This window comes from Pseudomonas sp. UBA6323 (assembly GCF_002439135.1).
Lineage (GTDB): Bacteria > Pseudomonadota > Gammaproteobacteria > Pseudomonadales > Pseudomonadaceae > Aquipseudomonas.
On sequence record NZ_DJSX01000078.1, the window covers coordinates 1 to 57,280 of the forward strand.

The window sequence follows — 57,280 nt, forward strand, 5'->3', positions numbered from 1 at the left end:
AACTTATTGATTAACAAGAAGCTTTTGAAGCACTTCATCGCTGAAGTGGCGCGCATTCTACATCCAGCAGAATGCGCGTCAAGCTTATATTTCAACTTTCTTCGGATTTTCTCGCCAAAGGCTTCCGGCGCGCTGCAACCCGCTCGCTACTACAGAGAGACGCACCAGCAATAGCGCCCCGCCTATGAGCGCGTAAGCGAGCCACTCGCCCAGATCGGCACGCACCACCCAGAGCATATGCAGCAAGGCCAGCATCAGGATGACGTAGACCAGGCGGTGCAGAGCCTTCCACCTGCGCCCCAGCTTTCTGATGCTGAAGCGGTTCGAGGTAACTGCCAGGGCCAGCAACCCAACAAAAGCCAGCGCCCCTACGATGATGTAGGGGCGCTCGGAAAGGTCGCGCAGCACCAGGTCCAGCCGGAGTCCGGCGATAAACAGTACGTACCCGGATAGATGCAGGCCGGCGTAGGCAAAGCACCACAGCCCCAACTGACGCCGCACGGCTATCCAGCCGCCCCAACGACTCAGCTGCTGCAGCGGCGTCATGGTTAGGGTGATCAGGAGAAGGATCAGGGCGCCGAGACCCAGGTTATCGACCAGCACCTTGCCCGGATCAGGTCCCAGGAGATTGAAGACGGCGCAGTACAACCAATACAGCGGTGGCACCGACGCAGCCAGGAACACGCCTACGCGCCATAACCTGTAGCGCATCAGTAGTACCTCGCCAGATCCATACCCGCGTAGAGGTCAGCAACTTCCTCATAACCGTTGAACATTCGCGTATCGATCACGTTCGGGCTGAACAAGCCGCTGGGCAGGCGCCGCTCGGTCGCCTGCGACCAGCGCGGATGGTCCACCTGCGGATTAACGTTGGCATAGAAACCATACTCGTTCGGCGCAATACGCTCCCAGGTAGTCTTGGGCGCTTCGTCTACCAAACTGATCCGCACGATGGACTTGATGCTTTTGAAACCGTACTTCCATGGCATCACTAGGCGCAGGGGTGCTCCGTTCTGATTTGGCAGAACACGCCCGTACATGCCGACGGCCATGAAGGCCAATGGATGCATGGCCTCATCCAGGCGCAAACCTTCGACATAGGGCCAATCGATCAGAGAGAACCCCGAGCGCTGTCCCGGCATGCGCTCACGATCGACCAGCGTCTCGAAGCGCACATAGCGCGCTGACGAAGTGGGTTCGACTTGCTTGAGCAAATCAGCTAGAGGGAATCCCAGCCAGGGGATGACCATGGACCAGGCTTCGACACAGCGCAGCCTGTAGATGCGCTCTTCGAATGCTTGGGGCTTGATCAAATCCTCGATGGAGTAGCGCCCCGGCTTGCTCACCTCACCATCGACCATCACCGTCCAGGGTTCGACCTGCAACTTGCCGGCATTGGCTGCCGGGTCGCCCTTCCCTGTGCCGAACTCATAGAAGTTGTTGTAGTGCGTCGCATCCCTGAACGGCGTGATGGCCTCACCTTCGGCCGTAATCGCTTGCCAGCGCGTGGCCGCCAGCTTCTCTTCGAACCAGCCAGGCGCCTTGGCGGGCCCGACATCGCTGTAGACACCTTGGACCTCGGCGCTGGCCCAACCTGGCATCGCAGCCATGGCCGCCAATGCCAGCGAGCCCTGCATTAGCTTGCGACGAGAGAGGTAAACCGATTCTGGGGTGACTTCGGACTCAAGAGCCCGAGAAGGGGGGGGAACTCGGATGAGCATGGCGACTCCGCGACTACAGTTCGAGAAACGAACTGTAGACCACGGAGCACAGGAGAAATTACAAGGTCAGGCAGATTTGCGACGGCGCAATTGCAGCAGGTACTGAATCGGACCAGAAGCCGCATAGGCCAGGAAAATCAGCAGCAGGATACGCGGCGGATCGCTGAACACCACAGCAAACACCAGCACCACGGCCAGAATCGCCACGAACGGCACACGCCCTTTCAGGTCCAGATCCTTGAAGCTGTAGTACTTGATGTTGCTGACCATCAGGCAACCTGCGGCAGCCACCAGCAGCGCCACGGCAAAAGCCATGTTCGAGCCCTTGATGCCGAAATCGCTGAATGCCCAGACCGTGCCGGCAACCACACCCGCCGCTGCCGGACTGGCAAGGCCGATGAAATAGCGCTTGTCGACACTGCCAATCTGCGTATTGAACCGGGCCAGACGCAACGCCGCACCCGCGACATAGATGAAGGCGACCATCCAGCCCACCTTGCCCATGCTGCCCAGTGCCCACTCGAAGGCGAGCAGAGCCGGCGCTACGCCAAAGGCCACCATATCGGAGAGCGAATCGTACTCGGCGCCAAACGCACTTTGCGTATTGGTCAGACGCGCGACGCGACCATCGAGGCTATCGAGCACCATGGCCACGAACACGGCGGCGGCTGCAACGTAAAAGTTACCGTTCATCGCATTGATGATGGAGTAGAAACCGGCGAACAGGTTGGCCGTGGTGAACAGGTTGGGCAGCAGGTAGATACCACGATGACGTACCTTGCGCCCTTCCTCGTCCTGCACTTCCTCTACGTGCTCGTCGATCGGCAGCAGGCTTTCCAGATTGTCGCCAGCCGGCTTTTGATCCTCGGGACCTTCACTCATGAACAGCACCTTGCAACGGGTTTGACAAATTTCGACCGGGGCAACCGAACTCAGTTCGCCTCACGATGAGCTGGCTTTATACCAGAAGCCTCGCCCCAGAACGAAAAAACGCGGCATAAAGCCGCGTTCTTTCGCACGTCGTAGACCTTAGTTCTTGGTCTTGTCGACGATCTTGTTGGCAGCGATCCACGGCATCATCGCACGCAGTTGCTCACCGATGACTTCGATACCGTGGGCAGCGTTGTTACGACGCTTGGCGGTCATCGATGGGTAGCCGGTAGCGCCTTCGCTGATGAACATCTTGGCGTATTCGCCGTCCTGAATGCGCTTCAGAGCGTTACGCATGGCCTGACGGGATTCGGCGTTGATCACTTCCGGGCCGGTCACGTACTCGCCGTATTCGGCATTGTTGGAGATCGAGTAGTTCATGTTGGCGATGCCGCCTTCGTACATGAGATCAACGATTAGCTTCAGCTCGTGCAGGCACTCGAAGTAGGCCATTTCCGGCGCGTAGCCAGCTTCGACCAGGGTTTCGAAACCGGCTTTGACCAGCTCGACGGTACCGCCGCAGAGAACGGCCTGCTCGCCGAACAGGTCGGTTTCGGTCTCGTCCTTGAAGGTGGTTTCGATGATGCCGGTGCGGCCACCGCCAACGCCCGAGGCGTAGGACAGAGCGACGTTCTTGGCGTTACCCGAAGCGTCCTGGTAAACGGCGATCAGGTCAGGGATGCCGCCGCCTTTGACGAACTCGGTACGCACGGTGTGGCCGGGGGCCTTCGGCGCGATCATGATCACGTCGAGGTCGGCACGCGGAACGACCTGGTTGTAGTGAATGGCGAAACCGTGGGAGAAGGCCAGGGTAGCGCCCTTCTTGATGTTCGGCTCGATCTCGTTCTTGTACAGCTGGCCCTGGAACTCGTCCGGGGTCAGGATCATGACCAGATCGGCAGCTGCGACGGCAGAAGCCACATCGGCAACCTTCAGGCCGTGCGCTTCAGCCTTGGCAACGGTCGCGGAGCCTTTACGCAGGCCGACGGTGACGTCCACGCCGGAATCTTTCAGGTTGCAGGCCTGAGCGTGGCCCTGCGAGCCGTAACCGATGATGGCGACTTTCTTGCCCTGGATGATGGAAAGGTCGCAATCTTTGTCGTAATAAACTTTCATGTTCTTGGCTCTTCTGAATCGAAAGGGATGGGGTGCGAGGCACCGCGACGAAGCCACCTTAAGTGATCCACCTTATTGCGTAAAATGATATATTTGCAACACAGCATGCCGATATATGAAACGCAAATGGACAGCCATTCCCTGAGGCTTTTTCTTTCCCTGGCAGACAACCTGCACTTCGGCCGAACCAGCCGCGAGCAGCATGTCAGCCCTTCCGCGCTCAGCCGCAGCATCAAGCAACTCGAGGATGAACTGGGCGCCGCTCTGTTCGTGCGCGACAACCGCTCGGTGCGCCTGACCCGCGAAGGCCAGCAGTTTCGCGAGTATGCGAGCGAGGTCATGAACGGCTGGCAGGCGATTCGCCAGACCTTCATGCAGGACCAGCTGAATCTGCATGGTGAGCTGTCGCTGTACTGCTCGGTCACGGCGAGTTACAGCTTCCTCTACGACATCCTCAGCAGCTTCCGCCAGGACTACCCGCGCATCGAAATGAAGCTGCACACTGGTGACCCGGCCACAGCCGTCGAGCGCGTGCAGCAGGGCATGGAGGATCTGGCCATCGGTGCGCGGCCGGACAACTTGCCGGCAGGCGTGGAGTTTCAGTCGATTACCCGTTCGGAACTGCGCTTTATCGGCCCGCAAGCCCCACAGCTATTGAATGAGGAACAGCTTAAGCATCCGAATGCCGAGAACTGGAAGGATGTGCCGATGATCCTCTCGGAAGAAGGTCTGGCACGGACGCGCACCGATCGCTGGTTGAAAAGCCACAACATCAAGCCGCACATCTATGCCCAGGTAAGCGGCAACGAGGCGATTGTCAGCATGGTCAGCTTGGGCTTCGGCATCGGCGTGGTGCCGCAGATCGTGCTGGACAACAGCCCGCTGGCGGCACGCATTCGTATCTATGACATCCAGCCACCCCTCACCGCCTACGATATTGGTCTTTTCGCGCTGGAAAAACGCCTCAAGGACCCGCTGATCGCCGCCTTCTGGAATCGCCAGCGCTGAATTCAGGCAATAAAAAGCCCCGCACCAGGCGGGGCTCTGCGTTACCACAGCGATCGATCAGATACTCAGTACCTTGTCGCCGCGGGCGACGCCGGTGACGCCACTGCGTACGGTTTCCAGGATCGACGCGGTGCCGATGGCCTGAATGAAACTGTCGAGCTTGTCACTGGTGCCAGTCAGCTGCACGGTGTAGACGCTGCTGGTCACATCCACGATCTGGCCGCGGAAGATGTCGGTCGTACGCTTGACCTCGGCGCGCTGGGCGCCGGTGGCCTTGATCTTCACCAGCATCAGTTCGCGCTCGATGTGGGCGCTTTCCGACAGGTTGACCAGCTTGACCACCTCGACCAGCTTGTTGAGGTTCTTGGTGATCTGCTCGATCACCTCGTCGTGGCCAACGGTGGTGAGGGTCAGGCGCGACAGCGTCGGGTCCTCGGTTGGCGCAACGGTGAGGCTCTCGATGTTGTAGTTACGCTGGGAGAACAGGCCGACCACACGGGACAGCGCACCCGGTTCGTTTTCCAGCAGCAGGGAAATGATGTGTCGCATCTCAGGTCCGCTCCGTCTTGCTCAGCCACATGTCACGCATCGCACCGTCTCTGATCTGCATCGGATAGACGTGCTCGCTGGAATCCACCGCGATGTCGAGGAACACCAGGCGATTCTTCAGGGCGAAGGCTTCCTCCAGCTTGGGCTTGAGGTCCTTCAGCGAGGTGATGCGCATGCCGACATGGCCATAGGCCTCGGCCAGCTTGACGAAGTCCGGCAGCGATTCCATGTAGGAGTGCGAATAACGGCTGCTGTACTGCATGTCCTGCCACTGGCGGACCATGCCGAGCGCACCGTTGTTCAGGTTGACGATCTTCACCGGCAGGTCGTACTGCAGGCAGGTCGACAGCTCCTGGATGTTCATCTGGATGCTGCCCTCACCGGTGACGCACGCCACATCGGCATCCGGGAAGTTCAGCTTGATGCCCATCGCAGCCGGGAAACCGAAGCCCATGGTGCCCAGGCCGCCGGAGTTGATCCAGCGATTGGGTTTGTTGAAGCGGTAATACTGAGCGGCGAACATCTGGTGCTGACCAACATCGGAGGTGACGTAAGCGTCGCCCCTGGTCACGTCGCACAGGGTTTCGATCACGGTCTGCGGCTTGATGATCGAACCGTCGCCCTCGTTGTACGGGAACAGGCGACCATTGCCACGCCACTCGTCGATCTGCTTCCACCAGCTGGCGACGGTGTCCTTGTTCGGGGTTTCACCGATTTCCTTGAGAATGGCGACCATCTCGGTCAGCACGCTATCCACCGGGCCAACGATCGGGATGTCGGCCTTGATGGTCTTGGAAATCGAAGCCGGGTCGATGTCGATATGAATGATCTTGGCGTTCGGGCAGAACTTGGCCGCGCCGTTGATCACACGGTCATCGAAGCGCGCACCGACAGCCAGGATCACGTCGGCATGGTGCATGGCCAGGTTGGCGGTGTAGCTGCCGTGCATACCGAGCATGCCGACGAACTGGCGGTCGGTACCCGGGTAGCCACCAAGCCCCATCAGGGTATTGGTCACTGGCAGGTTGAGCATCTGCGCCAGCTCGGTCAGGGCCGCGGAGGCGCCGCCCATGATCACACCACCGCCGGCGTACATCACCGGACGCTTGGCGGCCAGGAGCATCTCGGCAGCTTTACGGATCTGGCCGGAGTGGCCACGTACCGCCGGGCTGTAGGAGCGCAGCTTGACCTTCTTCGGGTAGACGTATTCGAACTTCTGGGTCGGATCGCCCATATCCTTCGGGATATCGACCACGACCGGGCCTGGACGGCCGGACTCGGCGAGATAGAAGGCCTTCTTCAGCACTTCGGGGATTTCCGACGGGTGCTTGATGATGAAGCTGTGCTTCACGATCGGACGGGAAATACCGACCATGTCGGTTTCCTGGAAGGCATCGGTACCGACCATGGCGCTCGGCACCTGGCCGGAGATCACCACCATCGGAATGGAATCCATGTAGGCAGTGGCAATGCCGGTAATGGCATTGGTCGCGCCCGGGCCGGAGGTCACCAGCACCACACCGGCCTTGCCGGTGGCGCGGGCGTAGCCGTCAGCCATATGGGTCGCTGCCTGTTCATGACGCACCAGAATGTGGGTCACTTCCGGTTCTTTGAACAGGGCATCGTAAATATGCAGGAGAGCACCGCCGGGGTACCCATAGATGTGCTTAACGCCTTCGTCACGCAGGAAGCGGACGACCATTTCAGCGCCAGATAAAAGCTCCACGTTGTTCACCTCTTGAACGCCAGTGTGCCACCCGCAACGGGTAGCCCTAAGTAGGTTCTTACTGTCAGCGGACATGCACGATGGTGATCGTGGATTCAAAACATCAGCTTGACGAGTAACGGAGCAGCCCATGGTCTTGCGGGGCTGGCCCTCCCAGCGCGAGGTAACGCGTAGCGGGTGTCACGGTTCGGCGCGGGTAGCGCCTCTTTTCCCCGAGCTGAAGGACGCTTGCGGCGGACTCCACTACGGGGGAAGGCTGGATTGTTCGGGTTCGGCGAGGGCAAGTCAAGCGGCGTGTAACCTATTCTTCGACTTGGCGCTGTGACGCAGCGCAGGATGAAGATTGCCGGCTTTTGGGTATAGTAACCACAGCACTGCAGCTCTCGATAAAGGAAACAGCATGCGCCACATGATCCTCACTGGCACCCTGATGCTCGCGTTGAGCACCACCGCCATGGCCAGCCAGATTTACAAGTGGGTGGATGACAAAGGCGTGACCCACTTCGGCGCGCAACCCCCGCAAGGCCAACCGGCCACCACCATCAATACCGCGACGCCGCCACCCCGCTCGGAGCCAAGCGCACCTGCGCCCAGCGTCGAGGAACAGCTCGACCCCGAGCAGGCGGCTATCGACAAGAAGGTCAAGGAGGACGTGGCGCAGCAGGAGGCCGAGCGCAAGCAGTACTGCGACGCTGCGCGTACCAACCTGGCTCAGCTGGAGAACAATCCTCGGGTCAGGATCGAGGAAGGTGGAGAGGTGCGCAGGATCGGCGAAGATGAACGTCAGGAGCGCATCACCGAGCTGAAGAAGTCCATCGTAGACAACTGCCAGTGACGCAATTCGCGCACGCTCTCAAGGCGTGCGCGTAAGCAGGCGATCGAACTCGCCAAGCAGTTCGAGCAGCCGACGCGCAACGCCCGGCTGCTGCTGATAGACCATCTCCGCCATCGCCTGAATGCCCGATACCGAGGGCAAGGCGGCACCGCTTTCCAGCAGCACCTTCATCCGCGGCAGGAAAATCCACTGCAGCCATTGTTCGAACGTCAGCGTATCGACGCAGAAAGGCTCCACACTGGCCAGGGCCTCGGTGCTCGGCGCCTGCTCCTGCCACCATCCCCGCACACGCAGCTCGCGTTCGATCAGCAGCAGGTGCTCGGCCAATGCCTCCACACGCGCATCCATCAGAGATTGACCCGGGCACGCTCGCGGGCCTGAGCCGCGCCAGCGGAATCTCCCTGACGCTCACGCGCCTGAGCGATCAGGTCCCACAGGCTGGCTTGCAGCGCCGGACGGCCATTGGCATAGGTCAGGCCACGACGGGCGAACTGCTCGGCCTGAGCGGCATCGCCCTGGGCCAGCCGCACTTCGGCAAGACGGTAAAGCACCTGCGGCTCACGCGGCGCGATGCGCTGGGCACGTTCGAGGCTGGAGGCGGCGCCATTGAGATCGCCACCACCCTGCTGCTGTTGCGCGGTGGTCAGCAGCGCGAGAACCGGACCATCGAGTTGCTCGTCGGCCGCCAGGCCTCCGCCGCTGGGAATGCCGCTGGGCTGAGTCGGCGCCGAGGAGCCGAAATCGCCCTGACTCGGTGTCGAGGGCTGGCTGCTCACGGGCTGATCGAAGGTCAGACCGCCACTGGAGGTGATCGGCTGCGAGTCGGTTTGCAACGGCGTCGAGACCGCGCCCTGCGGCACCATCACCACCACTCCGGAATCTTCCTCGATACGCTGCGGCGTAGCTGCCGGGCCCTGGCTGGTCGGTTGGCCAGAGCCGCCCGAAGACAGCGGAGCGCCAGCATCGACCACCGGAATCGAGCCTTGCGGCACCGTACTGCAACCACTCAGGACCGCCGTTGCCAGCATCGTGGCAAGCCACTTCTTGTTCACATCCAATCCTCTTCAGGTAACACCGAGTCACTCGACTCGGCCGTTATTCCAACCAGCCCCGCACCCAGTCCATCACCGAATCGACCGGAGCCTGGATACCGCAAGCGGAGCCCGCGGCAGGTTCGCTGCCGCGAATATAAGGCATCTGCACCGCATTCGGGCAGCCCGATGCCGAGCCCAGCCCCGTCTGCCGATCGACCCAGGCCTGGGTGACGTTGTCCGGCATCGGCATGTCCAGCGGCAGCGGGTCGGCCTTGCGCATGAAACCGGTCCAGACCTGCAACGCGCCGGTTGCACCCGTCAGCGGGGTCGGACCGTTATCGTCGCGCCCCAGCCACACCACCGACAGCAGATCCTGACTGAAGCCGGCGAACCAGCTGTCGCGCGAGTCGTTACTGGTGCCGGTCTTGCCGGCCAGATTCAGCGAGCTGGGTAGTTGACTGTAAACCGAACGCCCCGTGCCTTCGCGCATGGTGCGCTGCATGGCGTTCTGCACCAGGTAGATGGCGCCCGGATCGAAGCGCTGCTGAATCTGGAACGGATAGCGCCCGAGTGGCTCGCCATCGGCGGTGAGCACGCTGCGAATACCGCGCAACGGCGTGTTGAAACCGCCATTGGCCAGGGTCTGGTACATGCCCGCTACCTCCATCGGCGTCAGTGCACCGGCGCCGAGCAGCATCGACGGATAGGCCGGCCACTTGCGCTCGACGCCCAGTCGCTCGAGAGTCTTGAGCACATTGGGTACGCCGACTTCCAGACCGAGCTTGGCGGTGGATAGGTTGTAGGACTGCGCCAGCCCCTGGTACAGGTAAATCGTGCCATGGGCCTTGCGGTCGTAGTTCTGCGGCGTCCAGACCTGGCCGTCCTGGCCCTTGATGGAGAAGGGCTCGTCCTCCAGCCAGCTGGTCAGGGTGTACTGGCTCGGGCGCTCCAGTGCCGACAGATAAATCGCCGGTTTGATCAGCGAGCCAATCGGCCGCACCGCGTCCAGTGCCCGGTTGAAACCGGCGAAACGCGGCTGGCGGCTGCCGATCATGGCCTGGATTTCACCCGTCTCGGGGTTGGTCACCACCATGCCTGCCTGCACTTCGTCCACGCCCTTGCGTCCAGCCAGGCGCTTGAGCGTCTCGGCCAACGCCTCTTCGGCCTTGAGCTGCAGGATCGGATCGAAGCTGGAGAAGATGCGCAGGCCCTCTTCGGTCAGATCCTGCTCGCGGTAATCCTCGCGCAGCTGACGCTTGACCAGATCGAGGAATGCAGGGAACGAGCTGTCGGCCATGCTGCCACGCGAGGTCACGCCCAGCGGCTTCTGCTTGGCCGCTGCCGCCTCTTCGGGGGTGATCGAGCCGTGCTCGGCGAGCAGATCGATCACCAGATTACGGCGCGTCAACGCGCGCTCGGGGTTGCGCCGCGGGTTGAAATAGGTCGGCCCCTTGACCATGCCTACCAGCAGCGCGACCTGCTCGAGTTTCAGCTCGGCAACCGGCTGACTGAAGAAGTACTGACTGGCCAGGCCGAAACCATGTACCGCGCGCTGACCATCCTGGCCGAGGAACACCTCGTTCATGTAGGCCTCGAGGATCTCGCGCTTGTCGTAGTGCAGCTCCAGCAGCACCGCCATCATCGCCTCGGTGGCTTTACGCGCCAAAGTGCGCTCGTTGGTCAGGTAGAAGTTCTTCACCAACTGCTGGGTCAGGGTGCTGCCGCCCTGTACCAGGCGTCCCGACGTGGCGTTGATCCACATTGCCCGGGCGATGCCCTTGGGCGACACGCCGAAGTGGTCGAAATAGTCGCGATCCTCGACCGCCACCAGCGCGTCGATCAGATAGGCTGGCACCTGATCCAGCTTGATCAGGATGCGATCCTCCTGGTGCGCCGGGTAAAGCCCGCCGATCAGCAGCGGCTCGAGCCGCGCCACCGCCAGGTTGCTGCCGTCGGCCTGATTCAGCCCGGCGACATAATCGCCAGAGAAGCGCACACGCACCTTCTGCGACGGCTCCGCGCCCTCGTAGAACTGGAAGCCGCGACTGTGTAACTCGATGTTATTGCCGGCCACCGATACCGCGCCCGGCCCGTTGGCGACACTCTCGCGGCGGTAGCCCAGGGCGTCCAGCTCGCGCAGGAAGTCATCCTTGGCCAGCTTCTGGCCAACGAAGAGTTCGAGCGGCCTGGCATAGACCTTCGCCGGCACCGTCCAGCGCTTGCCGGAGAATTTCTCCTGCACCACGGCATCGAGGTAAACGGCGAAACCGGCAAGGATCACCAGGCCGACAAGGCCGAGCTTGAGGCCCCAGGCGAGCCATGGGCGCATACCGGCCGAACGGGATTTTTTCTTTGAGCGGGGGGAACGTTTTCGAGTCATGGCGGGATTATACGCACTTTACAAAGGGGCCAGCAGCGCGGCCCGGATGGTTTGCAGAGCAGCTCACAGCGGCCATAATGCCCAGCTCGAACAGCGTCTAGAACAAGGATCGAACGTGAGCCAAGACCTGATTGCCGCATTGCAGAACCCGGCCCTGTATCCGCATCCTGTGGAGGGGTTTCAGGTGATTGAGACCCACATTTCCTGGGTTTTGCTCACTGGCCCCTACGCCTACAAGATCAAAAAGCCGGTCAATTTTGGCTTCCTCGATTTTACCGACCTCGACGCGCGCCGACATTTCTGCGAAGAAGAGCTGCGCCTCAACCAGCGCCTGACCGAGGATCTGTATCTGCAGGTGCTGCCCATCGGTGGCAATGAAGACGCTCCCAGCCTCGACGGCAGCACACCGCCCATCGAATACGCCCTGAAAATGCGCCAGTTTCCACAGGAGCAACTGCTCAGCGCCATCCAGGCACGCGGCGAGCTGAACGACGCCCATATCGATGCACTGGCCGAACAGATCGCCACCTTCCACCTGAACGCACCGAAGGTGCCGCAGGAACACTCGCTGGGTAGTGCAGAGGCGGTGATGGTTCCGGTGCAGCAGAACTTCGACCAGATCCGCCCCATGCTCAGCGAGCAGGCGGACCTGCTACAACTCGACGCCCTCGAAGCCTGGGCCCAGTCCAGCTACGAACGCCTGCAGCCGCTGCTGACCGCGCGCAAGGCGCAAGGCTTCATTCGTGAATGCCACGGCGATATCCATCTGGGTAATGCCGCGCAGATCGACGGCAAGGTGGTGCTGTTCGACTGCATCGAGTTCAATGAGCCCTTCCGCCTGACCGACGTCACCGCGGACATCGCCTTCCTGGCCATGGACCTCGAGGACCGCGGCCTGAAGTGCCTGGCACGCCGTTTCATCAGTGGCTGGCTGGAGCGCACCGGCGATTATGCAGCCCTGCAGCTGCTGAATTTCTACAAGGCCTACCGCGCCATGGTTCGTGGCAAGGTCGCACTGTTCCGCCTGGGTCAGGAGCAGGACTCGGTGCAGCGCGCAGTGATTCTGCGCCAGTACCGCGGCTATGCCGCACTGGCAGAGAGCTACAGCGCCATTCCGACGCCTTTTTTGGCCATCACCCATGGCGTCTCGGCAGTCGGCAAGAGCCACGTCGCCCTGCGCCTGGTGGAAGCACTGGGCACCATTCGCCTGCGTTCCGACATCGAACGCAAGCGCCTGTTCGGCGAGCAGAGCGCAGCGACCAAGGATCAGCTGAGTGCCGGCATCTACAGTGCCGACGCCAGCCAGGCGACCTATCAGCGCCTGCATCAACTGGCCCGCGAGGTCCTCCAGGCCGGCTTCCCGGTGGTGATCGACGCGACCTACCTAAAGGCCGCGCAACGCCAGGCGGCCAGCGAAGTCGCTGAAGAGACCGGCGCGCCCCTGCTGATCCTCGACTGCCATGCGCCGGAAGCGGTCATCGCGGGCTGGCTGGAGCAGCGCCAGAATGAAGGCAGGGACCCATCGGATGCGACGCTGGAGGTGATCCAGAATCAGCAGGCCAGCCGCGACCCGCTCGACGCCGACGAACAGATCCACAGCAAGCGCGTCGATACACATGACAGCGCCAGCCTGGACAGCCTGGTGGAGCGCGTTCGCCAGCGCCTGCCGGGCATCTGAGAGCCCCGCGAGCAGTCGGCTCCCTGCCGGGCAAACCCCGGCAGGGCTTCTATACTGCCGGTGAAACCATCACCGGTATCTGCCATGAGCCAGCCACGTCAGCTTGATCATCCGCTCTACCAACTCCTGCACAATGACGATGTGAAAGGTTTCAACGAGCAGAGGCCGAAGGGGGTCGAGGTGGATCTTTCCGGTGGTGACTTCCGTGGGCTCGACCTGCGCACCATGGACACCGACGCCGTCAATTTCACCGACGCCTATTTTCGCGGAGCCGATCTGCGCGGCCTGGACTTCCGTAATGCCCGGATAGAGGGCGCCAGCCTGGCTCATGCACAGATTTCCGGGGCCTATTTTCCTGTCGAGCTGACTGCGGACGAGATCCTCATGTCGGTGAATTTCGGCACCCGCCTGCGCTATCGCACCAAGTAGCGCTGAACCAACTGAAACACCAGGCAATTGGCCGCTACACTTTTCGGCAGGCGCGCCACCGTGACCCCGTCACCCGTACGCAAGGAGGCCCGATGAACGACGAACTGCAACATCTGAAGAACCTGGGCAAGACCTCGGCGCAATGGCTGCACGCCGTCGGCATACACAGCGCCAACGACCTGCGTCGCTACGGCGCTGTCGGCGCCTACCGGGCGGTCAAGGCACGCGGTTTTCGCGCTTCCAAGGTCCTGCTCTACGCCATCGAGGGAGCGCTGCTCAACGTGCACTGGAGTGAACTGCCCCCGGCACACAAGGCTGAGTTGAACGGCCAGCTGGACGCGGCCCAGGGTCACAACAAGAGCTAGCTCACAACACCAGCGCAATGTGATTTACTCGGCGAGCCGCGCAGCCTATTGTTTCAGGGACCTTCGTGCGGTCAGCCAGCCCAGCCAGTTCAAGGAATTACGGTTATGTATTTACTCGGGGAGCAACCGGCCTACGCCGATCAGTTGATCAATCGCCTGCAGAGCATCCCCACTCAGTTGCTGGAAGGGCTGCAACCCGCAGGCGAGCCGCTGCGTCTGGAGCGCGTTGACGATCTGGCTCAGGTACTGCCTGGCAACCAGCTGTTCGTCATCGAGAACGGCCTGCTGCATGCGCTGGTCGACGAGCGCCCGCTTTTCTATTTGCAGGAAGGCGATCTGGTCGGCCTGCGCCAGGGCATCGACCTGCCCTCCTGCCGCTACAGCAGCGAAGAACCCATCAGCCTGGTTCCCTACTCGCGCAGTGACGTGTTCCAGCACATCTATGCCAGCGAGCAGCGCCAGGAACAGTTCATTCAGTACCTGATCGGCCACACCGCCCTGCTTTCCGATGCGCTGGCACGTCTGAAGCAACCCGAGATTCGCCCGGCGACCGGTTTCCAGCATTTCGCTGCCGGCGAGGAGCTGATCCATCAGGGTGACGAAGCCGACCACGTGTTCATCATCATCGAAGGTCACGCCGAGGCTTACGTCGACGGCCAGAAGGTCGGCGACGTGCAGAAGGACGAGATCTTCGGTGCCATGGCCGTCTTCACCCGCGAGAAGCGCAGCGCCACGGTAGTCGCCAGCGAACCCTGTACGGTGATGGTGATTCCCAAGGAGCAATTCCTCAGCCTGATGCAAAGCAACCCGCGTATCGCGCACAGCCTGATCGAGAGCATGGCGCGGCGCATCGACCTGCTGAACAAGGAAGTCACTCAACTGCGCCTGCCAGGGCAATCCTGAGTCGCTTCTCCCGCATCAACGAACCCCGGCAAGTGCCGGGGTTTTGCATTTCTGAGCCCGGCAATATTTTTGAGAAAAGCGCTCAATGGCCGTTGACATGAAAATGAGAATAGTTATTATTACATCAGCTGGTCGCGAGATCAGCCGATAAGCTAAAGAGACCATTTCAGTCGGACTCTTCAGATTATCTCCTCATCAGGCTAATCACGGTTATTAACCCGGCTCTTGCCGGGTTTTTTTTGCCTGTCCAAACGCCCGGCAACTCCATGAGAAAAATTCTCAAAAAGGTGTTGACCATGAAATGAGAATTGTTATTATTACATCAACTGATCGCGAGATCGGCCGATAAGCTAAAGAGACCCTTTCAGTCGGACTCTTCAGATTATCTCCTCATCAGGCTAATCACGGTTATTAACCCGGCTCTTGCCGGGTTTTTTTTGCCTGGTTGAAGCGCGCGCCGCCGCTTCAGTCGTCTATCTGCGCCAGCCAGTCCGGTAGATTGAAGTGCAGGCTGATACGTGAGATCAGCCCCTGCTGTATTTCGAAGAAAGCCCCGACGCGCATCTCATATCGCTGCCCACAGGCCTCCGGCAGCCCCTCGTCGGTCGCCAGATACTCGCCGGTGACGCGGTACTCGCAGGCCGCGTGCTGCCCATGTGGCTCGGCCAGGATCGCCAGTGGTTCGAGCGTTTCGCGATAACAGTGCTGTTGCCGCTCAAGGAAGGCGGCGAAGGCGTCGCGCCCATGCTCGGCGAAGCCATGATTGGGCTCCACAATCAGCTCGTCGCTGACCAGCGACAGGCAAGCGCGGATGTCCCGATCATTGAGGGCGTTGAAATAGCGTTGCAGCAGGTCGCGGACATCTGTGGACATAGGGCTGGTTCCAGAGCGGCAAAGCGCCGAGGATACCGCGCAGCCCAAGCGCGAAAGGCGGCTAGGGTCGCAGTTTGGCGCAGTGATCCTGCACAGGTTGCGCAGCAGTGAACCAGACGTAGTCAGCCATGGACGCATCCACCTCACGGCCGACCTCGGCCAATATCAGCACACTATTGCCCGTCTGCGCCTTCAGATCGGCCAGATGCAGCGGTACGCCAAGATCCTTGCGCACGTGAAAGGCGCCGGCCAGCAACATGGCTGGTTGCGGGGCCGCCAGTAACACCTCGGCCATGCGTCGGTCGCGCTGTTGCTGTACGGCGAGCATCACCGGCAACTGGCTGTCCGGTAGCAGGCCGCAGTGCGATTCGCGGATATCGTCCAGCAGGCGCGCCTGTACGTCGGCGGCGCTGGAACGCTCGCCCTCCAGCGCCGGGCGCTGGCGATAGATCTGCATGATCTCGGCGCGGTCCAGGTTGGCCGCAAGCAAGGGGTATGGCTGCCGCAGCTGATGCAGCACCAGCGGTCCGTAAAGCGACCAGTCCCAGCCCGGCTGCCAGCCCAGGGCGTCGAATGGATCGCCAGGCGTCCGGCCCGCACGTGCCGCCACCTGAGCCAGCTCGACCTTGCCTTGCTGATCCGGATTGAGCATCTCCATCAGCACGCTCCCCTGCGGCCGCGCCCTGGCCAGCTCGCGTGACAGCCAGAGCTGCAAGGCATGATGATCGGGATTGTCGTGCTGCTCGCCGACCAATACCCGCTCGGCTCGCGCCAGGCGCTCCAGCAGTTGCTCGGGGCTGATCGACTGCCCGCTTGCCAAATCGACGATACGACCCAGATCGGCATGCTCACGCCCCATCGGGGCGAGCGGTGCCGGTGGTGGCAAGGCATCTCGGCTCTGGCAGGCAGCCAGCAGCATCAGACAGCTCAGCAGTACGACTCGCATCGAGGGCTCCAGCATTCAGCGTGCGACGATCAATGGATGACCGCGTTCGGGATGAGTCTGCACCAGGACTTCCAGACCGAACACGGCCTGCAGAGGCTCGGCACGCAATACCTCGGCAGGCGTGCCCAGCGCATGCGCCCTGCCCTCTTCCAGCAACAACAGGCGATCACAATAGCGTGCAGCCAGATTCAGGTCGTGGAGGACCACCAGCACGGCCGCACCGGATTCGGCCAGGCGGCGAACCGCCTGCAGGCAGGTATGCTGATGCAGCGGATCGAGCATCGAGGTCGGCTCGTCGAGCAGCAGAATCTGCCCCTCACCACCCGGCCACAACTGCGCCAGCACCCGCGCCAGGTGCACGCGCTGACGCTCGCCGCCAGACAGGGCCAGGTAGCTGCGACCCGTCAGGTGAGCGGCGTCGGCCGCCTGCAGCGCCTCCTTGATGATCTGCGCATCGCGCACGCGCCCGCTGTCATGCGGCAGGCGCCCCATGGCGACCACTTCCTCGACGCGGAAGGCGAAATTCAGGCTCGAACTCTGCGGCAGTACGGCCAGGCGCCGTGCCCGCTGCGGCCCGGACCAGTCATCGAGCGCACGCTGATCCAGCGTCACCTGCCCGGCACTGGCCGGCAGCTCGCCAGTCATCGCTGCCAACAGAGTGCTCTTGCCCGCACCGTTCGGCCCCAGCACGCCCAGTAGTTCGCCCGGGCGCAGCTGCAGGTCGATGCCACTGAGCACCACCTGCTGCCCGCGGCGAATTTCCAGCTGTTCGACTCGCAGCATCAGCTTCGCCCCCGCACCAGCAGATAGAGGAAGAACGGCGCGCCGATCAGCGCCGTGACGATACCGATCGGCAACTCGGCCGGCGCCAGCGCCAGACGCGCGACCAGATCGGCCAGCAGCAACAGGCTCGCCCCGGCGAGCGCGGATGCCGGCAACAATAGGCGATGATCGGGGCCGACCAGCAGACGCATCAGGTGCGGCACCACCAGACCGATGAAGCCGATCAGACCGGCGGCGGCCACCGCTGCGCCGACACCCAGCGCGGTGCAGAACACCAGTTCGCGCTTGAGTCGCTCGACATCGAAACCGAGGTGGCGTGCCTCCGACTCGCCCAGCAGCAAGGCATTCAATGCCCGTGCCCGCCGCGGCAGCCATGCCGCCACGGCCAGCGTGGCCAGCAACAGCGGCCAGAGCCGCACATAGCTGGCGCCATTGAGGCTGCCCAGGTTCCAGAACGTCAGGGTACGCAGGGTCGCATCGTCCGCCAGGTAGGTGAACAGGCCGATGGCCGCACCAGCCAGTGCAGTCAAGGCAATGCCTGCCAGCAGCATGGTCGCCACATTGGTCTGCCCGTCACGCCGGCCCAGGCGATAGACCAGCGCTGTCACCAGCAAGCCGCCAACGAAGGCGCAGACCGACAACAAATAGGGCGCGAAGGCTTCGGGTAAACCGCCGAGAGCAGCGCCACCGACGATGGCCACCGCGGCGCCCAGTGCCGCGCCGCTAGAGACACCGACCAGGCCGGGGTCGGCCAACGGGTTGCGAAACAGGCCCTGCATCGCCACACCGCACAGCGCCAGCACCATGCCAACCGCCAGGCCAAGCAAGGTGCGCGGCATGCGAATCTGCGCCAGGATCAGTTCCGCCTGCTGCACCGATGCATCCTCAGTAACCGGCAGGCCTAGCAGACGCAGCGTAGCACTCAGGGTATCCCCCAGAGGCAGGCTGACCGGCCCGAGCGCCAGCGAAAGCCACAACGCGAGCACGAGCAACAAGCCCAGTGCAATGAACAAAGGGCGCGTCGAAAAAGGTGAGGTCATGGCTCGCGTTTGGCTTCAGCAGTCAGGGGTTGGCTGGCAGGATAAAAGCCTGCGGCGAGCATCGCCAGCCCATCCGGTACGCGCGGCCCAAGGCCGCCAACCAGCAGGGTCGGGTCGAGCGCCAGCAAACGTCCCTCGCGCGCCGCGCGGGTAGCGGCCAGGGCCGGGTTCTGCTGCAGCAGGGCCTGCCTCGCGGCATCGCCTTCCAGGGCGCGATCAGCCACCACCACGACCTGAGGATCAAGCGCCAGCAGCGCTTCGCTGGACAACGCCTTATAGCCAGTGTGGCTGGCCAGGTTGCGCCCACCGGCGCGGCTGATCAGCCAGTCGGCCGCAGTATCGGTGCCACCCACCAGCGGGCTGCCACCGGCATGCCCGAGCAGCAGCAACACGCCGGGGGCGTCCTGGCTGCGCCGGGCTTGCTCGACCCATTGCCGCTGGGTCTGCAAGCGCACCTGGTAATCGGCAAAGGCGCGTTGCGCCACCGCCTCATCACCGAGCAAATGTCCCAGGCGCTGCAGGTTGGCCTGCAGACTGTCCAGTTCGGCCCGTGCCGTCAGGCGCTCGATGCGCACGCCAGCCGCCGCCAGTTGCTCCAGCACCGGCGGCGGGCCCATTTCGTCGCTGCCGAGCAGCAGATCAGGGCGCAGAGCGAGAATGCCCTCAGCCGCCAGTTGACGCTGATAACCGACGCTGGGCAGTTTGCTCAATGACGCCGGATGCCGACTGGTGGTATCGACACCCACCAGCTTGTTTTCACCGCCCAGCAACACCACCCACTCGCTCAGGGCTCCGCCGGAGCTTACCCAGCGCTGCGGCAATGGCTCGTCAGCCAGCGCCAGATTGGGAAACAGCAGAACGGCCGCCAGGCCGCCCAGAATATTCGCAAGACGCATGGTCTCGACTCCTCGAACGTAACATCGACCGGCCCCTGCGGGGGAACCGGCACGGATCAGGCCAGCACCGGCAGCGACTCGACCAGCTCGCGCCAGTCGTCACGCTCGGCCATGCCGGGCTTGCGCGCGCCGAACAGCTGGACCACCAGCTCGCCGTCTGCGTCGAAGGCCTCCAGGCTGGTGATCACGCCGTCGACACTGGGTTTGCGCACACGCCACAGCTCGACCACGCCGCAGGTCTGCAGGTGCAGGTTGAAGTCGGGGTCAAGCACGTTGAACCAACTGTCCATCCAGCGCAGGTTGTTCACCGTACCGGTGTGAATCTGGATGCAGTGGCGGTTGCCGACGAACACCATGATCGGCACTTCACGGGCAGCCGCCTGCTCCATCAGCACCGTCAGTTCGGAGGTCGCCAGCGGCTGCGCCCATTGCTCGCCCGCCAGGCGCAACGCCTGGGTGCGGGCCACCTGATGTTTTTTCAGCAGGGCGAAGAAATGGTGGGTGTCCTGCAGCGTCGCCCAACCCTCACGCAGCGCCTGAGTGTCGATATCGACATCGGCCTTGCGCGCCGGTGCGGCGGGCGGTGGCAGCAATTGCAGCTCGGCGCTCTGCTCGCCGGCGAAGCGCTCGATCAGCGGTTGCCAGGCGTCCAGCTCACTACGCTCGGTCAGGTACACCTTGTGCACGGCAACACCCTGTTGGTCGAACACCTGGATGCTGCGCTGGGTACCCTTGGCGGTCTCCTCGGCGACAGCGAACACGCTGGCCCAGCCACCGAGAAACAGACGCAGGTCGATATCGGCGGATACCACCAGGCCCATCTGCCCGGAGGCGGAAACGCTCACCTCGCGGTACAGCCCCTTGCGCTCATGCACGCAGTGCTCGTTGCGGGTCAGCACCATCACATGCCCCAGCTCGCCGAGCGCCGGCAGCAGCGCGGCCCAGTCCGGGCGAAGGCGCCGGGTATCGATGCCAAGACGGCTGGCAGTCAGTTCAGCCTCGCTGACACCCAGCTGCGCTGCTGCTTCGCGGGCGCGCAGTCGGGGTTGCTCATCACGTAGCGCTTGCCAGGCCTGGTACAGATCGGCAGTCGGTGCGGCCAGGGTGTTTGCGGTACTCATCGGGACGTTCCTCTCTCACGGGTTATCCACTCCGGCGACGACGCGAGCGCGTGCCGACACAGCAGTGCAATTTGCGAGAAAGATAATCTACCTGAGAATTATTTGCATCAGATAAATAATCTGGTTAACGTCTTGCGCCGTCGCCAACCAGGCAGTCGCAGAACTGCCAAGCATGCAATGGAGTATCACCATGCTCGTTCGCCCGCCCTACGCTCGCCGTCCCTGGCTCGCGCTGCTGTTGCTGTGCCCTTCCCTGGCTCTGGCCGATACGCCGACCGAGTTGCCAGATGTCGAAGTCACCGCTGCTGCGGCCAAACAGCCGCTGCCAACCACCACCCAGACCGATGCACAAACGCTGGAACGCCGTCAGATCCGCAGCTTCGACGACCTGTCGCGACGCGCGGAGCCTGGGGTGAACTTCAACCGCAGCAACAACAGCATCAACATCCGCGGCCTGGACCGCGATCGCGTGCTGACCACCATCGACGGCATTCGCATGCCCTGGCTGAACGACGCAGTGCGAGAAGTGAATGGCGGCCTGGACAGCATCGATTTCCAGAGCCTGTCCTCGATCGACGTGGTGCGCGGTGCCAACTCCAGCCAGGTTGGCTCCGGCGCCCTGGGTGGCGCGCTGCAGCTGCGCACGCTGAACCCGGACGACCTGCTGGGCGACAAGGACGAGTTCGCCGGCCTGATCAAGAACGACTACGACAGCGCCGATCGTAGCTGGGGGCTCAATGCCGCGCTGGCCGGTCGCTTCAACGACACTTCCTGGTTGCTCCAGGCTGGCGGACGCAAGGGTCACGAGCTCGACACCCAGGGCAACCGCGATGTGCTGGGCACCCAGCGTACCGAGGCCAACCCCAGCGATACCGATCAGCACAGCCTGCTGCTCAAGGTTCAGCAAAAGCTCGACGGCGGGCACCGCGTCGGTGTAACCGCCGAACTGTTCGAACGCACCGAGGACATGGACAGCCGCATCAACCAGGGCACCGCCAACTACCCTCGGCACTACGACACCCGCGAGAACAACGAGCGCAAACGTCTGTCCTTCGACCACCAGTACCGTTCCGAAAACACGGATGGCCTGCTGGACTGGGCCGACACCATCGTCTACTGGCAGAAACTGCGCCGCGAGGATGAGGTGGATGCGATCCGCGCCGGGACCCTGGCCGGCCCCTTTGGCCGCGACAACGAGATCGAGAAAACCCAGTACGGCGTCACCAGCAGCCTGGGCAAGCAGTTGGGCCAGCACAACCTGACCCTGGGCGCGGAGTGGAGCCGCGTCGAGGCCGAGCAGTACAGCGGCGGCTACGATGCCTGCCCCAGCGTACTGGTGCCGCCCTTCCCGCCGCGCCCGGACAGCACGCCGGCTGGCATCTACTTCTCCTGCATCAACCTGCATACCAACCAGGCCGAGATGCCGAAAACACCGGGCAATCTGTATGGCCTCTACCTGAAAGACGACATCGCCCTCAGCGACACCCTGACCCTGACACCGGGCGTGCGTTACGACCGTTACGAATACAAGCCCAAGAGCGGCACCAGCGGTTACGTGCTGGCCGGCGACAGCGTGATGCTCACCGAGAACAAGGATTCCAACTGGTCCGGCAGCCTGCTGCTGACCTGGCAGGCGCACGAGCTGGCTACCCTCTACGCGCAGTGGGCGCAGGGTTTCAAGGCACCGGACATCAACGAGCTGTACAGCACCTTCACCAACTCCGGCATGGGCTACGCGCGGGTCGGCAACCCCAACCTCAAGCCCGAGGAGAGCACCGGCTACGAGGTCGGCGCACGCCTGGGCGACAGCCGGCTGGGTGGCTCCATCAGCCTGTTCGACAACCGCTACAAGAACTTCATCGACAGTATCACGGCCAATGAAGAGGATTACGGCTTCGAGCCGGGCGAGTTCCCGACCTTCTTCGAGGTCATGGAAAACCGCGACAAGGTGCGCATCTATGGCGCAGAAGGCACCGCACACTGGCAGTTCGCGTCCTCCTGGCAGGCCTGGACCTCGGTCGCTTGGGCCGTGGGCAAGGATCGCGAGACCAAGCAGCACCTGAACTCGGTCGCCCCGCTGACCGGCACCCTCGGCCTCAGCTACACCCAGCAGCACTACGGCGCGGACCTGATGCTGACCGCCGCACGCCGCCGCGACAAGGTCGAGAACGACGGTGACTTCCAGGCCCCCGGCTACGGCGTGGTCGATCTCACCGGCTACTGGCAACCGGCAGCACTGGACGGCGTCAGGCTGCAGGCCGGCCTGTTCAACCTGTTCGACAAGAAGTACTGGAACGCCCTCAACGTGCCCAGCGCTGGCGGCCGCACCACGCCGCAACCGGTCGACTATTACAGCGAGCCAGGTCGCAGCTTCCGCGTGTCGGCATCCTGGCAGTTCTAGAAACGCTTACGCAGCTCCCGAGTTCCACTTGGCGCATGGATGCGCCCTCCTCCTTCCTGCGGGATAATCCGCACCTGTTGCGGCGCTATGCGCCACCTTCTCCCGCCGGGAGAAGGTCATCAGAGGTCGTCACCCGGCGACTTCAAGCTAACGGGAAACCGCGATGATCCGCTTGTGTGCACCTCAGGAGCTGGCCGAAGGCCAGAGCCGGGGCTTTACCATCGACCAACTTGACCTGCTCGCCGTGCGCAGGGACGGCCGGGTGCATGCCTACCTCAACCGCTGCCCACATCGCGGCATCGCCCTGGAATGGCAGAAGGATGCCTTTCTCGATGACAGCGGCAGCCTGATCCGCTGCGCCACCCACGGCGCGCTGTTTCTGATCGAAAGTGGCGAATGCGTGGCGGGGCCTTGCGAGGGGCAGGCGCTGCAACTGCTGGTGTGTCGGGAAGATGCCGAAGGTATCTGGATCGAAGATGCTGCGGCCAGGTAGCCAATCCGGGGATAGGCGAAAACTGAATTCCCGGATTGCATCCGGGCTACGTCACCATCTCGTCCACCGCGCTACCGAAACCGCGCACCCTACGTGAGGACTTCCAGCCGGCGCGTCAAGGCTATGCCCTCGGGACTGAGCTCGGCGCCATAAGCCAGCACCTCCACGCCCGCGGCCTTGGCATCGCGCAGGCCGGCGGCGTAAGCCGGATCGATCTCCTCCGCCGCGCGCACGGCGCGAATGCCCGAGAGGTTCACGCAATACAGCTGCACCGTGCGCACGCCGGCAAGTGCCAGCGCCGCCAGCTCGCGCAGATGCTTGGCGCCGCGCTGCGTCACCGCATCGGGAAAGGCAGCCACATCACTGCCATCGAAGCCCAGCGTCACGCTCTTGACCTCGACATAGACCAGCCCATTCGGGTAATCCAGGCGAAAATCGGCGCGGCTGTTTTCCACGCCGTAAGCCACCTCGCGCTTGAGCGCGGTAAAGCCGGCCAGCTCGGTGATCAGCCCGGCACGCAGCGCTTCTTCCACCAGCGTATTGGCCCGCGCAGTGTTGATGCAGGCCAGGCGCCCCTGTGGCGTTTCGCTGATTTCCCAGCTGCCCGGCAGCTTGCGCTTGGGATCGTTGCTGCGGCTGAACCACACCCGACAACCTTCGCTCATGCAATTGAGCATCGAACCGGTGTTGGCGCAGTGGATGGTCAGCAGCTCACCGCTGGCCGTCTCGATATCGGCGAGAAAACGCTTGTAGCGGCGCAGCAGACGGCCCTGTTCCAGCGGCGGATCAAAGCGCATCGGGTTGCCAGCTTTTCAGGCCGCGGGCGATACGCTCGACTGCCTGCTGCAGGCGTTCGACATTCTGCGTGTAGGCGAAACGCACATGGTGCCCGGCCTGGTAACGGCCGAAATCCAGGCCCGGGGTGAAGGCCACATGCTCGGTTTCGATGAAGTGACGGCAGAAAGCGAAGGCGTCGCCGCCAAAGGCGCTGATGTCTGCATATAGATAGAAGGCGCCTTCAGGCGTAGCGGCGATACCGAAGCCCAGCTCGCGCAGCGCCGGCAACAGATAGTCGCGGCGACGCTGAAATTCGTGGCGGCGCTCTTCGAGGATCGCCAGCGTGGCCGGTTCGAAGCAGGCCAGCGCGGCATGCTGGGCCATGCTCGGTGCGCTGATGTAGAGGTTCTGCGCCAGCTTTTCCAGCTCCGGCACGGCAGCATCGGGGGCTACCAGCCAGCCCAGGCGCCAGCCGGTCATGCCGAAATATTTGGAGAAACTATTGAGGACAAAGGCATCGTCGTCCACCTCAAGCACGCTCGGGGCATCGCAGCCGTAGGTCAGGCCGTGGTAGATCTCGTCCACCACCAAATGGCCGCCACGCTGCTTGAGGCAGGTCGACAGGGCCGCCAGCTCGTCCTTGTGCAGCAAGGTGCCGGTTGGATTGGCAGGCGAGGCCACCAGTGCGCCGACGCTGCCCGCGTCCCAGTGCCGCTCCACCAGTTGCGGGGTCAGTTGGTAACGCACGTCCGGGCCGACCGGCACCAGTTGCGCGGCGCCTTCGACCAGGCGCAGGAAGTGACGGTTGCACGGATAGCCCGGGTCGGCCAGCAACCAGTGCTTGCCCGGGTCGACCAGCAGGCTGGCGGCCAGCAGCAGCGCACCGGAGCCACCCGGCGTAACCAGAATGCGCTGCGGATCGACGTTCAGGCGGTAACGCTCGGCGTAAAAGCCGGCAATCGCCTCGCGCAGCTGCGGCAGGCCACGGGCCGCGGTGTAGCGCGTATGCCCGGCGCCCAGCGCGGCCTGACCGGCACGGATGATCGGCTCGGCGGTGGTGAAGTCCGGCTCGCCGATCTCCAGGTGAATCACATCGTGGCCGGCCGCCTGCAGCTCGTTGGCTCGCGCCAGCAAGGCCATCACATGGAAGGGTTCGATGGCGCGACTGCGCCCGCTGTAGAGCTGAGCCATGGGTCTGTCTTCACAATTGCAAGGCGCGGATTCTAGCAGGGCCGCTTGCCGCCACGGCAAGGGCGCCAAAGCGCCGCTACGCTTGCCAGCCAGGCCCATGCAGATTTCGTTCACACCCCGAACAAGGCAGAGACAACCGGGAGTAGCGCGCCCCGATTCGATCTGGTAAGTTCGCCGGCTTGCAGTCGCAGGGCCGGACAAACGCCTGGCAATGGAATAACCTGCGCGATGGATTCGAAAGAGTGAGAGGCGTCATCCATGCCCACAAAAGAAAAAGCCCAAAGCACCAGCCAGCTGATTCGTGGTTTCGAGCCTTATCAAGAGAAGAAAGGCGAGGAATACATGAGCGAGCCGATGCGCGCTCACTTCACCAGCATCCTCAATAAGTGGAAGCTGGAGCTGATGCAGGAAGTCGACCGCACCGTGCACCACATGCAGGACGAAGCGGCCAACTTCCCCGATCCGGCGGACCGCGCCAGCCAGGAAGAAGAATTCAGCCTGGAGCTGCGTGCCCGTGATCGTGAGCGCAAGCTGATCAAGAAGATCGACGAGACCCTGCAGCTGATCGAAGACGAAGACTACGGCTGGTGCGACTCCTGCGGCGTCGAGATCGGCATTCGCCGCCTCGAAGCCCGCCCGACCGCGACCCTTTGCATCGACTGCAAGACGCTGGCGGAAATCAAGGAAAAGCAGATCGGTTCCTGATCTGACGACGGGGCGCTTAGGCGCCCCGCTCTGTTTCTGGCCTTCGCTGCATGAACACAGCCTATATCGGGCGCTTCGCCCCTACGCCCAGCGGCTACCTGCATTTTGGCTCGCTGGTCGCCGCCCTCGCCTCCTATCTCGACGCCCGCGCTGTTGGCGGTCGCTGGCTGCTGCGCATGGAAGATCTCGACCCACCGCGGGAAGTGCCCGGTGCACAGGATGCGATCCTGCGCACCCTGGAATGCTACGGCTTCGAGTGGGACGGTGAGCTGATACGCCAGAGCGAGCGCCACGCCGAATACGCCGCAATGATCGCCCGCCTGTTCAGCCAGGGGCTGGCCTACGCCTGCATCTGTTCACGCAAGCAGCTCGAAGGTTACGCCGGCATCTATCCGGGCTTTTGCCGCAACGCCTGCCACCCTGATCACGACGCGGCCATCCGCCTGCGCGTGCCGGAGCTGGACTACCACTTCGTCGATCGCGTGCAGGGCGAATTTCGTCAGCATTTGGGCCGTGAAGTCGGCGACTTCGTGATCCGACGGCGTGATGGCTTGTTCGCCTATCAGCTCGCCGTGGTGCTGGACGATGCCTGGCAGGGCGTGACCGACGTGGTGCGTGGCGCCGACCTGCTCGACTCGACGCCGCGCCAGCTGTATCTGCAGGAATTGCTCGGGCTGCCGCAACCGCGCTACCTGCACGTGCCGCTGATCATCCAGCCGGATGGCCACAAGCTGGGCAAGAGCTACCGTTCGCCGCCGCTCCCCGCCGATCAGGCCGGGCCTCTGCTGCTGCGGGCGCTGCGGGCGCTGGGCCAGCAACCGCTCGCCGAGCTGCAAGGCGCAGCGCCTGCCGAGCTGCTCGCCTGGGGTATCGCCAACTGGGACGCCACGCGCATTCCCCGCAGCCGCACCCTGGCTGAAGCGCAATTGAAATAGGCGTAGCCCGGATGCAATCCGGGAACGAGGGTGCAGACATCTGTGGATTTCATTCGGGCTGCGCGCTAGATACGCAGGCTTCAAGTTTGTGGCTTGAAGCGCGCGGCTTCCTTTACCATCGCGACATCTTTCGACGAGATGTCACATGTATATCTACCGACTGGTTCTGATCCTGGTAGTGGGGATCTACCTGTTCTCACCGGCCATCATGGATTGGTGGATCGACCCCAATGGCGCCTGGTACCGGCCTTATCTGCTGTGGCTGATCCTGATCGTCGTCACCTTCATTCTTCAGAGCCAACGCGATGCTGACGAGCTTTAGCCTGAGCGAACTGATCCTGATCAGCGCCGGCTATCTGCTGATGCTGTTCGGGGTCGCCTGGGTCAGTGAAAAGGGCCTTATCCCCCGCTGGATCATCCGCCACCCGCTGACCTACACCCTGTCGCTGGGCGTGTACGCCAGCGCCTGGGCCTTCTACGGCACGGTCGGCCTGGCCTACCAGTACGGTTACGGCTTTCTCGCCAGCTACCTCGGGGTTTCCGGCGCCTTCCTGCTGGCACCGGTGCTGCTCTATCCGATCCTGCGCATCACCCGCACCTACCAGCTGTCATCGTTGGCCGATCTGTTCGCCTTCCGCTTTCGCAGCACCTGGGCCGGCGCCCTGACCACCTTATTCATGCTGATTGGCGTGCTGCCGCTGCTGGCCCTGCAGATCCAGGCGGTGGCCGACTCCATCGGCATCCTCAGCCGCGAGCCGCTGCAGGAAAAAGTGGCGCTGAGCTACTGCGGGCTGATCATCCTGTTCACCATCCTGTTCGGCGCGCGCCATATCGCCACGCGCGAGAAGCACGAGGGCCTGGTGTTCGCCATCGCCTTCGAGTCGCTGGTCAAGCTGGTCGCCCTCGGCGTGATCGGCTGGTACGCGCTGTATCAGGTGTTCGGCGGCCCGCGTGAGCTGGAACTTTGGCTGGTGCAAAACCAGGCGGCACTGGCCACGCTGCATACGCCGCTGCAGGAAGGTCCGTGGCGCACCCTGCTGCTGGTGTTCTTCGCCTCGGCCATCGTCATGCCGCACATGTACCACATGACCTTCACCGAGAACCTCAACCCGCGCGCCATGGTCAGCGCCAGCTGGGGCCTGCCACTGTTCCTGCTGCTGATGAGCTTGGCCGTGCCATTGATTCTCTGGGCCGGCCTCAAGCTCGGGGCGACCACCAACCCCGAGTACTTCACCCTGGGCTTGGGTATCGCGGTCAACAGCGAAACCCTGGCCCTGCTCGCCTATGTCGGCGGTCTGTCGGCATCCAGCGGCCTGATCATCGTCTCGACCCTGGCGCTGTCCGGCATGGCGCTGAACCACCTGGTGCTGCCGCTCTACCAACCGCCAGCCGAAGGCAACATCTACCGCTGGCTGAAGTGGACGCGGCGAGCGCTGATCGTGGCCATCATCATGGCCGGCTACGGCTTCTACCTGCTGCTCGGCGCCCAGCAAGATCTGGCCAACCTGGGCATCGTCGCCTTCGTCGCCACCTTGCAGTTCCTGCCCGGCGTACTGTCGGTGCTGTATTGGCAGACGGCCAATCGCCGCGGTTTCCTCGCCGGCCTGCTGGCGGGCATCAGCGTCTGGGCACTGACCATGCTGCTGCCGCTGCTGGGCAATCTGGAAGGCTTCTACCTGCCCCTGTTCAACGTCATCTATGTGCTCGATGACGCCAGCTGGCACTTGGCGGCCATCGCCTCACTGGCGGCCAACGTCCTAATGTTCACCCTGGTCTCGCTGTTCACCGAGGCCAGCCCCGAGGAAAAGAGCGCCGCCGAGGCCTGCGCCGTGGACAACGTGCGCCGCCCGCAGCGGCGCGAGCTGGTCGCCGTGTCGCCGCAGGACTTTGCCGCACAACTGGCCAAGCCGCTCGGCGCCAAGACCGCGCAGCGCGAAGTGGAACAGGCCCTGCGCGACCTGCACCTGCCCTTCGACGAGAGCCGCCCTTATGCCCTGCGCCGCCTGCGCGACCGTATCGAGGCCAACCTGTCCGGCCTGATGGGGCCGAGCGTGGCGCAGGACATCGTCGAAACCTTCCTTCCCTACAAGTCCGGCGCCGAAGGCTATGTCACCGAGGACATCCACTTCATCGAAAGCCGCCTGGAGGATTACCAGTCGCGCCTCACCGGCCTGGCCGCCGAGCTCGACGCCCTGCGTCGCTATCACCGCCAGACACTGCAGGAACTGCCCATGGGCGTGTGCTCGCTGGCCAAGGACCAGGAAATCCTGATGTGGAACCGGGCCATGGAAGAACTCACCGACATCCCCGCGCAACGCATCGTCGGTTCGCGCCTGAGCACCCTGGCCGAACCCTGGCAGAGCCTGCTGCAGGACTTCATCGAACGCCCCGACCAGCACCTGCACAAACAGCATCTGGCGCTCGACGGGCAGATTCGCTGGCTGAACCTGCACAAGGCAGCCATCGACGAACCACTGGCGCCCGGTAACAGTGGCCTGGTGCTGCTGGTCGAGGATCAGACCGAAACCCAGATGCTCGAAGATAAGCTGGTGCACTCCGAGCGCCTGGCCAGCATCGGCCGTCTCGCCGCCGGGGTCGCCCACGAGATCGGCAACCCGATCACTGGTATCGCCTGCCTGGCGCAGAACCTGCGCGAAGAACGCGAAAACGATGGCGAACTGACCGAAATCAGCGGGCAGATCCTGGAGCAGACTAAGCGTGTATCACGCATCGTCCAGTCGCTGATGAGCTTCGCCCACTCCGGCAGCCACCAGCGCAGCGACGAACCCGTGTGCCTGGCCGACGTGGCGCAGGACGCCATTGGCCTGCTGTCGCTGAACAAACGCAACTTCGATATCCAGTTCTACAACCTGTGCGATCCGCAGCACTGGGCCTGCGGCGACCCGCAGCGCCTGGCCCAGGTGCTGATCAACCTGCTGTCCAACGCGCGTGACGCCTCGCCACCCGGCGGCGCCATTCGCGTGCGCAGCGAGGCCAGCGAGCATACCGTCGACCTGATCGTCGAGGACGAAGGCAGCGGCATTCCCAAGGCGATCATCGACCAGCTGTTCGAACCCTTCTTCACCACCAAGGACCCCGGCGAGGGGACAGGCCTGGGCCTCGCGCTGGTCTATTCGATCGTGGAAGAGCATTATGGACAAATAACAATCGACAGCCCGGCCGACCCCGAGCGCCAACTGGGCACTCGCTTTCGGGTCACCCTGCCCAGGCGTGTCGAGGCGACGTCCGTAGCGATGTAAACAGCGATATAGGGTGCCAACGGCACCACCGTGACCGTCGAGAGATCGAATTAATGCCACATATTCTTATCGTCGAAGACGAAACCATTATCCGCTCTGCCTTGCGCCGCCTGCTCGAACGCAATCAGTACCAAGTCAGCGAAGCCGGCTCGGTACAGGAAGCCCAGGAGCGCTACAGCATTCCCACCTTTGACCTGATCGTCAGCGACCTGCGCCTGCCTGGCGCGCCGGGCACCGAACTGATCAAGCTGGCCGAAGGCACTCCGGTGCTGATCATGACCAGCTACGCCAGCCTGCGCTCGGCGGTGGACTCGATGAAAATGGGCGCGGTCGATTACATCGCCAAGCCCTTCGACCACGACGAGATGCTGCAGGCGGTCGCCCGCATCCTGCGCGACCGTCAGCAAGCCAGCAATGCCCCAGCGCCAGCCGCCAACAGCGCGCGCAGCGGCAATGCCGAGAAGACAGCGGACAACGCCAACGGCGAGATCGGCATTATCGGTTCCTGCGCCGCCATGCAGGAGCTCTACAGCAAGATTCGCAAGGTCGCCCCCACCGATTCCAACGTACTGGTGCAGGGCGAGTCCGGCACCGGCAAGGAGCTGGTCGCGCGCGCCCTGCACAACCTCTCCCGACGCGCCAAAGCGCCGTTGATTTCGGTGAACTGCGCCGCCATTCCGGAAACGCTGATCGAGTCCGAACTGTTCGGCCACGAGAAAGGCGCCTTCACCGGTGCCAGCGCCGGGCGTGCCGGCCTGGTGGAAGCGGCCGACGGCGGCACGCTGTTCCTCGACGAAATCGGCGAACTGCCGCTGGAAGCTCAGGCGCGACTGCTGCGTGTACTGCAGGAAGGCGAAATTCGCCGGGTCGGCTCGGTGCAATCGCAGAAGGTGGATGTGCGCCTGATCGCCGCCACCCACCGCGACCTGAAGACGCTGGCCAAGACCGGTCAGTTCCGCGAAGACCTTTATTACCGCCTGCACGTCATCGCCCTCAAGCTACCGGCGCTGCGCGAGCGCGGCAGCGACGTGATCGAGATCGCTCAGGCCTTTCTGGTCCGCCAGTACACGCGTATGGGCCGCGAACCGCTGCGTTTCGCCCATGATGCCGAGCAGGCGATCCGTCATTACTCCTGGCCAGGTAACGTGCGCGAACTGGAAAACGCCATCGAGCGCGCGGTGATTCTCTGCGAGGGCGCGGAAATTTCCGCCGATCTGCTGGGCATCGATATCGAGCTGGACGATCTGGATGACGAGGATTTCGGCCTGCCAGCGGCCGCCGGGCAGAGCGCTGGCAACAGTCACGAGCCTACCGAAGATCTGTCGCTGGAAGACTATTTCCAGCACTTCGTCCTCGAGCACCAGGACCACATGACCGAAACCGAGCTGGCTCGCAAACTGGGTATCAGCCGCAAATGCCTGTGGGAACGTCGTCAGCGCCTGGGCATTCCGCGACGCAAATCCGGCGTGAGCACCGGCCCTTGACATCACGGCACGGTGACAACCTGCCCACACATGGGTTCCACAGGTTGTTACCGTTTCAATATCTCGTAACAAAGGCCGGGGATAACGGTAACGAAAACCCGGCTTTTTTCTACCCCACCGAACTCCAAGATTGCCGCAAGCCTTTGATTTACAAGGAATCATAAAAACTGGCACGGCATCTGCTTTATCTCTGGCACAACAACAATAACAAGCAATGCCCTACACAATAAGAACAAGACGTAACGACTCCAGAACAACAAGAACAACAAGGTACGGAGGCGCAGCTAACTGATTCTTTTGGAGAGGAGTTGCCGCACGGGGTTCGCCCCAGCGACCAGGCTGAGAACAATAAAACTGCCCTAAGGCAGCGCCGGAACTGGTTGATAATGGCAGCATCAGCGTCCAAAGAAATCCGTTTGCTATTGGCTCCCCCTTCTAGGGAGCACCCGGTAAGCCACGGCGAGCCGGGAAGGGCCGAACAACAAAAACAACAGGCCCTCAATAACAATAAAAACAGAGCACGCACCAACTTGGGGGGGAGCTTCGGCTCCCCCAGTAGCTTCCGGTCCCAGAATCCCCGCCTGCCGCCCCTCTACACACCTTCTCCCTACACGATGCTAGAATCCGCAGCAATCATGCGGTCATCATTCCGTATGCCGTCGAAACAGGTTGCCGAAGCAGGCGCCAGCGTAGCCTTCAGGGCTCGAGAGCGAACCCATGGCTGCTGCCCTCAACGCCGCGATGCCCTCTAGGCAGCACCTCGACAGCATATGGAGCAGACCGGCCACTACTCCAAACAGTGCATCCCATGCTGAAAAAGCTGTTCAAGTCTTTCAACTCACCTCTGCGCCGTGCCCCACGCCCACGCAGCACTCCCGAAGTGCTGAGCAGTCGCCAGCATCCGCTCAATCGCAACGAGATCAGCCGTCACGCCATCAGCGTGGTCGAACGCCTGCAGAAGGCCGGCTACCAGGCCTATCTGGTCGGCGGCTGCGTACGCGACTTGCTGCTGGACATTGACCCCAAGGATTTCGATGTGGCCACCAGCGCCACGCCCGAGCAGGTACGGGCCGAGTTCCGTAACGCACGGGTGATCGGCCGCCGTTTCAAGCTGGCTCATGTGCACTTCGGCCGTGAGATCATCGAAGTGGCGACCTTCCGCGCCAACCACCCGCAAGGCGAGGAAGAGGAAAACAGCAACCAGGCCGCCCGCCACGAGAGCGGCCGCATCCTGCGCGACAACGTCTACGGCACCCTGGAAGACGACGCCCAGCGCCGCGACTTCACCATCAACGCGCTGTACTACGACCCGACCCAGGAACACATCCTCGACTACGCCCGAGGCATGCACGACGTGCGCAACCACCTGGTACGCCTGATCGGCGACCCGGAGCAGCGTTACCTGGAAGATCCGGTACGCATGCTGCGTGCGGTGCGCTTCGCCGCCAAGCTGGATTTCGAGATCGAGAAACACAGCGCCGCACCGATTCGCCGCCTGGCACCTATGCTGCGCGACATTCCCTCGGCGCGCCTGTTCGATGAAGTGCTCAAGCTGTTCCTCGCCGGTTACGCCGAGTACACCTTCGACCTGCTGCTCGAACATGACCTGTTCGCCCAACTGTTCCCGGCCAGCGGCGAGGCGCTCAAGCGCAATCCCGAGTACACCGAGAAGCTGATCCGCCAGGCCCTGATCAACACCGACGACCGCATCCACGACGGCAAGTCTGTGACGCCGGCGTTCCTCTTCGCCGCCCTGCTCTGGCCTGCGCTGCCGGCGCGCGTACTGCAGCTGCAGAGCAAGGGCATGCCGCCGATTCCGGCGATGCAGGAAGCCGCCCACGAGCTGATCGCCGAGCAATGCCAGCGCATCGCCGTACCCAAGCGCTTCACCATTCCGATTCGCGAGATCTGGGACATGCAGGAGCGCCTGCCGCGACGCAGCGGCAAACGTGCCGACCTGTTGTTGGAGAACCCGCGCTTTCGCGCCGGCTACGACTTCCTCCTGCTGCGCGAACTGGCAGGCGAGGACACCGGTGGTCTGGGCGAGTGGTGGACGGACTATCAGGACGCCGCCGACAGCGAGCGCCGGCAGATGATTCGCGACCTCGCCGGCAAGGGCGAGAGCACCGGCAATGCGCCGCGCAAACGTCGCCGCAACAACAATCGCCGCAAACGCAGCGAAAGCGGCGGCGAATGATGGAGCGGGTCTACATCGGCCTGGGCAGCAACCTGGCCGAACCCCTGCAGCAACTGCGCGCGGCCCTGAACGCTATCGCGCAATTGCCGCACAGCCGCTTGCAGGCACAATCCTCGTTCTACATCAGTGATCCGCTCGGTCCGGCAGACCAGCCGCGCTACGTCAACGCCGTGGCAGCGCTGGATACCGAGCTGGAGCCCTGGCAACTGCTCGAAGCCCTGCAGCGCATCGAGCAGGAGCAGGGCCGCGTGCGCAAGGCCGAGCGCTGGGGCCCGCGCACACTGGATCTGGATATCCTGCTGTTCGGTGAGCGCCTGCTCGACGACGAGCGCCTGACCGTGCCGCACTACCACATGCACGCCCGCCCCTTCGTGCTCTATCCGCTGGCCGAGCTGGCTGCCGAGCTGCAGTTGCCGGACGGCCGCAGCCTCAATGCCCTGCTGCAAGCCTGCCCCTTCAGTGGCCTGGAACGCCTGCCGCAGTAACCACCGATGGCTGTGTCAGCCTTCGCCCGAGCCATCGGTTACCCTCGCCTGCTACCCGCCGCAAGGCCGCACCAGCTCTAGCGCGGCCTTCTGCCGTCGGCATTGGCGGTAACGCCAGTAACAGGACGGTAACACCCGCAATTGACTTCGCGCCCCCCCATCAGGACTATAGGCGTCCCGTTGCCCAGCGACGGGCGCACCTTTGATGCCAATCCAGGCCGGATTGCAGCCAGATAGAAGCGGTATACCGAGCCTGAGCGAGGACCTTTGAAATGCCTGACGTTACCCTGACCACCCTGCAAAGCCTGAAGCAGAACGGCGAGAAGATCGCCATGCTGACCGCTTATGACGCCACTTTCGCCCAGGCCTGCTGTCAGGCCGGCGCTGAAGTGCTGCTGGTCGGCGACTCCCTGGGCATGGTGTTGCAGGGCCACGACAGCACCCTGCCGGTCACCGTCGACGAGATGGCCTATCACACCGCCAGCGTCAAACGCGGTAACAGCGGCGCGTTGATCATCGCCGACCTGCCGTTCATGGCCTACGCCACCAGCGAACAGACCCTGCTCAACAGCGCCAGGCTGATGCAGGCCGGCGCTCACGTGGTCAAGCTCGAAGGCGCCGGCTGGCTGGCCGAACCGATCCGCCTGCTGGCCGAGCGGGGCGTACCGGTGTGTGCGCACCTCGGGCTCACTCCACAGGCGGTGAACATCCTTGGGGGCTACAAGGTTCAGGGCCGCCAGGAAGCCCAGGCGCGCCAGATGCGCGCCGACGCCATGGCCCTGGAACAGGCCGGTGCCGCCATGCTGCTGCTCGAATGCGTTCCCAGCGAGCTGGCGACCGAGATCGCTCAGGCGGTGAAGATTCCGGTTATCGGCATTGGCGCCGGCCCTGGCACCGACGGCCAGGTACTGGTCCTGCACGACATGCTCGGCCTGTCGCTCTCGGGCCGCGTAGCCAAGTTCGTGCGTAACTTCATGGAAGGTCAGAGCAGCATTCAGGAGGCGCTGAGCGCCTACGTCAAGGCCGTGAAAGACGGCAGCTTCCCGGCAGCCGAACACGGTTTCTCCGCATGAACACGGTCAAGACCCTGCGCGAGCTGCGCGCTGCCGTGGCCCAGGCTCGGGCCGAGGGCAAGCAGATCGGCTTCGTGCCGACCATGGGCAACCTGCACGCCGGCCACGTGTCGCTGGTGCAGATCGCCGCCCAGCGCGCCGATTTCGTGGTCGCCAGCATCTTCGTCAACCCTCTGCAGTTCGGCGCTGGCGAGGATCTGGACAAGTACCCGCGCACGCTTGCCGCCGATCAGGAAAAGCTGCTGGCCGCCGGCTGCCATCTGCTGTTTCACCCCGATGTCGCCGAGATCTACCCGCACGGCATGGGCGACCAGGCTCGCGTCAGCGTTCCGGGCGTTTCCGAGGGGCTCTGTGGTGCCAGCCGTCCGGGGCATTTCGAGGGTGTGGCGACCGTGGTGACCAAGCTGTTCAATATGGTCCAGCCCGATCTGGCCGTGTTCGGCGAGAAGGACTACCAGCAACTGGCGGTGATCCGCGCGCTGGTGCAGGATCTGAACATGCCGATCCAGGTCATCGGCGCACCGACCCAGCGCGCCGAAGACGGCCTGGCCCTGTCCTCGCGCAACGGCTACCTCAGCGCCGGGCAACGCAGCGCCGCGCCAGCGCTGTATCGAGGCCTGCAAGCGATCGCCGATGAACTGCGCCGTGGCGCCCGTGACTACACGCGGCTCATCGATGCAGCTCAGGAGCAACAACGCGCAGCGGGCTTCGTTCCCGATTACCTGGAGATCCGCAACGCGGTGACGCTGCGTCCGGCACAGATCGACGATCGCCATCTGGTGATTCTCACCGCGGCACAGCTGGGCGGCACCCGCCTGATCGACAATCTTGTGGTTGAACTGCCGGGTCAGTAGCTGCCTCCAAAGGCAGACGGTTTACACTCATGGAGGCCCGGTTCGATCCGGGCCGTTGCTTTTGCGGATCAGGAGCTCCGATGGCCTACTACCAGCAGCCTCAAGACGTTACCACCCTGCCGGCCTGGCAGGCCCTGCAGCAGCACCGCGCGGAAATGGCCGGTTTCAGCATGCGCGATGCCTTCGCCGCGGACGCACGGCGCTTCCAGCGCTTTTCCCTCGATAGCTGTGGGTTACTCCTGGATTACTCGAAGAATTTGATCGACGAGCACGGCCTCGAGCTGCTGATTCAACTGGCCGATCAGGCCGGTCTGAACGAGGCCATTGCGGCCCTGTACAACGGTGAGCATGTCAATGCTTCAGAGGGTCGCGCTGCGCTGCATACCGCTCTGCGCAGCCCAATCGGCCGGCGCCTAGTGGTTGATGGCAATGACATCATCCCCGAGGTACACCGCGTCCTGAACCAGGTCACCGAGCTGGTCAGCCGCATTCACAGCGGTCTGTGGCGTGGCTACAGCGAGAAGCCGATCAAGGAAGTGGTGAACATCGGCATCGGCGGCTCCTTCCTCGGCCCGCAGCTGGTCTCCGAGGCGTTGCGCCCATTCACCCAACGCGGCGTGCGCTGCCATTACCTGGCCAATATCGATGGCAGCGAATTCCGTGAGCTGACCGCCCGCCTCGATCCGGAGACCACACTGTTCATCGTCTCCAGCAAGTCTTTCGGCACCCTGGAAACGCTGAAGAACACCCTGGCCGCACGCGACTGGTACCTGGCCATGGGCGGCCCGGAAGAGCAACTGCACCGCCACTTCATCGCCGTGACCAGCAACCGCAAGGCCGCCATCGAGTTCGGGATCGGCGAAGAAAATATCTTCCCCATGTGGGATTGGGTCGGTGGGCGCTATTCATTGTGGTCGGCCATCGGTCTGCCCATTGCCCTGGCCATCGGCGTGTCCAACTTCAAGGAACTGCTGGCCGGCGCCTATGCCATGGACCAGCACTTCACCCAGGCGCCACTGGCCGAGAACATGCCGGTGCTGATGGCCCTGCTGGGCATCTGGTACACCAATTTTTGGGGCGCTCAGAGCCACGCCATTCTGCCCTACGACCACTATCTTCGTAACTTCACCAAGCACCTGCAGCAGCTGGACATGGAGTCCAACGGCAAGAGCGTGCGCCAGGACGGCACGCCGCTGGACATCGCCACAGGGCCGATCATCTGGGGCGGCGTCGGCTGCAACGGTCAGCACGCCTACCACCAGCTGCTGCACCAGGGCCGCCTGCTGGTGCCGGCGGACTTCATCGTCCCGGTCAACAGTTACAACCCGCTCTCCGATCACCATCAGTGGTTGTTCGCCAACTGCCTGTCACAGGCCCAGGCGCTGATGCAGGGCAAGACCCGCGAAGAGGCCGAAGCCGAACTGCGTGCCAAGGGCATGAATGAGGACGACGTGCAACGCCTGGCGCCGCACAAGGTGATCCCAGGCAACCGGCCGAGCAACATCCTGGTGATGAACCGCATCGCCCCATTCAACCTCGGCGCGCTGGTAGCGTTGTACGAGCACAAGGTGTTCGTACAGAGTGCCATCTGGGGTATCAACGCCTTCGACCAGTGGGGCGTCGAGCTGGGCAAGGAGATGGGCAAGGAGGTCTACCAGCGCCTGACCGGCGCCAGCGACGAGACGGCCAGCGATGCGTCCACCCAGGGACTGATCGAGCACTTCCGCTCCCAGCATCGCGGTTGATCGTTCAGCTGCGGGCGCATCCGTGCGCCTAGCGGCAAAAGCGCTGACGATACTCCCCGGGCGTCGCCCCCAGCGCCCGGGAAAATGCCTGCCTAAGGTTGTACTCGTTGCCGAAGCCGCTGCTCTGCGCCACGCGCTTGAGCGACGCCTGGCCTGCCTCCAGCAACTGGCATGCACACTCCAGACGCAGGTGCAGCAGCAGCCGAGCCGGCGTCACTCCAAGTTCGGCCAGGCAATGACGATGCAGCGTACGCGGCGACATGCTCATGCAGGCCGCCATGCTCTCGACGTCCCAGGGGGTAGCCAGTGACTTGCGCAGCTCCGTCAGCAAGCGTTGCATCACGCCATCAGCAGGCGCCTGCTGGGCCAGCAACTCAGCGCTGAACTGGCGCTGCCCGCCGGGCCGTCTCAGGTACATCACCAGCCCCTTGGCCACTTGAAGCGAAACGTCACGCCCGTGGTCTTCCTCCACCAGACTCAGACAAAGGTCCATACCCGCAGTCACCCCAGCCGAGCTGTAGATGGCCCCGTCATGGACGAACAGACTGTCATGCAAGACCTCCACGTCTGGGTATAACCGCTGCAACAGCTCGGCATAGCGCCAATGGGTAACCATCTTGCGCCCCGTCATCAGACCGCTCTGCGCCAGCAGAAATGCGCCTGTGCACACCGAGGCACAGCGCGTCGCCTGTGACCCGGCTCGCATCAGCCACCGAGCGACATGCCCCTGCTGCAAGGCGCGTTGAACACCGTACCCGCCGGCAACCAGCAACGTGCTGTCGGTCACCTCCTGCGGCTCGGGCAACGGCTGGGTCTCTATCGACAGCCCGCTACTGGAGGCGACCAGACCGCCCTGCGGCGAGATCGCCTCTAACCGATAGGCCGGCCGCCTCTCTACCGGCAAGTGTTCATCCACAGCGGCAAATACGTCCGCCGGCCCGGTGGCATCGAGCAACTGAAACTCGGGAAATACCAGCAGCAGAACTCTGTGCGGCATCGTATCCCCTCCCGTAACCGATGGCAGGTTTTCACTCATTTATGACATATGTGCCGGGCACGCACACGCCAGACTGATCTCATTTCCCAAACAGAGGAATGACGTCATGTACAGAAGATGGCCACTGGCAGGCTTGCTGGGCTTGCTCTATTTCGCCGGTTACGTGAGCGCCACTGAAGCACGACTGCCCACCTACCAGCCGCGCTTTGAGCGCGAGCAGCCGGTGGTGGTCGTGATCGCACAGAACCAGATGACGGAGCTGACAGACTTTGTGGTGCCCCTCGGTGTTCTACGTCGATCCGGCGCGGCCAGGGTGCTGGCGGTGGCCACCGATCCGGGCGAGGTGCAATTGATGCCGGCACTCAGTGTGCGCGCCGAAGCCAGCATCACCGAGTTTCAGCGCAACTTCCCCCAAGGCGCCGATTACCTGATCGTGCCTGCCGTACATGATAGCCAGGAGCCCCGTTTGCTGGACTTCATCAGACAGCAAGCGGCGCTGGGCGCGAGCGTTATCGGCATCTGCGACGGTGTGCTGCCGCTGGCTCATGCCGGCCTGCTGCACGGACGCCGCGCCACAGGGCATTGGTACTCGCGTGACCAGCGCCTGGGCGACTTTCCGGACACCCTATGGCAGGAAAATCAGCGCTATGTGGTAGACGGCCAACTGATGACTACCGCTGGAGTCAGCGCAGCCCTGCCAGCCTCACTCGCGCTGGTCGAAGCCATTGCCGGCACGGCCAAAGCGCGCGCACTGGGCCGGGAGCTCGGGGTCGACGACTGGTCTACCCGCCATGACAGCGAGGCGTTCACCCTTGGCAGCCAGGGCTACCTGACGGCAGCGGGCAACTATATCGCGCGCTGGAAGCACGAAACCTTCGCCGTCACCCTGTTGCCCGGGATAGATGAAGTCAGCCTGGCACTGCGTGTGGATGCCTGGGCGCGCACCTTCCGCACCCAGGTGCTGGGCGTGGCCCGGCAGCCGGTATTCAGCGCCAGCGGGCTGGAGTTAATACCGCAGCGAAGCGACTCTAGCGAATTGCCAGAGTTGCCGGGCGGCGCTACGAGCACCGCGCAGACGCTCGATCAAGCACTCGCAGCAATCGCCAGTCGTTATGGTGCAGCGACCCAACGTCTGGTCGCCGCACAGCTTGAGTATGAGCAGAACGAACAGGCCCGGCAGCATGTCGAAATGTTTAAGCCTTGAACCAGGCGCCTGCCTGGGTGCACCCTTGTGACCGTCGCGGACAAACAATTACAAGGACCCCGCCATGTTCGAGATCACTCGCCATCCCGTGCAAGATGCCGTGCGCCAGCGCGCACACCTGGATAACGACGCCTACCTGCGTCTGTACCAGCAGTCCGTCGAGCAGCCCGATACCTTCTGGGCCGAGCAGGCCAAGGCTTTCCTCGACTGGTTCAAGCCCTGGGATCAAGTGCACGCCAGTGACCTGAAGCAGGGCCACGCCGAATGGTTCAAGGGCGGCCAACTCAACGTCGCCTACAACTGCATCGATCGCCATCTGGAACAACGCGGCGAACAGATCGCGATCATCTGGGAAGGCGACAACCCGGCCGAGTCGGCCCACATCACCTATAACAAGCTGCACCATAACGTCAGCCGCCTGGCCAACGTGCTGAAAAACCGTGGGGTGAAGAAAGGCGACCGGGTGTGCATCTACATGCCGATGGTCCCCGAGGCGGCCTACGCCATGCTCGCCTGCGCACGCATCGGCGCCGTGCATTCGGTGGTATTCGGCGGCTTCTCCCCCGATGCCTTGCGCGACCGCATTCTCGATGCCGACTGCCGCACCGTGATCACCGCCGATGAGGGTGTGCGCGGCGGCAAGTACATCCCGCTGAAAGCGAACGTCGACAAGGCCCTGCAAAGCTGCCCGGAGGTTTCTACCGTGGTGGTGGTCGAGCGCACCCAGGGTGACGTGGCCTGGGTGGAAGGCCGAGACATCTGGTACCACCAGGCGCTCAAGGAAGTCGATGCCGACTGCCCGGCCGAGCCGATGGACGCCGAAGATCCGCTGTTCATCCTCTATACCTCGGGCTCGACCGGCAAACCCAAGGGCGTGCTGCACACCACTGGCGGTTACCTGCTCGGCGCGGCGATGACCCACAAGTACGTGTTCGACTACCACGAGGGCGACATCTACTGGTGCACCGCCGATGTCGGCTGGGTTACCGGGCACAGCTACATCGTCTACGGCCCGCTGGCCAATGCCGCGACCACCCTGATGTTCGAGGGTGTGCCGAACTACCCGGACGCCTCGCGCTTCTGGCAGGTAATCGACAAACACCAGGTCAACACCTTCTACACCGCGCCGACCGCCCTGCGCGCATTGATGCGTGAGGGCGCGTCCCCGGTCAAGGGCACTTCGCGCAGCAGTCTGCGCCTACTCGGCACAGTGGGCGAGCCGATCAACCCCGAAGCCTGGGAATGGTATTTCCATGTGGTCGGCGACGCGCGCTGCCCCATCGTCGACACCTGGTGGCAGACCGAGACGGGCTCGATCCTGATCAGCCCGCTGCCCGGCGCTACCGATCTGAAACCGGGCTCGGCCACCCGCCCGTTCTTTGGCGTGCAACCCGTGCTGCTCGACGAGCAGGGCAAGGAGATCATTGGTGCGGGCGCAGGTGTGCTGGCAATCAAGGCCAGCTGGCCGAGCCAGATCCGCAGCGTCTATGGCGACCATCAGCGCATGGTCGACACCTACTTCAAGCCCTATCCCGGCTACTACTTCACCGGCGACGGCGCGCGCCGTGACGAGGATGGCTATTACTGGATCACCGGCCGCGTGGATGACGTGATCAACGTGTCCGGACACCGCATCGGCACCGCCGAGGTGGAGAGCGCACTGGTGCTGCACGATGCCGTGGCCGAAGCCGCCGTGGTCGGCTACCCGCACGATGTGAAGGGCCAGGGCATCTACGCCTACGTCACCCTGATGAACGGCCAGGAGCCTTCCGACGAGTTGAAGAAGGATCTGCTGACCCTGGTTGGCAAGGAAATCGGCAGCTTCGCCAAGCCGGAGCTGATCCAGTGGGCGCCAGGCCTGCCCAAGACCCGCTCGGGCAAGATCATGCGGCGTATCCTGCGCAAGATCGCCTGCAACGAGCTGGAGAACATGGGCGACACCTCCACCCTGGCCGACCCCAGCGTGGTCGACAGCCTGACCGAACAGCGTCTGAACCGATGAGCCTCGCGCCCGGCCCGAAAGGGCCGGGCGCACCTTGTCTTGTGCCTGCCGAGCGCCGAAACTGCGCGTCATGGAAAGCCTACGTCGCCAAATCGAAAAACAGGTACACAGCCTCACCGGCGCGTCGCTGGGCGTGCTCGACCTCGACCAGCCACGAGGAGATGCCGGCCTGTTCGGCCCCGAGTCGATGGTCTGGGAAGTACACGCCGACTTCACCGCGATGATGGTCGGTGGCATCTCCGCCCTGCTCCTGCAGATGCTTCACCCGCTGGCGCTGGCCGGCGTGTGGGATCACTCCACCTTCCGTCAGGACATGCTCGGCCGCCTGCGCCGCACCAGCCTGTTCATCGCCGGCACCACCTATGGTGGCCTGCACGATGCCGAACAGCTGATCGACAAGGTGCGCCGTATCCACCTGCAGGTGGTCGGCCACGCACCGGACGGCCGACCTTATAGCGCCAGCGATCCCGAGCTGCTGACCTGGGTGCATGTTTCCGAGGTCAGCCAGTTTCTCGCCGGCTACCAGCGCTATGTAGACCCGCAGTTGCCGGTGGCCGAGCAGGATCGCTACTACCGCGAAGTGGCGCTGATCGCCGAACGCCTCGGCGCGCAGGGCGTGCCCAAGTCGGCTCAGGCCGTCGCCGACTATCTGCAGCGCATGCGTCCGCAGCTGCTATGCGATGAACGCACCCGCGAAGTGGTGCGGCTGCTGCATAGCGCACCGATGCCCAGCATTCTCGCCAAGCCCTTCGGTGGTCTGATGATGCAGGCAGGCGTCGACCTGCTGCCGGACTGGGCCAGCGAGCTGCTCGGCGAACACCAGGCCGCCTGGCGCCGCCCACTGATCCGCGCCAGTGTGCAGCGTACCGCCAACCTGCTGCGCTGGGCCGTACGCAATAGCGCCGCCCAGCGCGCTCGCCGACGTCTGGCGCCTTAGAAGGCGTGGCGGGCCGTTTTCTTGATAAACTGCCGGCCTTCCTTCATCCGAGACGCCGCGCATGCCTTCTCTTGACCAGGCGCTGCGCGCCGCCCTCGACGCCCGCCAGCAGCTACTGGTCGAACTGCACGCACAAGGCACCGACTGTTACCGGCTGTTCCACGGCAGCCAGGAAGGTGCGCCGGGCTTGACCGTCGACCGCTATGGCCCGCAACTGCTGGTGCAAAGCTTTCATCAGCCGCTGCACTCCGACGACCTTAAGACCATCGCCAGCAGCGTCGAGACTCTCCTTGGCCAGGCCCTGCTGCTGGTCTACAACGACCGCTCCCGGGGCAACTCGCGTATCGACCGCGACCCGGGGCTGTTTCAGGCCAGCGAAGCCGCCCTCGAAGACATGATCGGTCACGAATGGGGCCTCAACTACCGCGTGCGCGGCCGTCATGCCGGTCAGGATCCCCTGTTGTTTCTCGACCTGCGCAACGCCCGCGGCTGGGTCAAGGCCAACAGCGCCGGCAAATCCGTGCTCAACCTGTTCGCCTACACCTGCGGCGTCGGCCTGTGCGCCGCAGCCGGCGGCGCGCGCGAGGTGATCAATCTCGACTTTGCCCACGGCAACCTGGCCGTAGGCCGCGAGAACGGCGCGCTGAACCCCGAACTGCCGAGCATGCAGTTCATTCAGTCCGACTATTTCCCGGCCATTCGCCAACTGGCCGACCTGCCGATCAGCAGCCGCCGCGGACAAAAGCTGCCGAGTTACCCGCGTCTGCAACCGCGCACCTTCGATCTGGTTTTCCTCGACCCACCGGCCTGGGCCAAGAGCGCCTTCGGCACCGTCGACCTGCTGCGCGATTACCAGAGCCTGCTCAAACCGGCGCTGCTGGCCACTGCCGAAGGCGGCACCCTGGTGTGCTGCAACAACCTGGCGAAAGTGGAGATGAGCGACTGGCGCACGCAGGTACTACGCTGCGCGGAAAAACTGGGCCGCCCAGTGCAGGATTGTCAGGTCATCGCCCCGGCACCGGACTTCCCTTCCACGGACGCCAGGCCGCCACTGAAAACCCTGGTCCTGCACCTCTGAACCGGGACTTGGGCGCAATCTGACTGCGGCGATGACGACCGGAACCGAAACGCCGTGCCATACTCCAAGGCGTCTCCTCGTCTGGATAGATGACGCAAAGCCATGCCCAAAGGACTGAAGCGCGCGCTGAGCGCACTGTTGATCGCCGTTTTCCTCTATAGCCTGATCGGCTTTCTGATTCTGCCGGGCATCGCCCTGCGCATCGCCAACCAGCAGTTGGCGCAGTACGCCACGCTACCGGCCTCGCTGCAACGCGTGCAGCTCAACCCCTTCACCTTCGAACTCAGCCTCTGGGGCCTGCAGATCGGTGAAAGCGGCCATAAGCAACTGAGTTTCCAGCGCCTGTACGCCAACCTGCAGAGCGACAGCCTGTGGAGCGGTGCCCTGCACCTGAGCGATATCGAACTCGATGGTGCGCGAACCGAAATCCTCTTCGCCAAGGACGGTACGCTCAATCTCACCCAGCTGTTCCGCCTGCCGGAAAGCCAGGCAGAATCCAAGGCCGAAAGCAGCGAGCCCTTCCCGCTGCGCATCGACAGCATTCGCCTGCGGGAGAAAGCCCTGCGCTTCCAGGATCTACGCCCAAGCGAGCCGGTGGAGTTCGCTTACGACTCACTTGATCTGGATCTGCACAACCTCAGCACCCTGGCCGGCGACAACGCGCAGATGACCATGACCGCCAGTGGCCCGCACGGCGCACGGATCGACTGGCGCGGTCAGGTCAGCCTGACGCCCATCACCTCCAGCGGCAGTCTGAGCATCAGCGATGGTCGCCTGAGCACCTTCTGGCCTTACGTGCGCGACGCCCTGCCGCTGGTGCTCAAGGAGGGCCTGGTCGACCTCAGCAGCGACTACCGGCTCGACCTGTCCAGCAGCACAGAGCTGCAACTGAACAAGGTCAAGGTGCAGCTGGCGCCCTTCGCCATCGACGACCCACAAGGCAAACCACTGGTGCGCCTGCAGCGCCTGGATATCGACGACACCAGCCTCGACCTGGCCAGGCAACAGGTAGTGGTCGGCCAGGTGCGCAGCCAGGGCCTTGAGGCCTGGGCAGCACGCGAAGCCGACGGCCAGCTGGACTGGCAGAAGCTGTTTGCCAAACCAGAAAGCGCCAAGAGCGAAACTGCCGAACCCGCGGAGCAGCCCGGCGAGAGCAAGCCCTGGCAGGTGCTGCTGCAGGACGTGCAACTGCGCGACTACAAGGCCCACTTGGCCGACCGTGTACCGCAGCAGGAAGTGGCGGTGGATGTCGGCCCACTGAACCTCGACCTGAAGAATTTCGACAGCCTCGGCGACAAGCCCTTCGACCTCAGGCTCGACAGCGGCCTGGGTAAGCAGGGCAAGTTGCAGGCAGCCGGCCAGGTGCAATTGAGCCCGACCACCGCCCGGCTCAAGGTCGCTACCCAGGATATCGACCTGCGCCTGGCGCAGGCCTACCTGAGCCCCTTCATTCGTCTGGAACTGCGTAGTGGCCTGCTCGGCAGCGACCTCGAGGTGCAGCTTGAGAGTACCGAGCCGCTGGCACTCAGCGTCACCGGTGACGCCAGGGTAGACCAGTTGCCCACCCTGGATACCTTGCGCGAGCGTGATCTGCTGCGCTGGAAACAGGTCCGGGTCGGCGGCATCGATTATCGCCACGGTGAAAGCCTGGCCATCGAGCGTGTCGAGCTGGATCAGCCTTACGCACGCTTCGTGATCAACGAGAACCTGACCACCAACGTCAGCGAACTGGTCGTGCCGCAGCAGGCGACGCCGAACGAGGACAAGGCGGATGCCGGCAAGCCGCTGGCCATCCGCATCGGCGGCGTGACCATCAATGACGGCTCGGCCAACTTCGCCGACTTCAGCCTGACGCCCAACTTCGCCACCGCCATCCAGCAGATGAACGGCCGTATCGGCGTGCTCGACAACCAGAAGCCGCAGGCGGCCAGCGTCGATATTCAGGGCAAGGTCGACCGCTATGCGCCGATGAGCATCAAGGGCAAGCTGACGCCGTTCGATCCGCTCAACAGCCTGGATATCGCCACGCGCTTCAAGAACGTCGAGCTGACCACCATCACCCCTTACTCCGGCAAGTTCGCCGGTTATCGCATCCGCAAGGGCCGCCTCAACCTCGACCTGCACTATCGCATCGAGAAGGGCCAGCTCAATGCCGAGAACAAGGTGCTGGTGGAGAACCTGCAGCTGGGCGAACGGGTCGACAGCCCGGATGCCGTCGACCTGCCGGTTCGCCTGGCGGTGGCCCTGCTCAAGGACACCCAGGGCCGCATCGCCATCGAGCTTCCTGTGCAGGGCGATCTGAACAACCCAGAGTTCAGCGTCATGCCCATCGTCTGGCAAACCCTGCGCAATCTGGTGCTGCGCGCAGCCCAGGCGCCATTCAAGTTCATCGCCGGATTGGTCGGCGGCAGCGATGTCGACCTCAGCACCGTACCGTTCAATGCCGGCTCGGCACAGCTGGAGGGCGACGCACGCCAGGCACTGGACACGCTGGCCAAGGCGCTCGAGGAACGCCCCAATCTGCGTCTGGAGGTGGAAGGCCAGGCCGCGCAGAGCGCTGATGGCCCGCTGCTGGCCGAACAGCGGCTGCAGCGCGAATTCCGCGAAGGCTGGTACAAGGTGCTGCAACGTCGCGGCGACAAGGTGCCCGCCAGCCCCGATGAGCTGACGGTCGACGAAGATGAGCAGGCTGCGCTGCTCGAAGGCATCTATCGCACCCGCCTCAAGCAACAGCCGCCGGCCGCATGGGCCGAACTGGACAGCGAGCAGCGCCAGCAGAACATGCGCAAGGCGGTGCTGGATTCCTGGGCGCAGAGCAAGCTGCTGCTGCGCCAGTTGGCTCAGCAACGCGCTGCAACGATCAAGGATTATCTGGTGGAACAGGGCGGGCTGTACGATGAGCGCGTCTACCTGATCGATGCCAACCTGGGCGAGCCGGAAGCCGATGGCCGCGTGCTCACCACCCTGCACCTGGACAGCCAATGATCATGCGCCGCTTATCCTTCCTTACGCTCGCCACCCTGGCCGCTGGCCTGCTCAGCGCCACTGCGCAGGCCGATACGCTGCGCTGCGGCAGTGCCCTGGTCAGCCTGGGCGACCGCCCGTTCGAGGTCGAACGCAAATGTGGCGCGCCGGTACATCGCGATCCGGTCGGCTACACCCTGGGCTCCTATGACCGTCGCGAATACATGATCGAGGAGTGGGTCTACGGCCCAAGCAACGGCATGCTCAGCATCCTGCGCTTCGAAGGCAATCGCCTGGTCGCCATCGAACGTCGTCGCGAACGTTGAGCAGGAGGCTGTCATGCGCAAATTGGCCTATCTGTTGACGCTGCTCTGCCTGCCCCTGCTGGCCGAGGCGTCCTCGACCTACCGCTGCGGCAGCGCGCTGGTCAGCAAGACAGCGCCCAGCGCCGAGGTGCTGAGCAAGTGTGGCGAACCTGCCAGCCGCGATTTTCTTGGCTACAAGGAAGTGCTCGACAGCTATGGTTTTCGCAACGAGGTGACTGTCGAAGAGTGGATCTACGGACCGAAGAATGGCATGTACCACTTCTTACGTTTCGAGGGCGGTCGCCTGAGCGAGATACGCAGCAAACGCGGCCGCTGAGGTATTGCCGCAGTGCCGGCCCAACCGGTTCAGCACGCATAAAAATCAAGGCCCCGCCGGTCATACCGGCGGGGCCTTCGAGCATCCGTGCCTGTCGCTATCCGTGCTGAGGCGTCCATGTCAGCAGCATCCGTGCTGATGTGACATCCGTATCTGAAGCTATCCGTACTCGTGCGGCATCCGTACCAGGCTATCCGTGCTTAGAGCTTGTCGCTGAAGTCGCGCAGCTCTTGCTGGGCCTTTTCCTTGGTCCAGCCATAACGTTCCTGCAGCTTACCGGCCAGATAGTCGCTGTGGCCCTCGGCGACGTCCAGGTCGTCATCGGTCAGGTTGCCCCAACGCTCCTTGATACGACCGTTGAGCTGCTTCCATTTGCCTTTGATGATGTCGCTATTCATGGTCATTCTCCCAGTGACAGAAGGTGAGGCCGGGCTACAGCCCGGCCGGCTCGGCTATCAGTCAGCGGTTTTCAGGGCATCGGCGGACACGTCACGCACACCCTCGATTTCCTTGGTCTTGGCGATAGCCAGATCACGCTCGGCATCGGTGGACACCACGCCGGACAGGGAAACCACGCCTTGGTTGGTCTCGACCTTGATGTCCAGGGCGCTGAGGTCAGAATCAGCGATGAAGGTGGACTTCACTTTGCTGGTGATCCAGGTGTCGGATACCGCCTGCTCGGCTTTATCCACGGTGTCATTGGCCGCCAGCATGGTCGGCTCTGCGGCGAAAGCTGCGGAGGCCAGAGACATGCTCAGCACGGCAGCGGTCAGGGTGGTAGCGGCAAAACGGTTGATTGGCTGTTTCATGATTCGACTCCTGTACATTGCAGACAATCTGCAAACCAACTCCTGGTTGCAGGTTCACCAGTACTATCGCAAGCGCTGTGCCAGTTTTTTAAAAACCAATAAATCCTTTAAAAACAATAACTTATTTACAATCAAAGACAGCCGTTTGATTGCATTTCGCCGAGTCTGAAAAAAACACTCGGGCAATTTGCATGGTTTACACAGTACAGCCGTATGTGATGTCAGATCGAATCGGGAAAATTCGCGGATGCCGCGCTTTGCGAGAGTGAAGCGGCCGCCTGCAGGCAACGCGGCGGGCGAAGCCCTGACACTCCCGGCTCGTAATAGACCTGAATGAAGGCAGAGCGCGAAGGTTGATGGCCGAGCCTGGCAGGCAGACACAAAAAAGGGCTCCCGTAGGAGCCCTTTTCGTTCGAACAGACGAGCCGTGCTTAAACGCCAGAGGCCTCAGCAGCAGCTACATCCTTGATCGACAGCTTGATACGGCCGCGGTTGTCCACGTCCAGTACCAGTACCTTCACTTCCTGGCCTTCCTGCAGCACGTCGGTGACCTTCTCCACACGCTGATCGCTCAGCATGGAGATGTGCACCAGACCGTCCTTGCCCGGCAGGATGTTGACGAAGGCACCGAAGTCGACGATACGCTCGACCTTACCCACGTAGATCTTGCCGATCTCGGCTTCTGCAGTGATGGCCAGCACGCGCTGCTTGGCAGCATCGGCCGCTTCCTTGGTTTCGCCGAAGATCTTGATCGAGCCGTCGTCTTCGATGTCGATCGAGGCCTTGGTCTCTTCGCAGATGGCGCGGATGGTGGCGCCGCCCTTGCCGATGACGTCGCGGATCTTGTCCTGGTCGATCTTCATCGCCAGCATGGTCGGCGCGTTGGCTGACAGCTCGCTGCGCGACTGCGCGATGACCTGGTTCATCTGGCCGAGGATGTTCAGGCGCGCTTCCAGCGCCTGCTCCAGCGCCTGCTCCATGATCTCTTCGGTGATGCCCTGGATCTTGATGTCCATCTGCAGCGCGGTGACGCCCTTGGCGGTACCGGCTACCTTGAAGTCCATGTCGCCCAGGTGGTCTTCGTCACCGAGGATGTCGGTCAGAACGGCGAACTTCTCGCCTTCCAGCACCAGACCCATGGCGATACCGGCAACCGGGGCCTTCATCGGCACACCGGCGTCCATCAGCGCCAGCGAGGCGCCGCAGACCGAAGCCATGGAGGACGAACCGTTGGACTCGGTGATTTCCGATACCACGCGAATGGTGTAGGGGAATTCGTCAGCGCTCGGCAGCATGGCAGCGACGCCACGACGGGCCAGGCGGCCGTGGCCGATTTCGCGGCGACCGGTAGCGCCCATGCGACCACACTCACCGACCGAGTACGGCGGGAAGTTGTAGTGCAGCATGAAGGGGTCTTTCTTCTCGCCTTCGAGGGTATCCAGCAGCTGTGCGTCGCGAGCGGTGCCGAGGGTGGCCACGACCAGCGCCTGGGTTTCGCCACGGGTGAACAGCGCCGAACCGTGGGTCTTGTCCAGCACACCGACTTCGATGTTCAGGCCACGTACGGTACGGGTGTCACGGCCATCGATACGCGGCTTGCCGTTGACGATGTTCTCGCGCACGGTGCGGTATTCGATTTCGCCGAAGGCTTCCTTCACTTCGCCGGCAGTAGGCTGACCTTCTTCGCCGGAGAACTTGGCCACGACCTGATCACGCAGCTCGCCCAGACGCGCGTAGCGATCCTGCTTGATGGTGATGGTGTAGGCTTGGGAAATCGCATCACCGAACTCGCCACGGATGGCGTTCAGCAGCGCGGTGTTTTCCGGCTTCGGCTGCCAGTCCCAGGTCGGCTTGCCAGCTTCGGCAGCCAGCTCGGCGACAGCCTGAATGACAGCCTGGAACTCTTCATGGGCGAACAGCACGGCGCCCAGCATCTGGTCTTCGGTCAACTCTTTGGCTTCCGATTCGACCATCAGTACGGCGTCTTTGGTACCCGCGACCACCATGTCCAGGCTGGAGGCTTTCAGCTGCTCGTAGTTCGGGTTCAGCAGGTAGCCGGTTTCCGGGTGGAAGGCGACGCGCGCGGCACCGATCGGGCCGTTGAACGGAATGCCGGAGATAGCCAGGGCAGCCGAGGTACCGATCATCGCAGCGATGTCGGGATCGGTCTTCTTGCTGGTGGAAACCACGGTGCAGATGACCTGCACTTCGTTCTGGAAGCCTTCCGGGAACAGCGGACGGATCGGGCGATCGATCAGACGCGAGGTCAGGGTCTCTTTCTCGCTCGGACGCGCTTCACGCTTGAAGAAACCACCAGGGATCTTGCCGGCAGCGTAGGTCTTTTCCTGATAGTGCACGGAGAGCGGGAAGAAGCCCTTGCTCGGGTCCGCGGTCTTGGCGCCGGTGACGGCAACCAGCACGCTGACGTCGTCGTCAACGGTGACCAGCACTGCGCCGGAGGCTTGACGGGCGATACGGCCAGTCTCGAGGGTAACGGTCGACTGACCGAACTGGAATTTCTTGATTACCGGGTTCACGGTGTTTTCCTTCTCTTTGTTGCCTTGGGGGAAATTGGAAAGAAGCGCGGGAGTCGGACCCGGTGCATCCCTCGAAAAGCCAAAAGCTGGAAGCCCGACGCCACGAGGTGAGGATCACTCCCCATTCGCGGCGCCGAACTCCCAGCTTCCAACTTGTGCAGCTCGCGTCTATTAACGACGCAGGCCCAGGCGACCGATCAGGGCGCTGTAACGACTGGTGTCTTTACCCTTCAGGTAGTCCAGCAGCTTACGACGCTGGTTAACCATACGGATCAGACCACGACGGCTGTGGTGATCCTTACCGTTGGCCTTGAAGTGACCTTGCAGCTTGTTGATGTTGGCGGTCAGCAGGGCAACCTGCACTTCCGGGCTACCGGTATCGCCTTCAGCTTGCTTGTAGTCGTTAACGATCTGGGCTTTTTCTTCAACGCTGAGTGCCATGTTGGCTTCCTCTCATCTGGAAACTGCCGAAGCAGTCTCAATAGGCCGGGAATCGCTTCCCGTGTTTTAAAAAGAGGAATGACCGTGCCTACTAACAGCCACCCTCGCAACACCTGATGACGACATCGTCAGCATCAGGCTTTCAGCCATTTCGGCCGAAACTGTCGGCGCTACGCGCCGGTATAAATCAGTCGCCGCGGGGCGATACGCCCATCGTCGCTCACTTCACCGATACCGATGAAGCGACCATTGTGATCCTGTACCCGCACCATGCCAAACTTCGGCGCTTCCGGTGCCCGCACTGGTTGCCCTTGCAGCCAGTAGAACGCGCTGTGCTCGGAGAACTGCAGCAGCGGCCAGTCCAGCAGCCCGCTGTCGACCGGCTGTAGGAAGCGATCGAGCGCTGCGCTGCCGCCCTCGGCATGCACCGCTTCCAGCTCTTCAAGCGTCACGGTGCGCGCCAGATCGAACGGGCCGGCCTTGGTCCGACGCAATTCGGCGACATGGGCGCCGCAACCGAGCAATTGGCCGAGGTCTTCGACCAGGGTGCGAATGTAGGTGCCTTTGCTGCAATCCACCGCCAGACGCGCCTGCTCACCTTCCACAGCCAGCAATTCCAGGCGCGCAATAGTAACAGAACGCGCCTCGCGCTCCACTACTTCACCTGCACGGGCCAGCTTGTACAGCGGCTGCCCGTCCTTCTTCAGGGCGGAGTACATCGGGGGTATCTGTTTGATTTCCCCGCGAAAACGCGGCAACAGGGCCTCGATTTCAGTGCGACCAACGGTCACCGCGCGGCGTTCGAGCACATCACCTTCGGCATCGCCGGTGGTGGTGGTCACGCCGAGCTGGGCCACCGTCTCGTAACCCTTGTCGGCATCGAGCAGGTACTGGGAAAACTTGGTCGCCTCGCCGAAGCACAGCGGCAGCACGCCAGTGGCCAGCGGATCGAGGCTACCGGTATGCCCGGCCTTCTCGGCGTTGAGCAGCCAGCGTACCTTCTGTAGCGCCGCGTTGGAGGTGAAGCCACGCGGCTTGTCCAGCAGGATGATGCCGTCGACCTTGCGGCGAATACGTTTGACCTGCGCCACGCTTATTCCTCGCTGCCGTCCTGGTGCTTGCGATTTTCCGCCACTGCACGCTCGATCAGTGCCGACAACTCGGCACCGCGACGAATGCTGGCGTCGTACTGGAAGTGCAGTTGCGGGATGGTGCGCACTTTCATCGACTTGCCCAGCAGCATGCGCAGATAGCCGGCTGCCTCGCCGAGAATCTCCAGGTTGAGCTTGATCTGCTCGGCGTCGTCGTCCTTGCCCATCACGGTGATGAACACCTTGGCGTGGGACAGGTCGCGACTCACGTCGACGGCGGTGATGGTTACCAGACCCAGGCGCGGGTCCTTGATCTCGCGCTGGATCAGCACTGCCAGCTCGCGCTGCATCTGATCACCGATACGCTGAGTACGGCTGTAATCTTTGGCCATAAAAGCTGCCTCAAGCTTCAAGCGCTAAGCTTCAAGCTAAAAAATACCAAAAAGCCAAACGGCAAGCTCAACAGGTGGACCAGGCCACCTTTTGAAGCTTGCCGCTTGAGGCTTGCAGCTGTGTTTACAGGCTGCGCGCCACCTGGACCTTCTCGAACACTTCGATCTTGTCGCCGACCTTGACGTCGTTGTAGCTCTTCACGCCGATACCGCACTCCATGCCGTTACGCACTTCGGCGACGTCGTCCTTGAAGCGACGCAGCGATTCCAGCTCGCCTTCGAAGATCACCACGTCCTCGCGCAGTACGCGGATCGGACGGTTGCGGTAGACGGTGCCCTCGATGACCATGCAGCCAGCGACAGCGCCGAACTTCGGCGAACGGAACACGTCACGCACTTCCGCGGTGCCCAGGATGTTCTCGCGAACATCGCTGCCGAGCATACCGGTGAGCGCTTTCTTGACGTCTTCGATGATGTCGTAGATGACGTTGTAATAGCGCATGTCGAGGCCTTCGGACTCGACGATCTTGCGCGCACCAGCGTCAGCACGGACGTTGAAGCCGAACAGCACGGCATTGGAAGCCAGCGCCAGGTTGGCATCGGACTCGGTGATACCACCGACGCCGCCACCGACCACACGCACCTGCACTTCGTCGTTGCCCAGGGTGCTGAGCGAGCCCTGCAGGGCTTCCAGAGAACCACGAACGTCGGCCTTGAGGACGATGTTGAGGGTCTTCTTCTCTTCCTGGCCCATGCTTTCGAAGATGTTTTCCAGCTTGCCGGCGTGGGCGCGAGCCAGCTTGACCTCGCGGAACTTGCCCTGACGGAACAGCGCAACTTCGCGGGCCTTCTTCTCGTCGGCCACCACCATCATCTCGTCACCGGCATCCGGCGTGCCATCCAGGCCGAGAATCTCGACCGGAATCGACGGACCGGCTTCCTTGATCGGCTTGCCGTTCTCGTCGAGCATGGCACGCACGCGGCCGTAGTTGACGCCGACCAGAACCATGTCGCCCTGACGCAGGGTACCGTCCTGAACCAGTACGGTAGCGACCGGGCCGCGGCCCTTGTCCAGACGCGACTCGACCACGACACCACGACCAGGCGCGGTCGGGGTGGCTTTCAGCTCGAGCACCTCGGCCTGCAGCAGTACGGCTTCGAGCAACTCGTCGATACCGGTACCGGCCTTGGCGGAAACCGGTACGAACGGTGCGTCACCGCCCCACTCTTCCGGAATCACGTCCAGCGCGGCCAGGCCGTTCTTGATGTTGTCCGGGTTGGCTTCCGGTTTGTCCATCTTGTTCACCGCGACCACGATCGGCACGCCAGCGGCTTTCGCGTGCTGCACGGCTTCCTGGGTCTGCGGCATCACGCCGTCGTCAGCAGCGACGACGAGGATGACGATGTCGGTGGCCTTGGCACCACGGGCACGCATCTGGGTGAACGCGGCGTGACCGGGGGTATCGAGGAAGGTGACCATGCCGCGGTCGGTTTCCACGTGGTAGGCACCGATGTGCTGGGTGATGCCACCCGCTTCACCGGAAGCCACCTTGGCACGACGGATGTAATCGAGCAGCGAGGTCTTACCATGGTCGACGTGACCCATCACGGTCACCACCGGCGCACGGGACATGGCCTCGCCTTCGAACTTCAGCGACTCGGCCAGGGAATCTTCCAGCGCGTTGTCGCTGACCAGCTTGACCTTGTGGCCCAGCTCTTCGGCGACCAGCTGGGCAGTTTCCTGATCCAGTACTTGGTTGATGGTGGCAGGCGAGCCCATCTTGAACATGAACTTGATGACTTCAGCGGCCTTCACCGACATCTGCTGGGCCAGTTCGCCCACGGTGATGGTTTCGCCAATCGACACTTCACGCACCACCGGACCGGCGGGAGCCTGGAAGCCGTGCTGGTTGCGTTTCTTCATCTTGGCCTTGCCGCGACCGCCACGACGGAAGCCGTCGCTCTCTTCGTCGACACTGCGCGGTGCGACACGCGGAGCTGGTGCCTTTTCCTTGAGGGTCGGACGGTGCTGCGCGTGCTTGCGATCACGACGCTCGTCTTCGTCGCTGCGCGCCTTCTCGGGACGGCGCACTTCCTCTTTCTTGCGCTCGGCGTCGACAACCGGAGCAGCAGCAACCACGGGCTCGCTGGCCGGGGCCGGCGCAGCAGCGGGTGCAGGGGCTTCAGTAGCGGCGGCGGCAGCCTGACGCTTGGCCTCTTCTTCGGCCTTGCGCTTGGCTTCTTCCTCGGCTTTCAGACGCTCGGCCTCGGCAGCTGCCTGCTGAGCTTCCAGCTCACGCTGCTTTTCGGCCTCGAGCTCTTCCGGGCTGCGCTTTACGAAGGTCTTCTTCTTGCGCACTTCAACGCTGATGGTCTTGCTGCCAGCAACCTTGAGGGTGCTGGTGGTCTTGCGCTGCAAGGTAATCTTGCGCGGCTCTTCGACCTTGTCGCCGTGACTGCTCTTGAGATGGGCCAGCAGGGCCTGTTTCTCACTATCGGTCACTACTTGTTCGGCACTGCTGTGGGACAGGCCGGCTTCACGCATCTGCTGCAGCAGGCGCTCAACCGGAGTGTCGACCACTTTGGCCAGTTCTTTCACCGTGACTTGCGTCATGCATCTTTCTCCTCAGGCCGCAACCGCTTATTCGAACCAGTGGGCTCGAGCGGCCATGATCAGCTTGCCGGCACGCTCTTCGTCGATGCCGTCGATGTCGAGCAGGTCGTCGATCGACTGCTCGGCCAGGTCTTCACGGGTAATCACGCCGCGCAGCGCGAGCTCAAGAGCCAGCGCCTTGTCCATGCCTTCCAGTGCCAGCAAATCATCTGCCGGATGGGCATCGGCCAACTTCTCCTCGTTGGCGATCGCCTTGGTCAGCAGACGATCCTTGGCCCGCGCACGCAGCTCATTGACGATATCCTCGTCAAAGCCATCGATGCTGAGCATTTCTTCCATGGGTACGTAGGCAATCTCTTCGAGACTGGTGAAACCCTCTTCGACCAGGACTTGAGCCAGTTCTTCGTCGACTTCCAGCTCGTCGATGAAGGACTGCATGATGTCGCCGGTTTCTGCCTGCTGCTTGGCCTGGATGTCCGCCTCGGTCATCACGTTCAGCGTCCAGCCGGTCAACTGACTGGCCAGACGCACGTTCTGACCGCCACGACCAATGGCCTGAGCCAGGTTGTCTTCGCCAACGGCGATGTCCATGGCATGGGCATCTTCGTCGACGATGATCGCAGCCACTTCAGCCGGCGACATGGCATTGATCACGAACTGCGCGGGGTTGTCGTCCCACAGCACGATATCGACACGCTCGCCACCCAGCTCGCCGGAAACGGCCTGAACGCGCGAACCGCGCATGCCGATGCAGGCGCCCTGCGGGTCGATACGCTTGTCCTTGGAGCGCACGGCGATCTTGGCGCGCGAGCCCGGATCACGGGAGGCGGCCTTGACGTCGATCAGCCCTTCGGCGATTTCCGGTACTTCGATGCGGAACAGCTCGATCAGCATTTCCGGAGCGGTGCGCGACAGGATCAACTGCGGGCCGCGATTCTCGGTACGAATTTCCTTGAGCAGGGCACGCAGACGCACGCCAACGCGGAAAGTCTCGCGCGGGATGATGTCTTCGCGGGCCAGCAGCGCCTCGGCATTGTTGCCCAGGTCGACGATGACGTTGTCGCGGGTGACCTTCTTCACGGTGCCGGAGATGATCTCCCCCAGGCGCTCGCGGTAAGCGTCGACCACCTGCGCACGCTCGGCCTCACGCACTTTCTGCACGATGACCTGCTTGGCGGTTTGCGCGGCGATACGGCCGAACTCGATGGACTCGACTTTCTCTTCGAGCACGTCACCGATCTTGGCGTTGGCCTCGACGGCCTGCGGCATGTCGTCGGTCAGCTGGTGAGCCGGATCGTCGAATTCGGACTCGTCGACCACGGTCCAGCGACGGAAGGTCTCGTAGCTGCCGTTGTGTCGGTTGATCGACACACGCAGATCGACTTCGTCCTCGAACCGCTTCTTGGTGGCGGTCGCCAGAGCCAGCTCCAGCGCCTCGAAAATCACGCCGGCCGGTACACCCTTCTCGTTGGATACCGACTCAACAACCAGCAGTACTTCTTTGCTCATCGTACGCCTCGCCTTTCGCAATCCATTGGTTATGCGCAATCCGCGTCACGTTCACGCCATGGGCGCCAAACACGTGCGCTGTCGCGCTACCTTCGCGCCATCTGTGTCGCTCGGACTGCACAGAAGGCTG

Annotated in this window: 51 protein-coding genes; 25 read left to right on the top strand and 26 right to left on the bottom strand. The window is 63.0% G+C overall.

Annotation, left to right across the window (positions count from 1 at the left end; translation table 11 throughout):
* Positions 1-84: 84 nt before the first annotated feature.
* The 4 genes from msrQ to ilvC form a co-directional block, all read right to left on the bottom strand.
* The gene (gene msrQ, locus B3P22_RS18985) at positions 85-711 is read right to left on the bottom strand and encodes a protein-methionine-sulfoxide reductase heme-binding subunit MsrQ (protein WP_296272121.1); all 627 of its coding nucleotides are present in this window, start codon (positions 709-711) and stop codon (positions 85-87) included.
* Complete coding sequence (gene msrP / locus B3P22_RS18990) at positions 711-1,721, bottom strand: protein-methionine-sulfoxide reductase catalytic subunit MsrP (protein ID WP_296272123.1); 1,011 nt, start codon at positions 1,719-1,721, stop codon at positions 711-713. Before msrP ends, msrQ begins: the two co-directional genes overlap by 1 nt.
* A gap of 66 nt (positions 1,722-1,787) precedes the next feature.
* Positions 1,788-2,603, bottom strand: coding sequence for a CDP-diacylglycerol--serine O-phosphatidyltransferase (gene pssA / locus B3P22_RS18995; protein WP_197859272.1), 816 nt, complete (start codon positions 2,601-2,603; stop codon positions 1,788-1,790).
* Between the two features lie 147 nt (positions 2,604-2,750).
* Positions 2,751-3,767, bottom strand: coding sequence for a ketol-acid reductoisomerase (gene ilvC / locus B3P22_RS19000; protein WP_197859273.1), 1,017 nt, complete (start codon positions 3,765-3,767; stop codon positions 2,751-2,753).
* A 126-nt stretch (positions 3,768-3,893) separates the two neighbouring features.
* Here ilvC and ilvY point away from each other — a divergent pair, with 126 nt between their 5' ends.
* Complete coding sequence (gene ilvY / locus B3P22_RS19005; protein ID WP_197859274.1) at positions 3,894-4,775, top strand: HTH-type transcriptional activator IlvY; 882 nt, start codon at positions 3,894-3,896, stop codon at positions 4,773-4,775.
* A 57-nt stretch (positions 4,776-4,832) separates the two neighbouring features.
* Here the strand turns inward: ilvY and ilvN are convergent, their stop codons facing one another.
* Both ilvN and B3P22_RS19015 read right to left on the bottom strand, forming a co-directional pair.
* Entirely contained in the window at positions 4,833-5,324 is a 492-nt protein-coding gene (ilvN, locus tag B3P22_RS19010; protein WP_197859279.1) for an acetolactate synthase small subunit, read from the bottom strand.
* Between the two features lies 1 nt (position 5,325).
* On the bottom strand, positions 5,326-7,050 hold the full coding sequence (locus B3P22_RS19015; RefSeq protein WP_197859281.1) for an acetolactate synthase 3 large subunit: 1,725 nt from the start codon (positions 7,048-7,050) through the stop codon (positions 5,326-5,328).
* Positions 7,051-7,450: 400 nt separating this feature from the next.
* Between B3P22_RS19015 and B3P22_RS19020 the strand changes: the two genes are divergently transcribed.
* Positions 7,451-7,885 (top strand): DUF4124 domain-containing protein, encoded by a 435-nt coding sequence (locus tag B3P22_RS19020; RefSeq protein WP_296272128.1) that lies wholly within the window; start codon positions 7,451-7,453, stop codon positions 7,883-7,885.
* Positions 7,886-7,903: 18 nt separating this feature from the next.
* Here B3P22_RS19020 and B3P22_RS19025 read toward each other — a convergent pair whose 3' ends face one another.
* From B3P22_RS19025 to mrcB, 3 genes are read right to left on the bottom strand one after another with little or no spacing between them, the layout of a single operon-like run.
* A complete protein-coding gene (locus B3P22_RS19025) occupies positions 7,904-8,233 on the bottom strand; it encodes a YqcC family protein (protein WP_296272130.1) in 330 nt (109 codons plus the stop codon).
* On the bottom strand, positions 8,233-8,937 hold the full coding sequence (locus B3P22_RS19030; RefSeq protein ID WP_296272131.1) for a tetratricopeptide repeat protein: 705 nt from the start codon (positions 8,935-8,937) through the stop codon (positions 8,233-8,235). Before B3P22_RS19030 ends, B3P22_RS19025 begins: the two co-directional genes overlap by 1 nt.
* 43 nt (positions 8,938-8,980) lie before the next feature.
* Positions 8,981-11,299 carry a penicillin-binding protein 1B gene (gene mrcB, locus B3P22_RS19035; RefSeq protein ID WP_296272133.1) on the bottom strand — a complete coding sequence of 773 codons (2,319 nt, stop codon included), beginning with the start codon at positions 11,297-11,299 and terminating at the stop codon, positions 8,981-8,983.
* Between the two features lie 115 nt (positions 11,300-11,414).
* Here mrcB and B3P22_RS19040 point away from each other — a divergent pair, with 115 nt between their 5' ends.
* The 4 genes from B3P22_RS19040 to B3P22_RS19055 all read left to right on the top strand — a co-directional run bounded on the left by B3P22_RS19040 (position 11,415) and on the right by B3P22_RS19055 (position 14,674).
* Positions 11,415-12,977, top strand: coding sequence for a bifunctional aminoglycoside phosphotransferase/ATP-binding protein (locus tag B3P22_RS19040; protein WP_296272135.1), 1,563 nt, complete (start codon positions 11,415-11,417; stop codon positions 12,975-12,977).
* 84 nt (positions 12,978-13,061) lie between these two features.
* Positions 13,062-13,406, top strand: a complete 345-nt coding sequence (locus B3P22_RS19045; protein WP_296272137.1) for a pentapeptide repeat-containing protein — start codon at positions 13,062-13,064, stop codon at positions 13,404-13,406.
* Positions 13,407-13,498: 92 nt separating this feature from the next.
* Positions 13,499-13,771: a TfoX/Sxy family protein gene (locus tag B3P22_RS19050; RefSeq protein WP_197859292.1), complete on the top strand. Its 273-nt coding sequence runs from the start codon at positions 13,499-13,501 to the stop codon at positions 13,769-13,771.
* A gap of 105 nt (positions 13,772-13,876) precedes the next feature.
* Positions 13,877-14,674: a cyclic nucleotide-binding domain-containing protein gene (locus B3P22_RS19055; protein WP_296272139.1), complete on the top strand. Its 798-nt coding sequence runs from the start codon at positions 13,877-13,879 to the stop codon at positions 14,672-14,674.
* Positions 14,675-15,139: 465 nt separating this feature from the next.
* Here the strand turns inward: B3P22_RS19055 and B3P22_RS19060 are convergent, their stop codons facing one another.
* From B3P22_RS19060 to B3P22_RS19085, 6 genes are all read right to left on the bottom strand, one after another.
* Positions 15,140-15,547: a nuclear transport factor 2 family protein gene (locus tag B3P22_RS19060; RefSeq protein ID WP_296272141.1), complete on the bottom strand. Its 408-nt coding sequence runs from the start codon at positions 15,545-15,547 to the stop codon at positions 15,140-15,142.
* A 61-nt stretch (positions 15,548-15,608) separates the two neighbouring features.
* Positions 15,609-16,493 (bottom strand): ChaN family lipoprotein, encoded by an 885-nt coding sequence (locus B3P22_RS19065; RefSeq protein ID WP_296272142.1) that lies wholly within the window; start codon positions 16,491-16,493, stop codon positions 15,609-15,611.
* A 15-nt stretch (positions 16,494-16,508) separates the two neighbouring features.
* Positions 16,509-17,276 (bottom strand): heme ABC transporter ATP-binding protein, encoded by a 768-nt coding sequence (locus tag B3P22_RS19070; protein ID WP_296272143.1) that lies wholly within the window; start codon positions 17,274-17,276, stop codon positions 16,509-16,511.
* Entirely contained in the window at positions 17,276-18,262 is a 987-nt protein-coding gene (locus tag B3P22_RS19075) for a FecCD family ABC transporter permease (RefSeq protein WP_296272181.1), read from the bottom strand. Before B3P22_RS19075 ends, B3P22_RS19070 begins: the two co-directional genes overlap by 1 nt.
* A 50-nt stretch (positions 18,263-18,312) precedes the next feature.
* The gene (locus B3P22_RS19080; RefSeq protein WP_296272144.1) at positions 18,313-19,212 is read right to left on the bottom strand and encodes a heme/hemin ABC transporter substrate-binding protein; all 900 of its coding nucleotides are present in this window, start codon (positions 19,210-19,212) and stop codon (positions 18,313-18,315) included.
* A gap of 56 nt (positions 19,213-19,268) precedes the next feature.
* Positions 19,269-20,333, bottom strand: a complete 1,065-nt coding sequence (locus B3P22_RS19085; RefSeq protein WP_296272145.1) for a hemin-degrading factor — start codon at positions 20,331-20,333, stop codon at positions 19,269-19,271.
* A 190-nt stretch (positions 20,334-20,523) separates the two neighbouring features.
* Here B3P22_RS19085 and B3P22_RS19090 point away from each other — a divergent pair, with 190 nt between their 5' ends.
* Together B3P22_RS19090 and B3P22_RS19095 are read left to right on the top strand one after the other, a co-directional pair.
* Positions 20,524-22,734, top strand: a complete 2,211-nt coding sequence (locus tag B3P22_RS19090) for a TonB-dependent hemoglobin/transferrin/lactoferrin family receptor (protein WP_296272146.1) — start codon at positions 20,524-20,526, stop codon at positions 22,732-22,734.
* Between the two features lie 163 nt (positions 22,735-22,897).
* Positions 22,898-23,227: a Rieske (2Fe-2S) protein gene (locus B3P22_RS19095; protein ID WP_296272147.1), complete on the top strand. Its 330-nt coding sequence runs from the start codon at positions 22,898-22,900 to the stop codon at positions 23,225-23,227.
* A gap of 89 nt (positions 23,228-23,316) precedes the next feature.
* On the opposite strand, the gene sfsA is transcribed toward B3P22_RS19095, so the two are convergent.
* Both sfsA and B3P22_RS19105 read right to left on the bottom strand, forming a co-directional pair.
* A complete protein-coding gene (gene sfsA, locus B3P22_RS19100; RefSeq protein ID WP_296272149.1) occupies positions 23,317-24,024 on the bottom strand; it encodes a DNA/RNA nuclease SfsA in 708 nt (235 codons plus the stop codon).
* Positions 24,014-25,195: a pyridoxal phosphate-dependent aminotransferase gene (locus B3P22_RS19105; protein ID WP_296272150.1), complete on the bottom strand. Its 1,182-nt coding sequence runs from the start codon at positions 25,193-25,195 to the stop codon at positions 24,014-24,016. Before B3P22_RS19105 ends, sfsA begins: the two co-directional genes overlap by 11 nt.
* A 258-nt stretch (positions 25,196-25,453) precedes the next feature.
* Here B3P22_RS19105 and dksA point away from each other — a divergent pair, with 258 nt between their 5' ends.
* The 10 genes from dksA to pgi all read left to right on the top strand — a co-directional run bounded on the left by dksA (position 25,454) and on the right by pgi (position 37,933).
* On the top strand, positions 25,454-25,900 hold the full coding sequence (gene dksA, locus B3P22_RS19110) for an RNA polymerase-binding protein DksA (protein WP_197859306.1): 447 nt from the start codon (positions 25,454-25,456) through the stop codon (positions 25,898-25,900).
* A gap of 50 nt (positions 25,901-25,950) precedes the next feature.
* Complete coding sequence (gene gluQRS / locus B3P22_RS19115) at positions 25,951-26,835, top strand: tRNA glutamyl-Q(34) synthetase GluQRS (RefSeq protein ID WP_296272152.1); 885 nt, start codon at positions 25,951-25,953, stop codon at positions 26,833-26,835.
* Positions 26,836-26,980: 145 nt separating this feature from the next.
* On the top strand, positions 26,981-27,157 hold the full coding sequence (locus B3P22_RS19120) for a hypothetical protein (RefSeq protein WP_003244646.1): 177 nt from the start codon (positions 26,981-26,983) through the stop codon (positions 27,155-27,157).
* Positions 27,141-30,095, top strand: a complete 2,955-nt coding sequence (locus B3P22_RS19125) for a sensor histidine kinase (RefSeq protein WP_296272154.1) — start codon at positions 27,141-27,143, stop codon at positions 30,093-30,095. The genes B3P22_RS19120 and B3P22_RS19125 overlap by 17 nt, the downstream gene beginning before the upstream one ends.
* A gap of 53 nt (positions 30,096-30,148) precedes the next feature.
* Positions 30,149-31,579 (top strand): sigma-54-dependent transcriptional regulator, encoded by a 1,431-nt coding sequence (locus tag B3P22_RS19130; RefSeq protein WP_296272155.1) that lies wholly within the window; start codon positions 30,149-30,151, stop codon positions 31,577-31,579.
* 808 nt (positions 31,580-32,387) lie between these two features.
* Positions 32,388-33,776, top strand: coding sequence for a polynucleotide adenylyltransferase PcnB (locus B3P22_RS19135; RefSeq protein ID WP_296272157.1), 1,389 nt, complete (start codon positions 32,388-32,390; stop codon positions 33,774-33,776).
* Positions 33,773-34,261 (top strand): 2-amino-4-hydroxy-6-hydroxymethyldihydropteridine diphosphokinase, encoded by a 489-nt coding sequence (gene folK, locus B3P22_RS19140; protein ID WP_296272160.1) that lies wholly within the window; start codon positions 33,773-33,775, stop codon positions 34,259-34,261. Before B3P22_RS19135 ends, folK begins: the two co-directional genes overlap by 4 nt.
* Positions 34,262-34,533: 272 nt before the next feature.
* A complete protein-coding gene (panB, locus tag B3P22_RS19145) occupies positions 34,534-35,334 on the top strand; it encodes a 3-methyl-2-oxobutanoate hydroxymethyltransferase (RefSeq protein WP_275546647.1) in 801 nt (266 codons plus the stop codon).
* The gene (panC, locus tag B3P22_RS19150) at positions 35,331-36,188 is read left to right on the top strand and encodes a pantoate--beta-alanine ligase (RefSeq protein ID WP_296272162.1); all 858 of its coding nucleotides are present in this window, start codon (positions 35,331-35,333) and stop codon (positions 36,186-36,188) included. Before panB ends, panC begins: the two co-directional genes overlap by 4 nt.
* A gap of 80 nt (positions 36,189-36,268) precedes the next feature.
* Positions 36,269-37,933, top strand: a complete 1,665-nt coding sequence (gene pgi, locus B3P22_RS19155; RefSeq protein WP_296272163.1) for a glucose-6-phosphate isomerase — start codon at positions 36,269-36,271, stop codon at positions 37,931-37,933.
* Positions 37,934-37,961: 28 nt separating this feature from the next.
* On the opposite strand, the gene B3P22_RS19160 is transcribed toward pgi, so the two are convergent.
* Positions 37,962-38,930, bottom strand: a complete 969-nt coding sequence (locus tag B3P22_RS19160) for a GlxA family transcriptional regulator (RefSeq protein WP_296272164.1) — start codon at positions 38,928-38,930, stop codon at positions 37,962-37,964.
* A gap of 106 nt (positions 38,931-39,036) precedes the next feature.
* Between B3P22_RS19160 and B3P22_RS19165 the strand changes: the two genes are divergently transcribed.
* The 7 genes from B3P22_RS19165 to B3P22_RS19195 all read left to right on the top strand — a co-directional run bounded on the left by B3P22_RS19165 (position 39,037) and on the right by B3P22_RS19195 (position 47,757).
* Entirely contained in the window at positions 39,037-40,134 is a 1,098-nt protein-coding gene (locus B3P22_RS19165) for a DJ-1/PfpI family protein (protein ID WP_296272165.1), read from the top strand.
* A gap of 64 nt (positions 40,135-40,198) precedes the next feature.
* On the top strand, positions 40,199-42,136 hold the full coding sequence (acs, locus tag B3P22_RS19170; protein WP_296272166.1) for an acetate--CoA ligase: 1,938 nt from the start codon (positions 40,199-40,201) through the stop codon (positions 42,134-42,136).
* A gap of 70 nt (positions 42,137-42,206) precedes the next feature.
* The gene (locus B3P22_RS19175) at positions 42,207-43,073 is read left to right on the top strand and encodes an oxygenase MpaB family protein (protein WP_296272167.1); all 867 of its coding nucleotides are present in this window, start codon (positions 42,207-42,209) and stop codon (positions 43,071-43,073) included.
* 61 nt (positions 43,074-43,134) lie between these two features.
* Complete coding sequence (locus tag B3P22_RS19180; RefSeq protein ID WP_296272168.1) at positions 43,135-44,151, top strand: class I SAM-dependent rRNA methyltransferase; 1,017 nt, start codon at positions 43,135-43,137, stop codon at positions 44,149-44,151.
* A gap of 102 nt (positions 44,152-44,253) precedes the next feature.
* The gene (locus B3P22_RS19185; protein WP_296272169.1) at positions 44,254-47,136 is read left to right on the top strand and encodes a DUF748 domain-containing protein; all 2,883 of its coding nucleotides are present in this window, start codon (positions 44,254-44,256) and stop codon (positions 47,134-47,136) included.
* A complete protein-coding gene (locus B3P22_RS19190; protein ID WP_197855333.1) occupies positions 47,133-47,441 on the top strand; it encodes a DUF2845 domain-containing protein in 309 nt (102 codons plus the stop codon). The genes B3P22_RS19185 and B3P22_RS19190 overlap by 4 nt, the downstream gene beginning before the upstream one ends.
* A gap of 13 nt (positions 47,442-47,454) precedes the next feature.
* A complete protein-coding gene (locus tag B3P22_RS19195; RefSeq protein WP_296272170.1) occupies positions 47,455-47,757 on the top strand; it encodes a DUF2845 domain-containing protein in 303 nt (100 codons plus the stop codon).
* Between the two features lie 200 nt (positions 47,758-47,957).
* Here the strand turns inward: B3P22_RS19195 and B3P22_RS19200 are convergent, their stop codons facing one another.
* From B3P22_RS19200 to nusA, 8 genes are all read right to left on the bottom strand, one after another.
* Positions 47,958-48,155 carry a CsbD family protein gene (locus B3P22_RS19200; RefSeq protein ID WP_090433494.1) on the bottom strand — a complete coding sequence of 66 codons (198 nt, stop codon included), beginning with the start codon at positions 48,153-48,155 and terminating at the stop codon, positions 47,958-47,960.
* 57 nt (positions 48,156-48,212) lie between these two features.
* Positions 48,213-48,566 carry a BON domain-containing protein gene (locus B3P22_RS19205; RefSeq protein ID WP_197855336.1) on the bottom strand — a complete coding sequence of 118 codons (354 nt, stop codon included), beginning with the start codon at positions 48,564-48,566 and terminating at the stop codon, positions 48,213-48,215.
* Positions 48,567-48,997: 431 nt separating this feature from the next.
* Positions 48,998-51,103, bottom strand: coding sequence for a polyribonucleotide nucleotidyltransferase (gene pnp / locus B3P22_RS19210; RefSeq protein ID WP_197855337.1), 2,106 nt, complete (start codon positions 51,101-51,103; stop codon positions 48,998-49,000).
* A gap of 171 nt (positions 51,104-51,274) precedes the next feature.
* Positions 51,275-51,544, bottom strand: coding sequence for a 30S ribosomal protein S15 (rpsO, locus tag B3P22_RS19215; RefSeq protein WP_004424394.1), 270 nt, complete (start codon positions 51,542-51,544; stop codon positions 51,275-51,277).
* Positions 51,545-51,714: 170 nt separating this feature from the next.
* Positions 51,715-52,635, bottom strand: a complete 921-nt coding sequence (truB, locus tag B3P22_RS19220) for a tRNA pseudouridine(55) synthase TruB (RefSeq protein WP_197855338.1) — start codon at positions 52,633-52,635, stop codon at positions 51,715-51,717.
* A 2-nt stretch (positions 52,636-52,637) separates the two neighbouring features.
* On the bottom strand, positions 52,638-53,027 hold the full coding sequence (rbfA, locus tag B3P22_RS19225) for a 30S ribosome-binding factor RbfA (RefSeq protein WP_296272171.1): 390 nt from the start codon (positions 53,025-53,027) through the stop codon (positions 52,638-52,640).
* A 124-nt stretch (positions 53,028-53,151) separates the two neighbouring features.
* Entirely contained in the window at positions 53,152-55,641 is a 2,490-nt protein-coding gene (infB, locus tag B3P22_RS19230; RefSeq protein ID WP_296272172.1) for a translation initiation factor IF-2, read from the bottom strand.
* A 27-nt stretch (positions 55,642-55,668) separates the two neighbouring features.
* Complete coding sequence (gene nusA / locus B3P22_RS19235; protein ID WP_296272173.1) at positions 55,669-57,150, bottom strand: transcription termination factor NusA; 1,482 nt, start codon at positions 57,148-57,150, stop codon at positions 55,669-55,671.
* Between the last annotated feature and the right edge of the window lie 130 nt (positions 57,151-57,280).

Bases quoted from the DNA above. Each gene is read 5' to 3' on its own strand.
- msrQ (WP_296272121.1), bottom strand. From the start codon at position 711: ATGCGCTACAGGTTATGGCGCGTAGGCGTGTTCCTGGCTGCGTCGGTG.
- msrP (WP_296272123.1), bottom strand. From the start codon at position 1,721: ATGCTCATCCGAGTTCCCCCCCCTTCTCGGGCTCTTGAGTCCGAAGTC.
- pssA (WP_197859272.1), bottom strand. From the start codon at position 2,603: ATGAGTGAAGGTCCCGAGGATCAAAAGCCGGCTGGCGACAATCTGGAA.
- ilvC (WP_197859273.1), bottom strand. From the start codon at position 3,767: ATGAAAGTTTATTACGACAAAGATTGCGACCTTTCCATCATCCAGGGC.
- ilvY (WP_197859274.1), top strand. From the start codon at position 3,894: ATGGACAGCCATTCCCTGAGGCTTTTTCTTTCCCTGGCAGACAACCTG.
- ilvN (WP_197859279.1), bottom strand. From the start codon at position 5,324: ATGCGACACATCATTTCCCTGCTGCTGGAAAACGAACCGGGTGCGCTG.
- B3P22_RS19020 (WP_296272128.1), top strand. From the start codon at position 7,451: ATGCGCCACATGATCCTCACTGGCACCCTGATGCTCGCGTTGAGCACC.
- B3P22_RS19025 (WP_296272130.1), bottom strand. From the start codon at position 8,233: ATGGATGCGCGTGTGGAGGCATTGGCCGAGCACCTGCTGCTGATCGAA.
- mrcB (WP_296272133.1), bottom strand. From the start codon at position 11,299: ATGACTCGAAAACGTTCCCCCCGCTCAAAGAAAAAATCCCGTTCGGCC.
- B3P22_RS19045 (WP_296272137.1), top strand. From the start codon at position 13,062: ATGAGCCAGCCACGTCAGCTTGATCATCCGCTCTACCAACTCCTGCAC.
- B3P22_RS19050 (WP_197859292.1), top strand. From the start codon at position 13,499: ATGAACGACGAACTGCAACATCTGAAGAACCTGGGCAAGACCTCGGCG.
- B3P22_RS19055 (WP_296272139.1), top strand. From the start codon at position 13,877: ATGTATTTACTCGGGGAGCAACCGGCCTACGCCGATCAGTTGATCAAT.
- B3P22_RS19060 (WP_296272141.1), bottom strand. From the start codon at position 15,547: ATGTCCACAGATGTCCGCGACCTGCTGCAACGCTATTTCAACGCCCTC.
- B3P22_RS19065 (WP_296272142.1), bottom strand. From the start codon at position 16,493: ATGCGAGTCGTACTGCTGAGCTGTCTGATGCTGCTGGCTGCCTGCCAG.
- B3P22_RS19070 (WP_296272143.1), bottom strand. From the start codon at position 17,276: ATGCTGCGAGTCGAACAGCTGGAAATTCGCCGCGGGCAGCAGGTGGTG.
- B3P22_RS19080 (WP_296272144.1), bottom strand. From the start codon at position 19,212: ATGCGTCTTGCGAATATTCTGGGCGGCCTGGCGGCCGTTCTGCTGTTT.
- B3P22_RS19085 (WP_296272145.1), bottom strand. From the start codon at position 20,333: ATGAGTACCGCAAACACCCTGGCCGCACCGACTGCCGATCTGTACCAG.
- B3P22_RS19090 (WP_296272146.1), top strand. From the start codon at position 20,524: ATGCTCGTTCGCCCGCCCTACGCTCGCCGTCCCTGGCTCGCGCTGCTG.
- B3P22_RS19095 (WP_296272147.1), top strand. From the start codon at position 22,898: ATGATCCGCTTGTGTGCACCTCAGGAGCTGGCCGAAGGCCAGAGCCGG.
- sfsA (WP_296272149.1), bottom strand. From the start codon at position 24,024: ATGCGCTTTGATCCGCCGCTGGAACAGGGCCGTCTGCTGCGCCGCTAC.
- B3P22_RS19105 (WP_296272150.1), bottom strand. From the start codon at position 25,195: ATGGCTCAGCTCTACAGCGGGCGCAGTCGCGCCATCGAACCCTTCCAT.
- dksA (WP_197859306.1), top strand. From the start codon at position 25,454: ATGCCCACAAAAGAAAAAGCCCAAAGCACCAGCCAGCTGATTCGTGGT.
- gluQRS (WP_296272152.1), top strand. From the start codon at position 25,951: ATGAACACAGCCTATATCGGGCGCTTCGCCCCTACGCCCAGCGGCTAC.
- B3P22_RS19120 (WP_003244646.1), top strand. From the start codon at position 26,981: ATGTATATCTACCGACTGGTTCTGATCCTGGTAGTGGGGATCTACCTG.
- B3P22_RS19125 (WP_296272154.1), top strand. From the start codon at position 27,141: ATGCTGACGAGCTTTAGCCTGAGCGAACTGATCCTGATCAGCGCCGGC.
- B3P22_RS19130 (WP_296272155.1), top strand. From the start codon at position 30,149: ATGCCACATATTCTTATCGTCGAAGACGAAACCATTATCCGCTCTGCC.
- B3P22_RS19135 (WP_296272157.1), top strand. From the start codon at position 32,388: ATGCTGAAAAAGCTGTTCAAGTCTTTCAACTCACCTCTGCGCCGTGCC.
- folK (WP_296272160.1), top strand. From the start codon at position 33,773: ATGATGGAGCGGGTCTACATCGGCCTGGGCAGCAACCTGGCCGAACCC.
- panB (WP_275546647.1), top strand. From the start codon at position 34,534: ATGCCTGACGTTACCCTGACCACCCTGCAAAGCCTGAAGCAGAACGGC.
- panC (WP_296272162.1), top strand. From the start codon at position 35,331: ATGAACACGGTCAAGACCCTGCGCGAGCTGCGCGCTGCCGTGGCCCAG.
- pgi (WP_296272163.1), top strand. From the start codon at position 36,269: ATGGCCTACTACCAGCAGCCTCAAGACGTTACCACCCTGCCGGCCTGG.
- B3P22_RS19160 (WP_296272164.1), bottom strand. From the start codon at position 38,930: ATGCCGCACAGAGTTCTGCTGCTGGTATTTCCCGAGTTTCAGTTGCTC.
- B3P22_RS19165 (WP_296272165.1), top strand. From the start codon at position 39,037: ATGTACAGAAGATGGCCACTGGCAGGCTTGCTGGGCTTGCTCTATTTC.
- acs (WP_296272166.1), top strand. From the start codon at position 40,199: ATGTTCGAGATCACTCGCCATCCCGTGCAAGATGCCGTGCGCCAGCGC.
- B3P22_RS19175 (WP_296272167.1), top strand. From the start codon at position 42,207: ATGGAAAGCCTACGTCGCCAAATCGAAAAACAGGTACACAGCCTCACC.
- B3P22_RS19180 (WP_296272168.1), top strand. From the start codon at position 43,135: ATGCCTTCTCTTGACCAGGCGCTGCGCGCCGCCCTCGACGCCCGCCAG.
- B3P22_RS19185 (WP_296272169.1), top strand. From the start codon at position 44,254: ATGCCCAAAGGACTGAAGCGCGCGCTGAGCGCACTGTTGATCGCCGTT.
- B3P22_RS19190 (WP_197855333.1), top strand. From the start codon at position 47,133: ATGATCATGCGCCGCTTATCCTTCCTTACGCTCGCCACCCTGGCCGCT.
- B3P22_RS19195 (WP_296272170.1), top strand. From the start codon at position 47,455: ATGCGCAAATTGGCCTATCTGTTGACGCTGCTCTGCCTGCCCCTGCTG.
- B3P22_RS19200 (WP_090433494.1), bottom strand. From the start codon at position 48,155: ATGAATAGCGACATCATCAAAGGCAAATGGAAGCAGCTCAACGGTCGT.
- B3P22_RS19205 (WP_197855336.1), bottom strand. From the start codon at position 48,566: ATGAAACAGCCAATCAACCGTTTTGCCGCTACCACCCTGACCGCTGCC.
- rpsO (WP_004424394.1), bottom strand. From the start codon at position 51,544: ATGGCACTCAGCGTTGAAGAAAAAGCCCAGATCGTTAACGACTACAAG.
- rbfA (WP_296272171.1), bottom strand. From the start codon at position 53,027: ATGGCCAAAGATTACAGCCGTACTCAGCGTATCGGTGATCAGATGCAG.
- infB (WP_296272172.1), bottom strand. From the start codon at position 55,641: ATGACGCAAGTCACGGTGAAAGAACTGGCCAAAGTGGTCGACACTCCG.
- nusA (WP_296272173.1), bottom strand. From the start codon at position 57,150: ATGAGCAAAGAAGTACTGCTGGTTGTTGAGTCGGTATCCAACGAGAAG.